Genomic DNA, 56,219 nt, shown 5'->3' with positions numbered 1-56,219 from the left:
AGGGCGGCCCCCGCGACCGCGGCCAACGCCGACCAGGCCCGGACCGCCACCAGCCAGAGCGTCACGTCGGTGTCGCGCCGGGCCGTTCGGTCCCCGCCCGCCGCGGCGAACTCGGCCAGCGCCCTGACCGGCCGTCCCCGCCAGGCCTCGGTCAGCGTGCGCACGACGAGCACGGCGGCCCCGTTGAAGAGCACCAGGCCTGCCGGGACCGACCACGGGCTCCGCGCGAGCTCCGCCGGGGAGCCGGAGGCGAGCGTGGTCGCGGCGCCGGGAAGGGTGGCGAGCGCCGCGACGTAGGTCGCGACCGCCACCAGGGTGACCGAGACGCCGACGGCGAGCCACACGTCACGGACGAGCATGGCGGGGACGTAGGACCAGAGCCTGACCCGGTGGGCCTGGCGGAGGGTGATCGCCAGGACCGCGGCGAGCACCGCTCCCCCGCCGGTTCTGGCCTCTCCGACCAGGCTCGGGCCGGCGGCGACGGCGGTGGCGACCGCCAGGAGCGCCGCCGCGAGCAGGACCCGGACCTGCCGGGACCACACCTCCAGCGCGCGCCGCGCCCGCCCGGTCGCGCGCGGGTCGACCGGCCAGGCCGGATCGTGGTGCCCCCTGGATCGTTCCCAGCGCAGGAACGTCAGGCCCAGGTTGATCCGCGCGCCGGGATGGTCGTCCACGCGGTGCAGCGCCTGCCGGTAGGCGTTCCTGGCCTGCCGGTACTCCCCGCGCAGGAGTGACAGGTCGCCGACGAGCACGTGCGGGCCGGGCTCCTCGGGGGCGTAGCGCACGGCCCGCCCGGCCTGGGCCCAGGCCTCCTTCCAGCGCCCGGGGATCCGGCGCAGGGCCGTGCCCAGGCGCAGCCGCGCGGCCCAGGAGCCCGGCGCCAGCCGTACGGCCTCCTCCGCGGCGGCCACGGACTCCGCGTCCCGGCCGAGCCTCTCGAAGGCGAGGCTGGCGATGCGGTACCCCCACTCGGCCGCGTCCTCCGCCCCGGACCGGGGATCGCCCTCCACCGCCCGCCGGGCGGCCTCCAGAGCGGCCTCGGGCTGGTCCCTGCCCAGCCGGGCGACCGCCACCGCGCACCATTCACGCGCGCTGCCCGGTTCCGGCGGGAACGGGACCGCTGCGGGGTCCCTCTCGTCGCAGCCGCTCACCACGGCGACTCACGAACCTCACACCGACTGATCACTGCGGCTCACGGCCCTCGCACTGGTCCATCACGGCGACCTCATCACGGCGCTCACGGCGCTCGCACCGGCCGGCGCGGCTGCCCGCGAGCCCCGCGCCGGCTCCCACGACCGCAATGGTCGGTGCGAGATCACCGTTTGCCTAGATGCCCGATACAGGGGTCTATCTCTCTAGAGAGGTCGGTGATCCGGGTACGGCGACGCGCATACCACCGCGAATCGATCCTCCAATCCCTCTCCGTCCGCTCCTCGTTTTGGCCTAAGCTGCCACGCATGTTCATCCAGGCCGACACCCCCGCAGGCGGCCTATGACCACCGTGGAGACCGCGACCGGCGTCAGGCGCGCAGCGGTCGGCACGCATCCGTACGGGACCGGCCGCTGGTCGGTCCTCGTCCTGCTCTGCCTCAGCCTGTTGCTGATCACGGTGGACGCCACCGTGCTGCACATCGCCGTCCCCGCGCTCACGGCCGCGCTCGAACCGAGCTCGGTGCAACTGCTGTGGATCATCGACGTCTACTCCCTGGTGGTCGCCCCGCTGCTGCTGACCTTCGGCACGCTCGGCGACCGCTACGGGCGCAGGCGCCTGGTGCTGATCGGCTACCTGGTGTTCGGGGTCGCCTCGGCCGCGGCCGCGTTCGCGCCGAGCCCGTCGGCGCTCATCGCCGCACGGGCGCTCCTCGGCCTCGGCGGCGCCATGATCATGCCCGCCACGCTCTCCATCATCCGGCAGGTCTTCACCGACCGGCGGGAGCGGGCGATCGCGCTGGGCGTGTGGAGCGCGGTCGCGGCGGCCGGAGCGGCGGCCGGGCCGCTGGTCGGGGGCCTGCTCGTCGAGCACTTCTGGTGGGGCGCCGTCTTCCTGATCAACGTGCCGATCCTGCTGGTCCTGCTGCCGGCCGCGGCGCGGATCCTGCCCGAGTCCCGCGAGCGCGCCGGGCACCCCTGGGACGCGCCCAGCGCCCTGCTGTCGGTCCTCGGCATCCTCGCCCTCGCCTCCGGTCTGAAGGAGGCGGGATCGGGGCATCCGGGCGGGATCGTCATGTTCCTGGGCGGCGCGGGACTGCTGGCCTGGTTCGCACGCAGGCAGCGGCGGCTCGCCTTCCCCCTGCTGGACCTCGGGCTGTTCCGGCGGCGGGCGTTCTGCGTCGGGGTGGCGGCGGTGCTGCTCACCGTCTTCGCCCTCGTCGGGCTCCAGCTCATGCTCGCCCAGTACCTGCAGCTCGTGCTCGGCGACAGCCCGCCCGGGGCCGCCGTCCGCATGCTGCCGCTGATGGCCGCCTCGGTGGCCGGCGGCCTGGCGGGAGCGCACCTGCTGCGCCGGTTCGGGCTGCGCGCCACGATGGGCGGCGGGCTGGCGCTGACCGCCCTGTCCCTCGCTCCCACGCTGGCCTGGGGCACCGAGCGGCACGGGCTGGAGCTCACACTCTGCTTCGTCGGCATCGGCTTCGGCATCCAGGTCGCGCTGCTGGCCGCCTCCGACACGATCATGTCCTCGACCTCCGAGGCCCGCGCGGGCGGAGCCGCCGCGGTCGAGGAGACCGCCTACGAGCTCGGCGCCGGACTCGGCGTCGCGGTGCTGGGCACGATCACCACCGCCGTCTACGCGCCCGCCGTGCCGCCCGTGGCGGGCGTCTCCGCCGAGTCGATGGCCCAGGCCCGCCAGTCGCTCGCCGCCGCCGCGCACGTGGCGGACGAGATCGGCGGTGTCCCCGGGGCCGCGCTGCTGCAGGAGGCCCGGCTCGCGTTCGTCGCCGGACTGCACTCCTCGATCGTGGTGAGCGTGCTGCTGCTGGGCGCCATCGCCGCCGTGGCCTTCCTGGTGCCCCGGCGCTCCACCGACCGGAACGATCCGGACTGACGGGTTTGCCCGGTCCTGCTCCGGCTATGGGCAAGGGCGGTGAACCGGGCCAGAATGAGGAGCCGTGCGACAATCCCTCCGCGACATCGCCGCGCTGGCCGCCAGGCTGGGAGTCGGCGGCATCTTCTTCGCCAACGGCTGGAGCAAGCTGAAGGCGGGCCTGGACGCGACCGGCGACCAGTTCGCCACGCTGGGCGCACCCGTCCCCGAGCTCTGGGCCGGGACAACGATGCTGATGGAGCTCCTCGGCGGCGCCCTGCTGGTGGCCGGGCTCGCCGTACCCGTCTGCGGCCTGCTGCTGTTCGCCGAGGCCCTCGCGGTGTTCGCGATCGCCAACGGCGATCGCGGCCTGCCGCTGACCGGGGGCGAGATCAGTTTGGTCGTGGCGCTCGGCGCCGCCTCGATCATGCTGGCCGTCAACGGGGCCGGGCGGCTCTCGGTCGACCACATGGTGGTGATCAAACGGCGCGACGCCGAGGCGGCCGAGGACTTCGCGGCCGACTCCGAGGCCGACGACGTCCTGGCCTCGCTGCGCGAGCCGGAGTCGGCCGCACCCGTCTCGGGCGACCCCGCATCGCGTGCGGACGCGGCGGGCCCCGGCACGGCCTCCCCGAAGGGTCCGGACCCGAAGAGCGGCGGCCCGGAGGACGGGGCCCCGGCAGGCGGATCACCGGGGAACGGGGAGAGCGGCGCGGACACCGCCGAGTTCCCCGCCCGCCCCCGGGCCCGTCGCCGGGGAACGGCCGAGCAGCCCCCTCCCGGCAAACGCGGCGACACCCTCGTCGCCAAGCAGAAGGACACCCCGGCGGACGGCTGACCCAGAAGGGCGGTTCGGGGCAGCCCGGGACCGGCGACCCGCCCCTCACCCGTGTCTACGGGGATATATGGGGATATTTCATGAGATCGTTTCTCAGATAGCGATATCCGGTGCGCAGGCGCCGATCTCGCCGACACAATGTGCGCCATGCGTCTTCCCGGCTGGTTCGCCGAGCGGGCTGAACCCGCGCCCCCCGAGACCGAACTGCGCGTCTCCACGCTCGAGCTCTTCTTCGACCTGGTCTTCGTCTTCACCGTCACCCAGCTCACACAACTGATCGCCGACGGCATCCGGGACGGAGAACCGATCAGCGTCCTCCAGGTGCTGCTGGTGTTCGGCGTCATCTGGTGGATGTACGCGGGCTACGCCTGGCTGACCAACGCCATCCCCCCGGTACGGCCCGCCCGGCGGGTGCTGATCCTGCTGGGCATGGCCGGGTTCCTGATCGTGGCGCTGGCGATCCCGTCGGCGTTCGACGACGGCGGCATGGCCTTCGCGGCCGGCTACCTGCTGCTGATCCTCGTCCACGCGGGCCTGTACCTCCAGGCGACCGCCGCCTTCGCCCGGGTGGTCCCGTTCAACCTCGGCGGGGTGGCGCTGATCGGCGTGGCGAGCCTGCTCGACCCGCCCTACAACTATCTGCTGTGGGGCGCGGCCGTGCTGCTGCTGTGGGGCAGCCCGTACTTCATCGGCCAGAAGGGCTTCCAGCTCAAGCCCGAACACATCGTCGAGCGGCACGGGCTGCTGGTGATCGTGGCGCTCGGCGAGTCGATCGTGGCACTCGGGATCGGCGCCCAAGGTCTGCCGGTCGGCTTCGCCCTGGGTCTGACCGCGGTGCTGGGCCTGGCCCTGGCCGCGGGCCTGTGGTGGATCTACTTCGGCGGCGACGACGAGACCCACGCCGAGCACGCCCTGGCCGGGAGCGAGCCGGTGCGGCGCACCCGGCTGGTCCTCGGCGCCTACTTCTACGCGCACATCCCGATGCTGCTCGGCATCGTCGCGGTCGCCGCCGGGGTCAAGAAGGTGATCGGCCACCCGGTCGACCCGCTGAAGCTCAGCGCCGCCGTGACGCTCGCCGCGGGCGTCACCCTGTTCCTGGCGGGCAGCGCGTGGTTCCGCCGGGTGCTCGGCATCGCGGGCAACCGGCTCCGGGCGGTGGGCGCGGCGGCCGCGCCGGTCACCGTCGTCCTCGGGCTGTGGTCCGCTCTGGCGCAGCTCGCCGTGCTGGTGGCCCTGCTGACCGCGGTGATCGTCCTCGAACGCCGCCCGGTGGCGGCCCGACCGGTCCCCTGACCCCCGTCACCCGCCGCTGCCGTACGGGCGGGTGATGATCTCCAGGTTGTGCCGGTCGGGGTCCTCGAAGTAGAGCCCGCGCCCGCCGTCGTGGCGGTTGAACTCGCCGGGCCGACGGTGGCCAGGGTCGGCGTAGTAGGTGATCCCGGCCTCCCGGATCCGCGCGAAGATCTCGTCGAACTCCTCCTCGGAGACGAGGAAGGCGTAGTGCTGGGAGATGATCGGCCCGTCGCCGGCGTCCATGAAGTCCAGGGTCACCCCGTTGGCCGTCTCGACGGGGAGGAACGGACCGTACGGCGGGCCGACCTCGAGTCCCAGGACGGCGGCCAGGAAGTCGGCGGACGCCTTCTTGTCGCGGGCGGCGACGATGGTGTGGTTCAGCTCGACCGGCATGCGGATACCTCCGAAGACGCGTCATCGGCGACCGCGTCACCGCAGGGCGAGGGCCGTGACGGGTCGCGGGCCCCATCCTAGGCGACGAGGACGATCTTCACCGGCGGGCGCCGGCAGGCCGGCGACGGCCAGTGGATCCGATCACATTGGTGAAAATACTGCTATTTGCCCCCATTAATCCGCATAATTGATGATCCGCAAACGGCAGCTTCAGGGGGGAACCGTCATGCCGGAAATCGGGCCGATCGGACCGGGGGACCCCGGCCGCGTGGACGGGTACGAGATCGTCGCGCGACTCGGGGACACGGTCTACCTCGCGCGCTCCCCGTCCGGCGACCGGGTCGTCGTCCGGCTGCTCCCCCCCGACCTCGGCCGGGAGCAGGTCCTCGACGCGATCGCGCCGCTGCGCGAAGCCTCGGCGTTCTGCACCGCCGAGATCCTGGACAGCGGGGTCGCGGACGGCCGGCCGTACATCGTGAGCGAGTACATCGACGGCCCCACGCTCAAGGAGGCGGTCGCCTCCGGGGGCACGCTCCAGGGGGCCGCGCTGCACCGGCTGGCGGTCGGCACGATGACGGCGCTGGTCGCCCTCCACCAGGCGGGGACGGCCCACGGGGACATCCGCCCGGACAACGTGGTGCTGGGCCCGGACGGGCCCCGAGTGATCAATTTCGGGGTGGCCAGGGCGATCTCGGCCACCGCCGCCACCGAGACCCGCCGGGTCGGCGTCCCGGCCTTCACCGCCCCCGAGCTGCTGCACGGGGCCGCTCCCGCGCCCCCGGCCGACCTCTTCGCCTGGGCCGCGACCCTGGCGTTCGCCGCGACCGGCCGCTCCCCCTTCGACGACGGGTCGATGGCCGGCACCGTCAACCGCATCCTGCACGGCGACCCCGACCTGAGCATGCTCCCCGAAGACCTGAAGGGCGTCGTCGCGGCCGGCCTGGCCAAGGACCCGGACGCCCGCCCCGCCGCGAGCGACGTCCTGCTCAAACTGGTCGGCGAGCTGCTCACCTCCGACCTCGGCCCGCCCCCGCCCGCCGTCCGCCCGGTGCGGCGGAGCCGGCCGCTGCTCCTCGGCGCGGCCGCGACGGCGATCGCCCTGCTCTCCGGGGGCGGCGTGTATCTCGCCACATCCGTTCCCGTGGCCTCGATCACCGCCCCCGCGACCTCTTCCGCGACTCCGGCCGGAGAGCTGCTGCCCTCCGCCCCGCCCGCCGCGAGCGGCCCGGACACCGTGCTCTCCCCGCTGGAGGAGGTGGAGAAGACCTCCGAGGACGTCACCCTGCCCGACGTCGGAGTCACGCTGCACGAGCACCCGAAGGACCCGACCGGGCTCGGCGCCTACACCATGGTCGGGAGCCCGCTCACCACCTTCGCCCGGGACAAGGGCAAGCACGGCTTCCGTACGGTGGACAGCGGGATGGAGCCGGCTCTCTCCCCGGACCAGGAGCTGGTGGCGCTCAGTCCCTACCTGAAGTTCAACCAGTCGGACACCGACTACCTGAAGATCACCAAAGTCGCGACCGGCGAGACCTTCACCGTGCCGACGGTGCGCAAGCCGTTCCAGACCTTCGTCCCGGTGTGGTCGGCGGACGGTTCCAAGGTGCTGCTCTCGGTCCACCAGCCGGACAAGAAGGTGATCGGCGGCTTCGTGATCGTGGACGTGACCGCGCGGAAGTCCACACTCGTGGTGACGGAGGTGGTGGGCAGCGAGGTCAACCCCTTCACCTTCGCCCCCGACGGGTCGGTCGCCCGCCGCTACTTCGACGGCGAGAAGTCCGGCGCCGACTTCTACAACCTCCAGGGACAGATCGTCCGGACCATGCACTGGGTCGGCGACCCCCGGGGGACGAACTGGTTCTCCCCCTCCGGAAAGCTCTTCTCCACCATCTGCCCCAAGGGGAAGGACATCTGCGTGTGGGACACGGTGACCGGCAACCGCCGCCACACCGTCCCCGGCACCGACGTGACGGCGCTCCTCGGCTGGTTCAACGAGAACCATCTGCTGGTGCAGAAGCGCGCCGGGAAGAACCGCCAGATCCAGGTGATCGACTTCGTCGGCGGCACGCATCGCGTGCTCGCCGACCTCAAGGGCGGGAAGGACGGGGCCGCCCTGAGCTTCACCCGCAGGCGGGTCTCCTGATGCCGGTCGATCCGCCGCCGGCCGGCGACCCCTCTCGGATCGGCGCCTACCGGATCACCGGCAGGCTCGGCGCGGGCGGGCAGGGCGTCGTCTACCTCGCCGTCTCCCCCTCCGGGGACCCGGTCGCGGTCAAGCTGCTGCGCTCGGGCGCCCGCGGCCCCACCGCCGCCGAGTTCGACCGGGAGATCGAGCTGGCCCTGCGGGTGAAGGCGTTCTGCACGGCGCAGGTGCTGGAGCACGGCGAATTCGACGGCGCGCCGTACATCGTGAGCGAGTACGTCGACGGCCCCACCCTCGCCCGGGTGATCTCCGAGCGCGGCGCGTTGCGGGGCGCCGAGCTGCGCAGGCTGGCGATCGGCACCCTGACCGCGCTGTCCGCGATCCACCAGGCGGGCGTGGTCCACCGGGACTTCAAGCCCGCCAACGTGCTGCTGCCCAGGGACGGCCCCCGGGTGATCGACTTCGGGATCGCCCAGGCGGCGGACTCCACGGCCGCGGCCGCCGAGCATGTCGTCGGCACTCCGCCGTACATGGCGCCCGAGCAGTTCAGCGGGTCGGGGAGCGGCGCGGCCTCCGACATGTTCGCCTGGGCGGCCACGGTGACCTGTGCGGCGACGGGGAGCCCTCCGTTCGGGACGGGCCCGATGCCCGCGCTGATCCATCGGATCCTGTCCGGCGAGCCGCAGCTGGGCGGGCTGGACGGGCAACTGCGGGAGCTGGTCCTGGAATGCCTGGCCAAGAATCCCGCCGTACGGCCGACCGCCACGGCCGCGCTGCTCCGGCTGCTCGGCCACCCCGTGCCGCCGCGGCTGCTGCTGGCAGAGGGGCGGGCCCGGGCCGGAGGACGCACCGGGCGCCGGGAGGAGGACACGATCCCTCCGCCGTCGGCCGGTGGCACGCCGTCCGCAGGCCGGCGGAGGACGGCCGCCGGGCTCGCCGCCGTGACGCTCGCGGTCGCCTCCGGGTTCGGCGTCTACCTGGCGCGGGCGGAGGAGGCACCGGTCGGCGCCGGGCCGGCGGGAGGGAGTACGGCGAGCCCCTCCGAGCAGCGAAGGGCCTCGGGGACGATGGCCCCCGTGGCGACGACCGCGGTGCGGATCCCCGGAACCGGTATCACCCTGCGGGAGGACCGCAGAGACCCCTGGCGGGTCACCTCCTACCAGGACAACCGGGAGTATCCGGCCTGGGGCCCCTCGCACGTCAGGGCCACCGGCGGGGACGCCTTCGAGAGGCTCGGCGGGCGGCACCACGCCGTCGTCTCCCCCGGCGGCTCGTACGTCGCGATCAGTCCGGAGATCAAGGCTGACTTCTCCGACTTCGACCGGATCCGGATCGTCGATCGGAGCAGCGGGCAGGAGACCACGGTCCAGACGGTCCGGCGGCCGGAGCAGACCCGCTTCCCGCGCTGGTCGCCCGACGGCTCCCGGCTGCTGCTGACCGTCCTGGAGACGGTGGGGTGGGAGGAGGTCGGGCGGGACGCGGGCTTCGTGATCGTGGACGCGGCCTCGCGCCGCGCGCGCCTCGTGCGGGTCGCCGACGACGGCGACGGTCCTCGTCCGTACGCGTGGGGGCCCGACGGGACCACGGTGGTCCAGCGGGCGCCCGGCGGGTCGGTGGACGTCAGGAACCTGGACGGCACGCTCGTCCGCACCCTGCGCTCGGTCGGCGAGGCGACCCCGGACGACGTGGCGGTCACTTCGGTGGGCGCGGTGGTCACAACGATATGTCCAGATAAATCAGGGAATGTCTGCCTATGGGACTACGTAACCGGAGCGAAGAAGGCCACGGTGCCGATCGCAAAAGGGGCGGTCTTCGGCGGCTGGCTGGGCGAGCGGAACCTCCTCGCCGTCCGCCCCCGAGGCAAGGACAGGAAAGAGGTGGTCATGATCGACCTCAGGGGAGACACCGTACGCGTCCTCGCGGACGGCCCCGCCGCCGAGATCGACGGGATCACCCTCCGGTACACCCTGCGGTGACGCCGGAGAGGCCGGAAACCTTACCATCCAGAGAATTCCGCTACCACCCGTATAAATGCGGATTCCCAGAGTCACCAAACCTATTGAACCCGGACGCGTCGCCCCTATAGGTTGGCGCGCATGAACCCCAGGGAAAAGTCAGGTTCAAGCGAGCGCCAACCGAGCGTCAAGTGCCGCAGCGCACAGTGACGGCAAGGAGAGGGGGCAAGATCATGAGACGCATCAGGACCGCCCGGCCGCAGGGCCGCCGTCCCATCCGAGTTCCCGACCTGGATCTGCGGTCCCCGTCGGGCCGCCGGCTGCCCTACTGACGGGATCTTTACGGCAGCCTTACGCGGTTATATGCATATTCCATATAACGGAACCATCACGCCGGGGGGCTCAATGAAGAGACTTGTGGTCGTCCCACCATATGTTGCAAGGATCAAGATCCGGGACATCCGCTCCGTGACACGCCGTAGAGCCCCCGGCGACACCAAGGTCGTCGATCTGCGCGCCTACACCGGCCGCAACGTCATCCGCTTCCCGCGTCCGGGCGGACCCGCCCCCGCCGCCTGACCCCGGTCTCCCGGAGACCCCGTCGGCCGCGATCTCCGCGGCCCGTTCCCTCAGGACCGTCCCGCGCCCCGGACGCCCGCGCGCGCTCCGGAGAGCACCTCGGCGAGCTCACCGGGATGGGTGAGCTGCGGATAGTGCCCGGCCCCGCCGATCAGGACCGCCGGGCGGTCCACCGCGAGCGGGTCGCCCGACCCCGCGACGAGCGTCACCGGCACCTCGACGCGGTCGAGCAGCGGGCGGAGCTCCCGCCCGTCGGCATGGGCCGTCCGCATCGACGCGAGCACCCGCCGCGCCGCTCCCGGGCGGCTCAGGTCCGCCGGCGCGCCCGGCGGGACGCCGAGGCCCCTCCCCAGCCGCTCCCGCGACATGCGGCGCAGTGCGGGGGCGGCGAGCCGCGACCGGGAGAACCACCCTGCCGGCTCCTGAAGGAACGCCGGGGCGACCAGCACGAGCCCGGCGATCCGGTCCGGGTGGGCGACGGCGTACCGGAGCGCGGGACCGCAGCCGGCCGAGTGGCCCACGAGCAGCGGGCGGGTGATGACCGGGCGGAGCAGGCCGGCCAGCCACCCGTCCGTCCCGCCGGAGGCGGATGCCGGACGGCCTGCGGGCAACGGGGCCGATCGGCCGAGTCCGGGCAGGTCGGGAGCGAGCACCGGGGCGTCGAGCCGTGCGGCCACCTCCGCCCACGAGTCGGCGTCCAGCGGCAGCCCGTGGAGCAGCACGTACCGGGGGGTCTCGGGCGCGCCGGTCACCCAGGTCCGTACTCCGGCGACGTCGCGGAAGCCGTACGGCCGCACCGGGCCCTCCACCCGGCTCACCGGCTTCCCACCGGCCCCGTACGACCCGCGTCCGTTGGGCGCGGCACCGAACCGGGCGGCCACCAGCTCGTCGGCCCAGCGCCGGAGCGCCTCGCCGACCGGTGGCATGTGCAGCCCCGCCCGCCGCGCGAAGGCCAGCGCCGGCGCGGTGTCGTAGCGGTCGGCCGACATGAACGACAGCGTCTCCGGATCGGCTCCGGTCAGTGCGCGGGGCAGCCTCCGCACCAGCCCGACCGGGATCGACCGGCGCGGCGCGCGCACGCCCAGGTGGCCTGCGAGCAGGGCGACCAGCTCCGGCAGCTCGGGCGTCGCGTCGTCGAGCACCCAGTAGGCCCGGCCCGCGGTCTCCTCGTGCTCGGGCACCGCGGCCATGAAACGGGCGAAGTAGTCGATGTCCACGACCGGCAGGAAGACGCCGGAGCCTCCGGGGAGGACCGGGAGCCGCCCGTGCCAGAGATCGTGGACCAGCGAGGCCAGGCCGATGAACTGGCCGGGGCCGATCACCGTGGCGGGGTTGACGACCGTCAGGGGGACGCCCAGCTCGCGAGCCCGGCGGCGGACCGCCGCGTCCCCCTCGGCCTTGGACGCCTCGTAGGCGCCGAGCGCCCCGTAGTCCGGCTCCGCGTCGCTCACCCGGTAGCCGCTGACGTGGACCAGGCGGCGCAGGCCGGGACGGGCGGCGGCCCAGTCGGCCACGTTGACCGCGCCGGTGACGTTGGCGAGCCGCGCCTCCTCGACGCTCAGCCCGAAGGCGAAGCGGGCGGCGGCGTTGTAGACGTCGCGCACCCCGTCCAGCCCCGCGAGGCCGAGACCCGGCACGGTGACGTCCGAGGCGACGACGGTCAGTCCGGCCGCGTCCACCTCCTGCCCGGCGAGCCAGGAGGTGAGCCGCTCCTCCGGCCCCCGGACGGCGGCGGCGACCCGGCGCCCCCGCCGGAGCAGCTCGGCGACCAGGGAACGGCCGACGAACCCGGCCGCGCCGAAGACGATGGAGTCGGGGGTCATGTGATCTCCTTGTGAATAACAGATCGGTCTACATATTAATTGGCCGGAAAACAGGCCCTCCGGGAGGAGGGCCGGTGGCCGGGACGGCTCGCCGCGACGAGCCGCCCTACAGCAGTGCCGAGATCCGGCGGGTGACGCGGTCGAGCGGCTCCCTGCTCCGGTGCGCCCTGGCCAGCAGCAGGGCTCCCTCGACCAGGGCGAGGACGGTGACGGCGGTGTCGGCGGGGTCGGGGTGCCCGTCGGCGGCCAGCCGGTCGCGCAACGCGCCCTCCCAGGAGCCGTAGACCTCCGAGCAGACCTCGTGCAGCGGGTCGCTCGTGGCCGCCATCTCCAGGGCGACCGTGGCCACCGGGCAGCCCTTGCGCCACCCGGACGTCTCCAGCCGGTCGCCGAGCAGCCCCAGCACCCCGGCGACCAGGCTCTCCGCGTCGGGCGCGGCCTCCGCCAGCTCGCGGACGGCCTCGCCGATCTCGCGGCCCGCCCGCCGCACCGACTCTCCGACGAGCTGATCCTTGCCCCCGGGGAAGTGGAAGTAGAGCGAGCCGCGCGGCGCCCCGCTGGCCGCGACCACCTGATTCAGTCCGGCCCCGAAGTACCCGCCGGTCTCGATCAGGTCCCGCGTCGCGTCCAGCAGGCGCCCGCGTGTCTCCTCACCTTTCCGACCCATGCGTTAAAAGTAGACCGGTCTTCTTATTCTTGGCAAGGTCCCAGGTCAGCAGGGCGAGCGGGAGCGCCACGGCGAGCGAGAGCGTGACCGCCTGGCCGATCGCGTCCACCGCCGCGAAGTGCCCGAGATGTCCCAGGTGGAAGGCGAGGTGGGGGGTCGCGAACGCCAGGTACCCGGCGAGCACCGTGCGCACCAGCAGGCGTTCCGGCGCCACGGCCGCCACCGCCAGCATCATCCCGAACCCCAGGTTGAGGCCGCCGAAGTCGAGCAGCAGATGCTCGTTGTACGGCGGCAGCATCGCCACCCACCGGCGTCCCGGGAACGGGAAACCCTCGTAGAACCCGGCCGGGGAGATCAGCGCCCACGCCCCGACCACGAGCTCGGTGACCGCCAGGTAGATCAGTCCCGCCCGGAACCAGGTCGGCACCCGGCCCGGCCGTACCCCCCGGCCTCCGGCGCCCTCCGGCCGTCCCGACTGTCCCCGATCCGATCGCACCGCGTCCCGCCCCGCGCTCATCGGTCCGCCCCCGCGTATCCCGAGCGCTCCGAGGACGCGACCAGGAACCGCGCGAAGGTGGTCCGGCCGTCGCGGTGGGCGGGGGCCAGGTGCACGCCCCGCCGGAAGGCGGCGGCGACCCTGCCGGGGATCGGGACCGGCAGCACGGGCCGCCGCCTCCCGGCCGAGCCCAGGTAGATCCGAGCGATCTCGGCCGCACCGAGGATCTCCGGACCGCCCATGTCGGGCACCCGTCCGGCGGGCTCGCCCAGCGCCAGTTCGGCCAGGCGCGCGGCGACCTCGCCGGCCTCGACCGGCTGGAAGCTCATTCCGGCCGGGACGGGCACGATCGGCAGCCTGGCCAGCGCCCGCGCGGCGGACAGGACCAGGTCGTGGAACTGAACGGCGCGCAGGATCGTGTACGGCAGACCGGAGCGCTCGATCATGGTCTCGACCTCGTACTTCGCCCGGTAGTAGGAGTAGGGGTGCCGGTCGACGCCGACGATCGAGATGTAGACCAGGTGCGTCCCCCCGGCCGCCGCGGCGATCAGCCTCCGGGCGCCCTCCACGTCGGCCCCGCGCTTGAGGGGGTCGCTGGCCAGGTGGACGACGGTCCGCACGCCGTCGAGGGCCTCCGCCAGGCCCGCTCCGGTGCTCAGGTCACCGATGTACGGCCCGCGCGTGCGGCTGAGCACCCGGACGGGGCGACCGGCCGCCGCGAGCCGGTCCACGACGTGGCGGCCGAGGGTGCCGGTGCCGCCGGTGACGAGGATGTCCCCTGCGGTGTTCTCTGTGGTGGTCTCTGCGGTGTTCTCTGTCATGCCACTGAGAACCGGCGAGCTCACCCGAACGTGACAATCTCACGGGGAAGTTTTCCGGGACCGGGTCTCACGAACCCGCGAGCTCCGCGAACCGGGACAGCTTGTCGGGGTTGAGCACGCTCCGCAGGCCGACGACCATCCCGTCGGCGACCTCCACCACGAAGACCGTGACGACCTGCCCGCCCAGCAGTCCGACGATCGCGTCCTGGCCGTTGGCCTCGACGTAGCGCGCCTCGACGCCCTCGCCGAACTTGGCCACGACCCCGGCCACGTACCGGATGACCTTCTCCCTGCCCAGGACGGGCCGCAGCGCCGCGCTGACCCTGCCGCCGCCGTCGGCCCAGGCGACCACGTCGGCGGCGAGGACCTTCTCCAGCCCTTTCAGGTCCCCGCTCTGCGCGGCCCACAGGAAGCGCTCCACGATCGTGCGGCGCTGTTCGCCGGGGGCGTCGAACCTGCGGGGCTCGCCGATCCGCTGCCGCCCCCGGTGGTAGAGCTGGCGGCAACCGGCCTCGGAGAGGTCGAGCACGTCGGCGATCTCGCGGTAGCCGTACGCGAACGCCTCGCGCAGCACGAAAACGGCGCGTTCGGCCGGGGTGAGCCGCTCCAGCAGGACCAGGAAGGCCATGGAGACGGAGTCGCGCTGCTCGGCGGTCTCCAGCGGGCCGAGGGCGTCGGTCGGCACGGGTTCGGGAAGCCAGGTGCCGACGTAGCTCTCGCGGGTGGCGCGGGCGGCGGTCAGCCGGTTGAGGCAGAGGTTCGTGACCACCTTGGCGAGCCAGGCGCCGGGGGCTGCGACGCTGCCCGGCTCGGTGCCGATCCAGCGCAGGCAGGCGTCCTGGACGACGTCCTCGGCCTCGGCCGCGGAGCCGAGCATCCGGTAGGCCAGGCCGAACATCCTCGCCCGGTGGGCTTCGAACTCATCAATCACGCGCCCAGCGTGACAGAGGCGTCCGGAATGAGGCCAATCGTAGAACGGAACATTATGTTCCATGAGCTACACTGGCAGCATGGAGTCAACGCCCCAGACCCCGATGAACGGCCGGAAGGCCCAGGCCGCCCGCAACGACCAGACGATCCTCCAGGCGGCCCGCGCCGTCTTCGTCGCCGACCCCGGCGCGCCGGTCTCGGCCGTGGCGGAGCGGGCCGGAGTGGGCATCAGCGCGCTCTACCGCCGCTACGCCAGCAAGGAGATCCTGCTGCGCAAGCTCTGCTCCGACGGGCTGAAACGCTACACGGCCGAGGCGGAGGCGGCGCTCGCCGACGAGGGTGACCCGTGGGCCGTCTTCGCCCGCTTCATGCGCCGCATCGTCGACGCCGACACCCATTCCCTCACCGTCAACCTGGCCGGGACCTTCGCTCCGGACGAGGAGCTCTTCCGCGAGTCGGCCTACGCCATGGAGCTGACCCGGCGGATCTTCGAGCGGGCCGGGGACGCCGGGGTGCTCCGCCCCGGCCTGGAGGTCACCGACCTGTCGATGATCCTCGAGCAGATCACCGCCGTCCACCTCGGCGACGAGGAGCGCACGATGGAGCTCAGGCACCGCTACCTGGCCCTGGCACTGGACTCCCTCCGCCTGACCTCGGCCGAGCCCTTGCCGGGCCCGCCTCCCGCCGAGGAGGAGATCGGCCGCCGCTGGGTCACCGCCCGTTCTTCCCGAACCCCGGCGAGTCCGTGACCGGTGACGCCCCCGACGGGACAGCACCATGAATCAGGCCATTCCGGCTGATTGGCCGGAGACGGAAATCCGCCGGGTGCCTACGGTGGGCGCATGCATCCACTCCTCGATGACGACCTCGCACGCCTGCCCGAACTGCTCGACGAGACGCGGGCCTACGCCGTACGGCTCCTCGCCGGCCTGAGCGACCGACCGGTCGCCCGGACGCCGGTACGGCGGGCGCCCGCTCCCCTGCCCGTGGAGGGCGTCGGGGCCAAGGGGGCGACGGAGGCGTTCGCCGAGCGCTGGGAGCCCGGCTTCGCGGCCAGTCCCGGCCCCCGCTACCTGGGCTTCGTGACCGGCGGCGCCACCCCCGCCTCGCTGGCGGGCGACTGGCTGACCGGCGCCCTCGACCAGAACCCGACCTCCGGCATCGACTCCACCGCCCCCGACCTGGAGCGGGAGACCGTCGCCTGGCTGCGCGAGCTGTTCGGCCTGCCTCCGGAGCACGAGGGCACGCTGGTCAGCGGCGCCACCATGTCGAACGCCGCCGGTCTGGCCATCGCGCGGGAGTGGCTGGGCGAGCGCAACGGGATCCCGGTGGCCGAGCAGGGCGTCGCCGCGCTCGGCCCGGTCACCGTGCTCTCCGGAAGCCCGCACTCCAGCGTCGGCAAGGCCCTGTCCCTGCTCGGGCTGGGACGCTCGGCGATGCGGCGCGTCGACCTCCTGCCCGGCCGCGAGGCCGTCGACGTGGCGCGGCTGGAGGAGGCGCTGGAGGAGCTCGGCGGGAGGCCCGCGATCGTGGTCGCCAACGCCGGCACGGTGAACACCGTCGACTTCGACGACCTGCGCGCCATCGCCGCCCTGCGCGAGCGGTACCCCTTCTGGCTGCACGTGGACGCCGCCTTCGGCGCCTTCGCCGCGCTCTCCCCCGACCACGCCCACCTCGTCGACGGGCTCGGCGAGGCGGACTCGGTCTGCGTGGACCTGCACAAGTGGCTGAACGTCCCCTACAGCAGCGCGGTGCAGTTCACCCGCCGCCGCGACCTGCAGGCCCGGATCTTCGCCAACTCCGCCGCCGCGTACCTCGGCCCGCTCGGCGACGACCCCGAGCCGGTGCACCTGACTCCGGAGAACTCCCGGCGGCTGCACGCCGTACCGGCGTGGTTCACCCTCGCCGCCTACGGGCGCGAGGGCCATGCGGAGATCGTCCGGCGCGACATCGCCCTCGCCGCGCTGCTCGGCGAGCGGATCGCCGCACTGCCCGCCTACCGGCTGCTGGCCCCGGTCCGGCTCAACGTGGTCTGCTTCACCCTGGCCGACGCACCCGAGCGGGCCGGGGAGCTCGTCGGCGCGATCATCGAGTCCGGCGAGGCGTTCCTCACCCCGACCGTCTACGACGGGATTCCCGCCCTCCGCGCCGCCTTCAGCAACTGGCGCACCACCGAGGCCGACGTCGAGCGGGTCGCCAAGCTCCTGGAGCGGCTCGCGCCGTAGCCCCTCGCCGCCCCCGGAGGTCAGGCACGTAAGGTAAAGATCATGACATATCCGGAACCGAGCTATTTCGGGGACAAAGGCGAGGTCAGTGCGACCTTCCGCCCCGCGGGCCACGAGCCCGACCTGACCTATCAGAGCGGAAACACGGTGGACTATCTGGCGACGGGCGCCTCCACCGGCGGGAAGTTCGGCCTCTACCGGTGGAACATGGGACCGGAGCCGTCCGGTCCCGGGCCCCACTTCCACCGGTCGCTCTCCGAGTCGTTCTTCATCCTGTCCGGGACAGTGAAGATCTTCAACGGCGACCGCTGGATCGACACGGTCCCGGGAGATTTCGTCCACGTCCCCGAGGGCGGGATCCACGGCTTCCGCAACGAGTCGGGCGAGCCCGCCTCCATGCTCCTGCACTTCTCCCCCGGGGCGCCCAGGGAGGGCTACTTCGAGGGACTCGCCGAGTTCGCCGTCTCCGGCCGTCCCGGCGAGGAGGAACTGGCGGAGTTCTTCCTCCGCCACGACAACCACTGGCTCTAGGCCGGCCGACGGCCGCCCCGCGCAGCGCCTCGGGGCGGCCCGTCCTCCGGGGGGACGCCCCTGCGGCTCGACGCCTGTGATCGGCAGGAGAGGGTGACGGCTTTCGGCCGCGGCGGGGAGATGGGCATGAGCCGTTCCCATCGCATCCGGCGCAGCGGGCCGTGCTCGGGCGGGACCCCGAGGAGACGTGACGCCCGATCACCGGCCTGCCGGTTCGCCGCCGCACCGTCCGGACACCGGCGGACGACTCGCCGCCACCGAGGTGAGGTCCCCCAGGCCGCAGACGGCACAGGCAGGGAACCGGACCTTCACCCGGTTCCCTGCCTTGAGCAACCGGTGCAGAGCCACCGGTGACCGAGATCAGCTGCAGCCGCTGGTGGAGCCGCAGCCCTCGCAGACGTAGCAGCTTCCGGCCGGGCGCATCTTCGTGCCGCAGGTCATGCAGAGCGGGGCGTCGGCGGTGCGGCCCTGGTGGGACTCCAGGGAGCCGCCGCGCACCGGCTCCGGCAGGAGCTCGGCCCTGCCCTCGGCCCGGGGCTTCTCGATCGGGGCCGAGGTGGCCAGCTCGGCGATGACCTCGTCGTTGTGGACGACGGCCGGGTCCTCGCCCCGCTGCTGGGCGGCGCGCTCGGCGGCGGAGAAGATGCCGAGGGCGGCGCGCTCGTCGTAGGGCAGGTGGTCCAGGGCCAGCCGGCGGAAGATGTAGTCCATCACCGAGGCGGCCATGCGGATGTCCGGGTCGTCGGTCATGCCCGCCGGGTCGAAGCGCATGTTGACGAACTTGCTGACGTAGGTCTCCAGCGGCACGCCGTACTGCAGCCCGATGGAGATCGCCACGGAGAAGGCGTCCATGACGCCCGCGAGGGTCGAGCCCTGCTTGGACATCTTCAGGAAGACCTCGCCCACGCCGTCGTCGGGGTAGGAGGAGGCGGTCATGTAGCCCTTGGCGCCGCCCACGGTGAAGCGGGTGGTGGTGCTGGGCCGCTGGTTCGGCATCCGGCGGCGGGTCGGGCGGCTGATCTCCACCACCCGGACCTCCGGCTCCGCGTCCTCGGCCTTCTCCTCGGCCTTGTCGTCGGTCTTCTTGCCGGCGGCCGAGAGCGGCTGGCCCACCTTGCAGTTGTCACGGTAGACGGCCAGGGCCTTCAGGCCGAGCTTCCAGCCCTCCATGTAGACCTGCTCGATGTCCTCGACCGTCGCGGACTCGGGCAGGTTGACCGTCTTGCTGATCGCGCCCGACAGGAACGGCTGCGCGGCGGCCATCATGCGGACGTGGCCCATCGGGGCGATGGCCCGCTCGCCCATGGCGCAGTCGAAGACCTCGTAGTGCTCGCGCCGCAGACCGGGAGCGTCGACGACGTGGCCGTGCTCGGCGATGAACTCGACGATCGCCTCGATCTGCTCTTCCTGGTAGCCGAGCTGCTTGAGCGCCCGCGGGATCGTCTGGTTGACGATCTGCATGGAGCCGCCGCCGACGAGCTTCTTGAACTTGACCAGCGCCAGGTCGGGCTCGATGCCGGTGGTGTCGCAGTCCATCATCAGGCCGATGGTGCCGGTGGGCGCCAGCAGCGAGGCCTGGGCGTTGCGGTAGCCGTTCTTCTCTCCCAGCTTGAGGCACTCCGCCCACTGCAGGGAGGCCTCGGCGTGGACGGCTCCGTCTATGGCGTCCAGCGTGCGCAGGGCGTCGTTGGCTGCGGCGTGCTTGCGCATGACGCGCTTGTGCGCCTCGGCGTTGCGGGCGTAGCCGTCGTACGGCCCCACGACCCCGGCCAGCTCGGCGCTGCGGCGGTAGGAGGCACCGGTCATCAGCGAGGTGATCGCCCCGGCGATGGCTCGCCCGCCGTCGGAGTCGTAGGCGTGGCCGGTGGCCATGAGCAGCGCGCCGAGGTTGGCGTAGCCGATGCCGAGCTGGCGGTAGGCGCGGGTGGTCTCGCCGATCTTCTCGGTCGGGAAGTCGGCGAAGGTGATGGAGGCGTCCATCGCGGTGATGATCAGCTCGGTGACCTTCACGAAGTTCTCGATGTCGAAGGTGTTGTCGTCCTTCAGGAACTTCATCAGGTTGATGCTGGCCAGGTTGCAGGAGGAGTTGTCCAGGTGGAGGTACTCCGAGCACGGGTTGCTGGCGGTGATGCGGCCCGTCTCGGGGCTGGTGTGCCAGTCGTTGATCGTGTCGTCGTACTGCACGCCGGGATCGGCGCACTCCCAGGCGGCGGTCGCCATCTTGCGGAACAGCTCGCGGGCGTCGACCTTCTCGATGACCTCGCCGGACAGCCGGGCGCGCAGGCCGAACTCCTCGCCGTTCTCCACCGCGCGCATGAACTCGTCGGAGACGCGCACGGAGTTGTTGGCGTTCTGGTACTGGACGGAGACGATGTCCTTGCCGCCGAGGTCCATGTCGAACCCGGCGTCGCGCAGGGCGCGGACCTTGTCCTCCTCGCGCGCCTTGGCCTGGATGAACTCCTCGATGTCGGGATGGTCGACGTCGAGGACGACCATCTTGGCGGCGCGGCGGGTGGCGCCGCCCGACTTGATGGTGCCCGCGGAGGCGTCCGCGCCGCGCATGAAGGAGACCGGGCCGCTGGCCGTGCCGCCGCTGGAGAGCAGCTCCTTGGAGGAGCGGATCCGGGAGAGGTTCACTCCGGAGCCGGAACCGCCCTTGAAGATCACACCCTCTTCCTTGTACCAGTCGAGGATGGACTCCATCTGGTCGTCGACGGCCAGGATGAAGCACGCGCTGACCTGCTGGGGCGAGGCGGTGCCGACGTTGAACCAGACCGGGGAGTTGAAGCTGAAGACCTGGTTGACCAGGGCGTGCTTGAGCTCGTGGTCGAAGATCTCGGCGTCCTCGTCGGTCGCGAAGTAACCATGCTCGACGGCGGTGCGGGTGTAGACGCCCACCACGCGGTCGACGAGCTGCTTGAGGCTCCACTCGCGCTGCGGGGTGCCGACCGCGCCGCGGAAGTACTTGGTGGTGACGATGTTGGCGGCGTTGACCGACCAGGAGGCGGGGAACTCCACGCCGCGCTGCTCGAAGTTGACCGAGCCGTCGCGCCAGTTGGTCATGACGACGTCACGGCGCTCCCAGCGCACCTCGTCGTACGGATGCACACCGGCGGTGGTGAAGATGCGCTTCATCTTCAGCCCCTTGCGCGGGCGCTTGCCTCCGCGCGCCGCCGTGCCGCTGACCGTCTCCGTCATGACTTCCCCCTTCTGGGACTCGAACGAGCCCACGATCCGGACCACATCAACGCGCCGCTGTTCGTCCCCCGGCGCCCGGGGATTGACTTCTTCAGTCCTGCTTGGCGGAACGCTCCGCCCGCAACTGCTCGATCTCGGCCTCGAAGTCGGCCAGCGTCTCGAACCCTCGGTAGACCGAGGCGAAGCGGAGATAGGCCACCTCGTCCAGTTCGCGGAGCGGGCCCAGGATGGCCAGGCCGACCTCGTGGGCGGGGATCTCCGCAGCCCCCGTCCCCCGGATGCCCTCCTCGACCCGCTGGCCGAGCTGGGCCAGGGAGTCCTCGCTGACCGGCCGTCCCTGGCAGGCCCGCCGGACGCCGGCGATCACCTTGTCCCGGGAGAACGGCTCGGTCACCCCGCTGCGCTTGCTCACCATCAGCAGCACCGTCTCCTGCGTGGTGAACCGGCGCCCGCACTCAGGGCACGTGCGCCTGCGGCGGATCGCCCCGCCGTCCTCGGTGGAGCGGCTGTCGATGACCCGCGTGTCCGGGTGGCGGCAGAACGGACAGTGCATGCGCGTCGCCTCCCTGGTCCACCGGTCGGCTCACCTGCACCATGTGTCCCAGAGTGCCCACGCGGGGACGCTCGCGCACACCCCCGACAATCGAGGTGCGGTAGCAGAAACACAATTTGTGGTGGAGTGCACCGATAAAGCCACTAGATGTTGTGGTCCAACCGTAGAAGTGCACGACCATGAACGCAAGTTAGACGGGGGGTCCCCGCCGAAGTCGCTGATCAGCGCTCCGAACTCGTCCCGGCCGGGCGTGTCGCCCCTTCCGGCACCCCTCCCGGACGCCCGCCGCGCCCGCGGCCGCTCCGGCACGGCACTCGCCGGCCCGCACCGGCGGGTGCGCTCAGTCCGCCGGTCCGGCCGGCAGGCGGAGCCGGTCTCCGGACCGGATCACGGAGGCGGGCAGGCCGCTGACGGCCGCGATCCGGTGAACGGTCACGGCGGGGCCGCCCTCCGGGGCCATCGCGAAGGCGACCTCCCAGGGGGTGTCGCCTTCGCGCACCATCACCCACGGCGGGCCCTCCCGGCCCTCGCGCCCGGTCACCGAGGCCGCGTCGACACGCGAGGCGATCCAGAGCAGCCCGAGGGTGACCAGGACGAGCAGGGCCAGCACCACGATCCGCCCCCTGCGGGTGAGCCGGAGGGGCGCACCAGGATATCGGGTGTTCCCCGCGGGTCCGGGCCGTCCGGCGGACACTCTCCGGGATCGTCGCGTCTGAGCGGTCGCCTTCACCACGGCCCCCATCCCTCCGGCCCGACCGAACACAGGTCGAAGAAAGATCGGCGAATCGAACACGATGTCGATCGAACTCCCGTACGATGTTGTACACCACGCCGCCACCGATTTCGAGGACAACTCGAACAATTGTTTGAAGATGATCTTCGACGGGAGTACGGTCGCTGTGTGCGACATGAGGAATACGGACCGGGAGGCAAGGAGATCGCATGAGCGAGCAGAAAGAGAACGGCGCGCCCGTCAGTGATCTGGCGGTGCGCAGACGTGACTCCCTTGGCCTCACCCCCAGGCAGCGCAAGATCCTTGAGGTGATCCGCGACTCGGTGCAGCAGCGCGGCTATCCGCCGTCGATGCGCGAGATCGGCGAGGCGGTGCAGCTCACCAGCACCTCCAGCGTTTCGCACCAGTTGACCGCGTTGCAGCGCAAGGGCTACCTGCGGCGCGACCCGCACCGCCCCCGGGCGCTCGAGGTCCGTCTGCCGGGCGAGCCGGTGCTGTGGGTGGATCCCGACGCCACCACGGACGAGGCACCGGTCAGCCGCCCGACCGCGGCCTACGTGCCGCTGGTCGGCCGGATCGCCGCCGGCGGCCCGATCCTCGCCGAGGAGAGCGTGGAAGACGTCTTCGCCCTGCCCAGGCAGCTCGTGGGCGAGGGCACCCTCTTCCTGCTCCAGGTGGCCGGTGACTCGATGATCGAGGCGGCGATCGCCGACGGCGACTGGGTGGTCGTCCGCCAGCAGCCGGTGGCCGACAGCGGCGACATCGTCGCGGCGATGATCGACGGAGAGGCCACGGTCAAGACCTTCAAGCGGAAGGACGGCCACGTCTGGCTCGTCCCGCACAACCCCAACTACGACCCCATCCCGGGTGACGAGGCCACCGTCCTGGGCAAGGTCGTGGCGGTCCTGCGCAGGCTCTGACCCGGCCGGCACCGAAAGCTCCACCCGGTGGCACGGCGTGCGCCGTACCACCGGATGTCGTCATGCGTCGAGACGACCGCACCGGAAGGGCGGGACCCGCGAGCGGGTCCCGCCCTTCCGGCATGTCCGCGATCCCGGCGGCCGGTGAAGAAACGATCTTTCCTTGTGTCCCGAAACGGCCTACGCTCACTCCCGCACAGAGCGCGGCCGGCACGCGTTCCCGGACGAGGGGCGGGAACGCGAGGGTTCAGGCGCCGCGTGACAGACGCGATCACAGGAGCGCCCTCATGCCGCGCCGGACCCCCGAACCGATCGGTGACCGTGACACCCTGCTCCGCTCCGGCCCGTTCCACCTCGCACTCCGGGCCTGCATCCGGGAGAGCGGACTCTCCCTCGACCGGATCCGGACCCGGCTCGCCAAGCGCGGGCTGACGGTCGCGCTGTCCACGCTGAGCGACTGGCAGCGGGGACAGCGGCGCCCTGGCAGCGAGCGGTCGATGGCGGTGGTCACGGCCCTGGAGGGCGTCCTCGGCGTTCCGGAGCAGGCGCTGACGGGCCTGCTCCGGAACGACCCCGGGCCGGCCGGGCGCTCCGGGGGACCCGGGCCTCGCGCGCGGGACGTAACCGTCATCAGCCAGCACCAGAAGGTGACCCTCGACGCCGCCGGGCGCCGCATCTCGGTGTGGGCGCGCACCCTGATCAGGGCGCACCGGCACGGGGTGGACCGCTACCTGGCCGGCCCGTTCACCGATCCCGGGCCGGCTTCCGGCGCCCGCGAGATCCTCCCGCTGGAGAACTGCCGGCTGGGCGAGGTCCGGCGGGAGCCGGCACCGGTCGCGGAGCTCCTTTTCGAGCAGGTGCTGCGCAGGGGGGAGACCTGGGTCTTCGAGTGGGAAGCCCGCGATCACCCGCCCGCTCCCTGCACCGGCCACGAGTACGGCTTCCGCCGCCCGGTGGGCCAGTTCCTGGTCGAGGTGCGATTCGACCCTGCGGCGCTCCCGGCAGACTGCTACTCCTACAGCCGCCGCAGCCCGGACGGCGAGATCCTCCGAACCGCGACCCTGGTACCGAACGTCCACCACACCGTGCACCTGTCGGCCTGCGACGTCTCCTCCGGAACGCTCGGCATCGCCTGGCACTGGCCGCCCTCCTGAAATCCCCGTTTGACCCCCGAAATTTCGCACCTTGACCGGGTCTGGTGGCAGGGATACGTTCACCCCAAATTAATAGGAAAGCTTCTTATTAATTTAATCCCCCCGTGCAGGTAGAGAGGTAACGTTCGTGCGCAACAGACTCGTCCTGAAACTCTTAGCCGCGACGGGAGCCATGCTGCTCCCTCTCGGCGCAGCCGTCGCCATGGCACCGGGAGCACACGGCGCCGCCGCCGTGCCGATCCGGGCCAACTCGGGCGGCGCGGCCGTCACCGACGGCGCGGGCGTCCAGTGGTCCGCCGACAAGGCTTACACCAGCGGCGACTGGGGCTACCAGACCAGCTACGGAACGAACACGACCGGCAGCCCGATCGCCGGCACCACCGACGACTCCCTCTACCAGAGCTACAACACCTTCAACGGCTGGGGCGGCTACCGCTTCGACATCCCCAACGGCACCTACCAGGTGACGTTGAAGATGGTCGAGGACTGGGCCAACGCAGCGGGCCAGCGCAAGTTCGACGTCCGGGCCGAGGGCGCCAACGCCCTGACCGCCTTCGACATCTTCGCCGCCTGCGGCAGGCTGACCGCCTGTGACAAGACCTTCCCGGTGACGGTCACCGACGGTGCCCTCGACGTGCAGTTCAACATGAACGGCGGGGCCAACTACGCGACCGTCTCGGCGATCTCGGTGACCGGCGCGAGCGGTGAGGACACCCCGCCCACCGTCCCGGGCGGCCTGCGCGCCGGGACCGTCACCGCCACCACCGCCGAGCTGGCCTGGGACGCCTCCACCGACGACCGCGGCGTCACCGGCTACGAGATCTACCGAGGCGGCACCCTCGTCACCACCGTCACCGGCACCGGCCACACCGACACCGGCCTGACGCCCGCGACCGCGTACACCTACACCGTCCGCGCCCGTGACACCGCCGGCCAGCGCTCCGGGCCGAGCAACGAGCTGAAGGTCACCACGAAGGGCGACGGCGGTGACACCGAGGCGCCGACCGTCCCGCGCAACCTGCGCGCCGGGACCGTCACCGCCACCACCGCCGAGCTGGCCTGGGACGCCTCCACCGACAACGTCGGCGTCACCGGCTACGAGATCTACCGAGGCGGCACCCTCGTCACCACCGTCACCGGCACCGGCCACACCGACACCGGCCTGACGCCCGCGACCGCGTACGCCTACACCGTCAGGGCCCGCGACGCCGCCGGGAACCGCTCCGGACCGGGCAACGAACTGAAGGTCACCACCAAGGAGGGCGGCACCGGCGGGAACAAGCTGCTGGGCTACTTCACCAACTGGGGCGTCTACGGCCGCAACTACCACGTCAAGAACATCGTGACCAGCGGCTCGGCGTCCAAGTTGACCCACATCAACTACGCCTTCGGCAACGTCCAGGGCGGCCGGTGCACCATCGGCGACGGCTTCGCCGACTATGAGAAGGCCTACACCGCCGACCAGAGCGTCGACGGCGTCGCCGACACCTGGGACCAGCCGCTGCGCGGCAACTTCAACCAGCTCCGCAAGCTGAAGAAGGCCTACCCGAACATCAAGATCCTGTACTCCTTCGGCGGCTGGACCTGGTCCGGCGGATTCGGCCAGGCGGCGGCCAACCCCGCGGCCTTCGCCGAGTCCTGCTATCGGCTGGTCGAGGACCCGCGCTGGGCCGACGTGTTCGACGGCATCGACATCGACTGGGAGTACCCCAACGCCTGCGGCCTCACCTGCGACACCAGCGGCTTCTCCTCCTTCAAGACTCTGATGTCGGCGCTGCGGGCCCGCTTCGGCTCCGGCAACCTGGTCACCGCCGCCATCACGGCCGACGGCAGCTCCGGCGGCAAGATCGACGCGGCCGACTACGGCGGCGCCGCCCAGTACCTCGACTGGTACAACGTCATGACCTACGACTACTTCGGCGCCTGGGCCGCGCAGGGCCCGACCGCTCCGCACTCCCCCCTCACCTCCTACAACGGCATCCCGCACGAGGGCTTCAACTCCGACGCCGCCATCCAGAAGCTGAAGGGCAAGGGCGTCCCGGCGAGCAAGCTGCTGCTGGGCATCGGCTTCTACGGCCGCGGCTGGACCGGCGTGACCCAGGCCGCCCCGGGCGGCACCGCGACCGGCCCCGCCCCCGGCACCTACGAGCAGGGCATCGAGGACTACAAGGTCCTCAAGACCAGGTGCCCCGCCACCGGCACGGTCGCCGGTACGGCCTACGCCCACTGCGGCACCCAGTGGTGGAGCTACGACACCCCGGCCACCATCGGCGGGAAAATGGGCTACTCCAAGAACCAGGGGCTGGGCGGCGCCTTCTTCTGGGAGCTGAGCGGCGACACCGCCAACGGTGAGCTGATCGGCGCGATGAAGAACGGCCTCGGTTGACCTATCCGGATATCCACCGGTAGGCCCGATATCTCCTGATACATCGGTCACCGCCCCGATTAGGCTGGGGCGGTGACCGAGACATCTGGCCTGAACGCGCTGACACTGGAGACCCTGACCGCCCGGGACGGAGTGAAATGGTCCCAGCCCGCGCCCGGTGTGATCCCCGCCTGGATCGCCGACATGGACTTCCCGGTCGCCCCCGCGGTACGTGAGGCCCTGACCCGCCGGGCCCACGGCGACCTCGGGTACCCGGTCTGGCTCGACCGCCCCGGCGCCGGCCCGCTGGCCGAGACCTTCGCCGCACGGATGGAGGGCCGGTACGGCTGGCGCCCCGACCCCGGCCACGTGCGGTCCTTCAGCGACATCAACCAGGCCCTCCAGGTCATCCTGCACGTCGCCACCCGCCCCGGTGACGAGGTGGCCGTGCACGTCCCGGCCTACCCTCCCTTCCTCGGCACGCTGACCGAGATGAACCGGCCGGCGCTGCCGATCCCGATGGAGCCCGCCGGCGGCTCCTGGGGGTTCGACCCCGAGGCGCTGGCCGCACGGCTCGCCGGGGGCCGCTGCCGCGTGCTGCTGCTGGTCAACCCCCAGAACCCGACCGGCCGCGCCTTCACCCGCGAGGAACTGACCGGCCTGGCCGAGCTGGCCGAGCGCCACGACCTGCTGGTGATCTCCGATGAGATCCACGCCGACCTGGTCCACACCCCCGGCGAGCACATCCCCTTCGCCGCCCTGCTGCCCGAGCGGACCGTCACGCTCACCTCCGCCACCAAGGCGTTCAACCTGGGCGGCATCCGCTGCTCGGTGGCCCACGTCGGCTCGCCCGCCCTGCGCACGGCCCTGGCCGCCCAGCCCACCCACCTGTACGGCGCGGCCCACGTCTTCGGGGTCGAGGCGACGGTGGCGGCCTGGCAGAGCAGCGACGACTGGCTGGAGGAGGCGCGGGCGGTGCTCGACCGCAACCGCCACCTGATCGCCGAGCGGCTCCCCGAGGGAGTCGGCTACCGCGTCCCCGACGCCACCTACCTAGCCTGGCTGGACCTGTCCGGACTCGCGCTGGAGGGGGAGCCCGCCGCGTTCCTCGAACGCGAGGCCAGAGTGCTGCTCAGTCCCGGCCCCCTGTTCGGCCCGGGCGGTGAGGACTTCGCCCGGCTGAACTTCGCCACCTCCGGCCCGGTCCTGTCCGAGATCCTCGACCGGATCTCGCGGGCGGTGAAGGCCTCCCGTCCGTGACGGTCTCTCCCTGACCGCCCTCTCCGCCCCGGCGGGACCCGCCGAGACGGCTCCCGCGCCCGCCGACGGCGCGACTCTCAGGAGCTCGGTGCCGGGGTGGGCGTCAGGAGGTTCACGGGGTCGCCGGAGCCGGCGACCCCGTCGAGTTCACCGCGGGCCAGCATCTGGTGCGCGAAGGTGACCGACGTACCCGATGTCAGGGTGAGGGTGGCACGCAGGACCGTGACGTCACCGTTCACCACCTCGTCATGCGTGATCTCCTTCGCCAGCCCTCCGTACGGCTTCCCCTGGGTGGTGGAGGCCTCCGTGGTGAGCCCGGTGGTGAATGCCTGCCGCACCGAGGGGATCGCGCCGCTCTTGGGCACCACGCAGATCACGTTGACCGCGGTGTCGCCGGGAGCGGCGGGACGGCGGAGCCCGACCCCGTAGAGGGCGACCGTCCGGGAGTCCCCCGGCACGGTGACGGTCGCGGTGACGACGTCGCCGAGGCAGTCCGCGACGGCGGCGTGCGAAGGGACCTCCGCGAGGGACCTGGTCCCGCCGAGCGCGGCGGAGACGGGTGCGGCGGCCGTTCCCACGGCGACCGTGGAGCCGGTGACGACGGCCTTGTTGAACTGGTTCAGCAGGCCGAGCTCGATCAACGGCCCCTGCGGATCGAGGGCGTGGTCGTCGGCGAGCGAGAGGCCGTCGTGCTCGCCCACCTTCCCGGGCCTCCCGCCCAGCCCGGTCAGCTTGTCCTCGACGGTCCCGGCGTCGACACCCCCGTCGACGCGGACCGCCGTGTCCGGCGGCACTCCGATCGAGACGGCGTGGTCGGCGGCGTACGGGGCGATGCCCGTCTTCTCGGTCAGCAGCCGCCCCGCCCTGGAGAGCTCGCCCAGCCCGTATCCCACGGCGGGGAGCCAGGTCTTGTCCTGTCCCGGCCCCTGGCCGGTGACGACGCCGAGCTCGCGCCAGTGGGCCATGTCGCCGTACTCGAAGTGCAGGGCGGCGGGTCCGTCCCCGGAGACCTCCGCCATCGCCGCGCGGAGTCCCGAGCCGGCCGTGGGCCGGGACCCGTCACCGCCCGAGCAGCCCGGCAGGACCAGCACCGCGGCTGCCAGGAACGCGCTCACGCCACCCATACCTCGCATGGGCGAACCCTAAGCGAAGGGGCGCGCCGGGTCGTGACCCGGCGCGCCCCTTTCCCGCTAGGGGACGATGTTGACCAGCTTCGGCGCGCGGACGATGACCTTGCGCGGGGTCTCGGACAGGAAGCCCCGGACCCGCTCGGAGGCCAGCGCCAGAGCCTTCAGGTCCGCTTCGGAGATGTCCGGGGAGACCTCCAGCCGGTCGCGGACCTTCCCCGCGACCTGCACGACGCAGGTGACGGAATCCTCGACCAGCAGGGCTTCCTCGGCGACCGGCCAGCCGGCGGTGGCGACCGAGGCGGGGTGGCCCAGGCGCTCCCAGCCCTCCTCCGCGGCGTACGGCGCGACCAGCGACAGCATGACGGCCAGGGCCTCGGCGCCCTCGCGGACGGCCGGGTCGGCCGCGCCGGGACCGGAGTCGATGGCCTTGCGGACCGCGTTGGTCAGCTCCATCATGCGGGCCACCGCGACGTTGAACCGGTGGCCCTCGACCAGCTTGGTGACCTCGTCGATGGTCTTGTGGACCGTCTTGCGCAGGTTCAGGTCACCGGTGGCGAAGTCCGCCCCGGGGGTGGACGCCGCCCCGGCCTCCGCCATGACGCGGAAGGCGCGGGCCAGGAACTTCTGCGAGGCGGCGGGCGAGACGTCGGCCCAGTCGATGTCGTCCTCGGGCGGCCCGGCGAAGACCATGGTCAGCCGGACGGCGTCCACGCCGAAGGCGTCGATCTGCTGGCCCAGGTCCACGCCGTTGCCCAGGGACTTGGACATCGCCTTGCCCTGGTTGATGACCTGGCCCTGGTTCATCAGGCGGGTGAACGGCTCGGTGAAGTCCACCATGCCCATGTCGTGCAGGACCTTGGTGAAGAACCGGGAGTACAGCAGGTGCAGGATGGCGTGCTCGACACCGCCGACGTACTGGTCGATCGGGCCCCACTGGCGGACCTTCTCGACGTCGAACGGGCCGCCCTCGTAGTCCGGGTCGACATAGCGCAGGTAGTACCACGAGGAGTCGACGAAGGTGTCCATGGTGTCGGTGTCGCGCCTGGCGGCGCCGCCGCACTTGGGGCAGGACACGTTGACCCAGTCCTCGGCCGAGGCCAGCGGGGAGACGCCCTTGGGCGCCAGGGCCTCACCGCGCAGATCGGGCAGGGTGACCGGCAGCTGCTCGTCCGGGACGGGGACCTCGCCGCAGCCGGGGCAGTGGATGATCGGGATGGGGCAGCCCCAGAAGCGCTGACGGGACAGCAGCCAGTCGCGCAGCCGGTAGTTGACCGCCGCCTTGCCGGTGCCCCGCTCGCTCAGGATCTCGGTGATCTTCCGGATCGCGGAGGCCTTGTCCAGGCCGTCCAGCGGGCCGGAGTTGACCAGGGCGCCGTCGCCGGAGGTGGCCACGCCGGTCTCGCCCGGGTCGGCCAGGCCGGTGTGCACGACGACCCGAACCGGCAGGTCGAAGGCGCGGGCGAAGTCCAGGTCGCGCTGGTCGTGCGCGGGCACGGCCATGATGGCGCCGTGGCCGTAGTCGGACAGCACGTAGTCGGCGGCCCAGACCGGCATGCGCTCGCCGTTGACCGGGTTGATGGCGTACCGGCCCAGGAAGACGCCGGTCTTCTCCTTCTCGGTGGACAGCCGGTCGATGTCGCTCAGCTTGGCGACCTCGGCCCGGTACTTCTCGAAGGCCGCCCGCTGCTCGTCGGAGACGAGCTCGGCGGCCAGCGGGGCGTCCGGGGCGACCACGAAGAAGGTCGCGCCGTACAGCGTGTCGGGGCGGGTGGTGTAGACGGTGACCGGCTCGTCGCGGCCCTCGATCGCGAAGTCGACGTCGGCGCCCTGGGAGCGGCCGATCCAGTTGCGCTGCATGCTCAGCACGCGCTCCGGCCAGCCGCCTTCCAGCTGGGGCATGTCGTCCAGCAGCCGGTCGGCGTACTCAGTGATCTTGAAGTACCACTGGGTCAGCTCGCGACGGACCACCTCGGCGCCGCAGCGCTCGCACCTGCCGCCGACGACCTGCTCGTTGGCCAGCACGGTCTGGTCGTTGGGACACCAGTTGACCAGGCCGCCCTTGCGGTAGGCCAGACCGCGCTCGAAGAAGCGCAGGAACAGCCACTGGGTCCACTTGTAGTAGCCGGCGTCGCTGGTGTGCAGGCGGGTCGACCAGTCGAAGGAGACCGCGTACCGCTTGAAGGAGGCGGCCTGGGTCTCGATGTTGGCGTAGGTCCACTCGGCCGGGTGCGCGTTGCGCTTGATCGCGGCGTTCTCCGCCGGCAGGCCGAAGGAGTCCCAGCCGACCGGGTGCAGGACGTTGTAGCCCTTCTGCACCCAGTAGCGCGCGACGACGTCGCCCAGGCCGAACGCCTCGGCGTGCCCCATGTGCAGGTCGCCCGAAGGATAGGAGAACATGTCGAGCATGTAGCGCTTCTCGCGGGTGTCGGCGGGATCCCCGGAGGCCTGGAAGGGGTTCAGCTCCTCCCACCTGCGTCCCCACTTGACCTGCAGGGCCTGCGGGTCGTAGTGCTGCTCGTCGCTCTGCATGTCCGCTCGCTCGCTCACGTTTCTTCCCTCGGTGTCCGTCCGCGCAGATGATCTCAGCCATCCGCCCCAATAGAAAAACCCTCCGCTCACGCGAAGGGCAGCCGCATCGGCGAGGCGCTCAGCGCCGGGAAGGCCGATGCGGCCCGGTAAGCAGCAGGGTCGCGGCACGCATAACCAAAGCCTATCGCAGTCCCCAACTCTTTTCTTGAACCGTGTGGAGGGACGATCGGGTGAATCCGGGACACCGGCGAGCCCGGGACGGCACAATGGCGGGGGCGCCGCGTCAGGGGCGCCGAAAAGCCCTAACGGTAGATCGGTTGTGACCCCATACGTCCATCCCGTTTACCCTTTTCACCGTGGCACACTCAGCAGGGCCGGGACAGGGCCCGGATCCCACGGAGGCGAGCCTGCCGATGCAGGACCCTCCGACCGATCCCACTGGACTCCAGTTCAGGGGAGCGTTCTCCCGTTTCCCTGCGGACTCCCCCGCTTCACATGAGAGCATGCCCAATACCCCCAATTCGGGCACCCATACGGGAGGTAAGGAACCCATGGCCTCGGAGCATTCCAGCCAGCCCCACCTGCCTCCGGCATGGGCGGAAACCCCCGAGCCTCCACCGGCCTGGGCGAACGACCCGCTCGGCCTCGGCGGCACGGGCCCCCGGCTTCCCCTTCCCCCGGAGGAGCCTCCCGCGGGCAACACCTCCTGGAAGGCCTCCGTGCCCGGAAACGGCTCGTGGCAGCAGGCCTTCGAGACCCTCGCCGCCACGCAAGGCGGCGCTCCCGGCCCGCAGGGCGGCGACGGGCCCCGGCAGGACGCCCAGCCTCGGGAGAGCCTCGGCACCTGGCCGCCCGCCCCCGCGGCTCCCGTCGCGGAGAACGGCGGGTGGGGCACGGCCCCCGACCCGTTCACTCAGGCCGACCCCTTCGCCCGGCCCGACCCCCTGACCCAGGCCGACCCCTTCGCCCGGCCGGGCCCGTCCGTCCAGGCCGACCCGTTCGCCAGGACCGACCCCCCTGCCCAGGTCGACCCGTTCGCCAGGACCGCCACGTTCGGCGCCCCCGCCTCCCCCGACGCGGCCCCGCGCGACAACGGAGGGCAGCCCGGCGGCAACGGCCACTCCCACCCGGCCGACTTCCACCCCGGCCACTCCCACCCGGCCGACTCCCACCCCGGCCACTCCCACCCGGGCAACGAACTGCCCGGCGGCCCGTACGGCTCCGCGCAGCAGGGCCTCGTCCACCCCGGCGGACCGGGACAGGGCCATCCCCAGCCTCCGCAGCCCGCGCCCAACGGTCACGCATCGGCGCATCCCGGCGGGCCACAGCAGGGCTACCCGCAGCAGGGCCAGCCGCAGCAGGGCCAGCCGGTCCCGCCGGGCGGCCACCTCAGCCGCGACCCGTCCGACCCCAATCGTCCGTTCGTCACCGCGGGCCAGATCAGCGGGCCCAAGACCCCGCCGCCGGAGCGCCAGCAGGAGCTGTGGAACACCGTCTTCGGCGACAACTACCAGGCCATCGGCGACGACGACGGGTTCGACGAACCCGGCAAGCCGGTCTGGGTCTTCGCGCTCGCCGGGTCGGCGGTGATCGCGCTGGTCGGCGTGCTGCTGTGGGCCTTCCTGGCCGGGCCGCTGGCCTCCGCCGAGGAGAGCGACCCGGCCGCCGGGACCAAGCCCGCCGCCACGCCCAAGGCGAGCAGCAAGCCGAAGAAGAAGATCGGCAGACTGCCGCGCTACGAGGGTGACGCCTCGCCGGTCGCCGGCACCGTCACCGACGCCGGCACGGCTCTCACCGTCGCCAGGCTCGGTGCGCCCTGGCGGCAGGACACCCGGCCGGCGGTACCGACGACGTACGGCTTCAACACCCGCCAGTACGCCCCCGCGGGCCAGGACTCCACCGGGAAGAACCAGTACGCCCAGGTGATGTCGGGACCGCTCTCGCCCCGGCTGAAGAAGTACTACACCTCGCCGGAGAACCTCGCTCCGGTGATCAACGCCGTGGCGAACTCCGCGCGCAACAAGTTCTTCCCCGAAGACAACAAGGCCAGCAAGACCGCCCAGCAGACCCTCTCGATCGGCGGTCTCCCGGCCCAGCTCGCCGCCTACGAGGTCACGTCGGGCACCGACAGGACCACCGTCGTCGTGGCGGCCGTGAGCACCGGCGCCGACCTGCCCGCGATCGTCTACATGTCGGTGCCGGACAGCGCGAAGGAACTGCTGCCCGACGTGAACACCGTCTTCAAGTCGATCAAGACGACCACCGGCTGAGCGTGCGGGCGGGACGCGCGAAGGAGCGCGCCCGCCCCGGCGCTTCCGGGCCCGGCGCCCGTCAGCGCCGGGCCGGAGTCCCGCCGCCGGAGAGCCCGGCCAGAAGTCGCGTCAGAAGTCACAGCCCATGCGCTTGATGCCGTTGATGAAGCTGGAGCGCAGCCGGGCGGGCTCGCCGACGGAGCGGATCCGGGGCAACCGGGTGAACAGCTCGCGGAACATCACGGTGATCTCGCGGCGGGCCAGGTGGGCGCCGAGGCAGAAGTGCGGTCCGGGCCCGCCGAAACCCACGTGCGGCCCCTCGGTCCGCAGGATGTCGAAGCGGTAGGGGTCGGTGAAGACGGCCTCGTCCCGGTTGGCGGCCCAGTAGTAGAGCACCACCTTGTCGCCCTCGCGGTAGCGGGTGCCGTTCATCTCGTGGTCGCGGGTGACCGTACGGCGCATCCAGGCGACCGGGGAGGCCAGCCGGACGATCTCCTCGACCGCCCCGGCCGCGCGGCCGTCGAAGTCGGCCAGCAGCAGCTCGCGCTGGTCGGGGTTCTCGGTGAACAGGTGCAGTCCGTGCGAGATGGCGTTGCGGGTGGTCTCGTTGCCCGCCACCACCAGCAGGATGAAGAACGAGCCCAGTTCCTGCATCGTCAGCTTCTCGCCGTCGATGTTGGCCCGGGTCAGCGCGGCGATGAGGGTGTCGTCGCCGGCGCCGTCCGCGCCGGCCAGGGAGATGACCAGGTCCTGCAGGCGCTGCCCGGCTCCCAGGAGCAGTTCGGCGGCGCGGCTGACGTCCTCGATGAACTCGGGATCGCCGCCGGAGAGGATGACGTTGGAGGCGTCGAAGACCGTCTGGTAGTGCTCCTCGGGGATGCCCATCATGTCGCAGATGATCTTCAAGGGGAGCTTGGCGGCCACCTCGGTGACGAAGTCGCAGCCGGGGCCCTTGGCGATGAGGTCGTCGACGATCCGGGTGGCCTCGGCCTGGACGTCGTCCTCGAACTGCTTGATCATCTTGGGCGTGAAGGCCCGGGAGACGATCCGGCGCAGCCGCGCGTGCCGGGGGTCGTCCATGTTGATCATCGAGCCGAAGTACTCGTTGAACTCGGCGGGGAGGTCGTGGATGCTCGTCGAGCTCCGGCCCGAGCAGAAGATCTCCGGGTTCCGGCTGGCCTCGACGATGTCGGCGTGCCGTACCAGCGCGTAGTAACCGGGCCCGGCAGGGGCGAAGCCGATGTCCGGCTCGGGGAAGCGGACCGGGCCCGGCTGGGCGCGGAGCACGGCGAAGGCCGCCTCGCGCTCGGCCATCGGCCGCTCCCAGAACGCCATGTCGGACAGGTCGATGTCCGCCAGCGGGATCGTCGCGCCAGCCCCTGAAACCGCCATGCCAGCCTCCACTAGAACCGAGTTCGGTTTTCCGATCCTGCCATACGGTCACCCGCGCAACCAGTCCAGGATGAGGCCGTTCACCTCCTTGGGCCGCTCCAGGTGGAGGAAGTGGCCGGCGCCTGGAACACGTTCCATCCGGGAGCCGGGCGGCAGGAACGCCGGGGCCGCCACCGCCAGGTCCGGGTCCAGGCAGCCGTCGCCCTCCCCGTGCAGGTAGAGGATCGGGACGTCCCCGCCTGTCGCGGCCTGCTCGGCGGTGTAGCGGCCGGTCGGCGGGACGGCGCCGAGCATGGCCCGGTAGTAGCCGATCGCGGCGGTCAGGTTCGCCGGGTCGGCGAGACTCCGCCGCACCTCCGCCACATCCCGCGCGGCGTCGTACCCGGGCGACCAGTCGCGCCAGAGCCCTTCGAAGAACCCCTCCTGGGAGGCGGCCGTCTCGGCCAGCGGAGTCTGGAACAGGAAGACGTAGAAGGAGCGCTTGAGCTGCTCGTAGAGGAAGAAGCTCGAGATCATCGCCGCCGGTGGGGGCACCGCCATGGCGACCGCCCTGCGCCAGCGCTCCGGGGCGAAGGCGGGCGCGCCGTAGGCCGGGAACGCACCCCAGTCGTGGCCGATGAGCACCGCGTCGCCGTCCCCGCCGAGCGCCTCGTGCAGCGCGCAGGCGTCGGCGACCAGAGCACCGCCCTCGTAGGCCCCGTCGGCCGGGACCGAGGTGGGCGCGTAGCCGCGCATGAACGGCGCGACCGCCCGGTAACCGCGGTCGGCCAGCTCCGGCAGCAGGTGCCGCCAGGTGTGTGCGGTGTCGGGGAACCCGTGCAGGCAGAGCGCGAGCGGCCCCCGCCCCATCTCCAGGTAGGCGAAGTCCACCCCGTTGGCCGTGATCGTCCTGATCTCCATGGTTCGGAACCTAGCACTTGGTTGTCCCGTACGGCAGGCGGTGCGTCAGCGGTGATCACCCGACCCCCGGACCGCCGGCGCTCACCCCGTGGACCGGCTCACCGGCCGGTACGGCGGGAGCGGAGCTCTAGGTCGTGTACGGCAGGTGCTTGATGCCGTTGATGAAGTTGGACAGCAGGTAGTCGGGCTCGCCGGTGGAGCGGATCTCCGGCAGGCGGGTGAACAGCTCGCGGAACATCACCGTGATCTCGCGGCGGGCCAGATGGGCGCCGAGGCAGTAGTGCGGTCCGGGCCCGCCGAAGCCGACGTGCGGGTTGGGGTGGCGGGTGATGTCGAAGACGTCCGGGTCGGTGAAGACGGCCTCGTCGCGGTTGGCGGAGTTGTAGAAGAGCAGGACCTTGTCGCCCTTGCGGTAGTCCATGCCGTTCATCGAGTGGTCGCGGGTGAGGGTCCGGCGGAACTGGATCACCGGGGTGGAGTAGCGGATGATCTCCTCGACCGCCCCTCCGATGCGGCCCTCGAAGTCCTCCATGAGCAGAGCCCGCTGCTCGGGGTGGTCGGTGAGCAGTTTCAGCCCGTGCGAGATGGCGTTGCGGGTGGTCTCGCTCCCGGCCACCACGAGCAGGATGAAGAACGAGCCGAGCTCCTGCGGGGTGAGGGACTCCTCGCCGTTGACCAGCAGGCTGGTCAGGTCGCCGGTGGAGTTGCCGCGGCGCTCGCGGCCGAGCCGGGCGGCCAGCCGGTTGAGGCCGCGCCCGGCGTTCATCAGCTTGAGCAGGCCGCGGGCCACGTTCCAGCGCTTGAACTCGGGCTCGATGCCGGTGTACTCGGGGTCGGCGTTGCCGAGGATGATGTTGGTCGCCCGGAGCACACGGTCGTGGTATTTCGGGGGGACCCCCATCATGTCGCAGATGACCTCGACCGGCAGGCGGGCGGCGATCTGCGTGACGAAGTCGTCGGGCCCCGCCGCGACCGCCTCGTCCACGATGCGGGTGGCCGCGCGCTGCAGGTCCTCCTCCATCTTGGACAGGATCCGGGGGGTGAAGGCCCGCGAGACGATCCGGCGCAGCCGCGCGTGCCGGGGGTCGTCCATGTTGATCATCGAGCCGAAGTAGACGGCCATCCAGCGGGGCATGTCCACGATGCTGTTGGCGGTCGGCTCGCTGCTGAAGACCCCGGCGTTCCTGCTGGCCTCGGAGACGTCGGCGTGCCGTACCAGCGCGTAGTAACCGGGTCCGTGCCCGACGAAGGGCACCTTGTTCTCCTTGGTGAAGACAGGCCGGTCCAGCGCGCGCAGGCGCCGGAAGGCATCGGCGCGCTCCTGCTGGGGGAGCGCCCAGAACGGGATCTGCGACAGGTCGATATCGGCCACGTTCACGGTCACCAACCCAGATTTGAGCAAGCGCTCACTTACGTCAAGTGTGAGCCGCCCCACACCCGTGCCGGAGTCCGCCGCCTGACGGGCGCGCCTGGGCTGCCGGATTCCCCACGGCCGCGACGCGGACCGGCGGCTCCAGGGCACCGGCGACGGCGGCCGGGGAGGACGGGCGGAGGAGGGTGATTGTCGGCGCGTGGCAGTAGGGTCCCGGCCATGATCGCTTGCCTGCGGGCGCGTCCCCTCGCCCACGCCGCCGCGCCGCTCACCCCGCGCTCCTCCGGCCTTGAGATGACGGCGGCATGAACCCGTGGGAGGAGGTCCTTGCCCGCATCGAGGCGGAGAACGACGAGCGCCTCGTGGAGGCCCTGAACGGCCTCGGCGACGCGGACCGGCGTGAGGTGGCCGCCCGGCTGCCCGGTCACCTGGTCGAGCGGTCCGCCGGCGGGTTCGGAGACCGGCTGCGCGTCCGCGAGCTGACCTCCGGTTACCGGCTCGCCGGCGCGGCCTGCATGGCCGGGGCCGCACAGGTGGCGGCCTGGCTGAACCGCCGGGAGCTGCGCCGGACCCTCGACCACGAGCGCGACGCCGTGACCGTCATGTCCGTGCTGCGGCGCCGTCCCGAGGCGTGGCGGCGAGACCTCGCCGTGCGGCTGGTGAAGCGGCTGCGCCCGCCGGCGGGTCCGACGTGGTGGCGGCTGCAGGGCCTGCCCGGCTGGGACCTGGCCGCCGCGCTGGTGATCGAGACCGGCATCGAGCCGCCCGACAGCGACCCGTTCACCGTGGGCTGGGTGTGGCGAGTGGCGTCGCGGCAGCGCAAGAGCCGCGGGCGCCCGGTCCTGGCCGCCGACCCGTTGCTCGACCACCTGGTCCCCCGCCTGTTCCATGCCCAGGGCGTGGCCGCCGCGCTCACCGCGAGCGAGAGCCGGCAGCCGGGGCGCGTGCCGGGCCTGAGCGTCGCCGGCGAGCTGGCCGCCCTCGCCCAGGCGGGACGGCTCTCGCGGCAGGCGCTGGTCTCCGGGTGCGCGAGCCGGTTCATGGCAGGCGGCGATGCCGCGGAGATCGGCCCGTTCGTGACGTTGTGGCGGCTTCTGGAACCCACGGCGGCCGATGTCCCGGTGCTCGATTTCGTCCGTCTTCTTCCGTCCGGGTCCTCACCGTTCGTGCAGCTCGCCCTGGACGAGCTGCGTCGGGCCGAGGCCGTCGGAGCGTTGGACGACGAGTTGTTCGCCGAAGCGGTCGGCACGCTGGTGTTCCGGCCGGAGAAGAAGCACGTCGCGGCGGCCGTGAAGTGGCTCGCGGACACGCCCGCGTCCAGGGGCGGCGGTGCGGCGGCGGCGCTGGCCTGCGTGTTCGACGTGGACAGCCCGGCACTGCGGGAACGCGCGGTGCGGCTGGCCGTCAAGCTGGCCCCGCACACGGACGACGCCGCCCGGGAGGCGATCCGCGAGGCGGCGAGCCGCCTTCCCGCCGAACTGCGCGACCGCGTGGCCGCCGCCTTCGGCGCGATCGCGGCTGCGGCGGAGCCCGAACCGCCTGCCGTCCCGGTGCTCGTCGCGCCGCCGCCGCCCGCCCTCGCGCCGCCCATCCCCTCGGCGGCCGACCTGGCCGCCGAGCTCTACGCGGTGGGCTGGCCCGACGACCCCGGCCGGTACGAGCGCGTCCTCGCCGCCCTGGTCGAGATGACGCACCGCGATCGTGACGGCGTCCTGGCCGTCCTGGATCCGGAGTGGCGCAGCTACTGGGAGCAGACCAACGTCCACTCCCACGCGTATCCCAGCAATGACCGTGACCCCCGTTTCCTGCTGCAACGCTGTGCACTGGCCCTGGCCTTGCCCGACGTCAGCCGCGAGCTCACCGCCGCGCTGGCCGAGCGCGCCGATCCCGCCCATGCCCTCGGCCTGCTGCCCCAACGCCTCGTCCAGCACCGCCTGCGCGAGGTCGTCGCCCTGTTCGAACGCGGCGCGACGATCCCCGTGCTGCTGGCCACCCCGACCGCCGCCACCGGGCACCTCGACGCCGAGACCCTGATCGACCGCATGGAGCGGCTGGGTGGCGCCGAACCGCTCGAAGCCGACTTCCAGCAGGCGCTGCTGCGGCTGCCGCGGCACGTGGACGAGTCCCTGCTCGTCCGGGCGGAGAAGCTGCCCACGCAGGCGGGGCGGCGGCTCGCCGGCTGGCTGCGCGACGGCGGACTGCCCGACCCGGTGGTGCACTGCGAGGTGAGGCGGGCGTCGAGGACCGACCGCTACCGTCCCTCCCCGTACGAGGTGCACGCCCGGGCCGTACCGCCCGAGGGCCTGCCCGCCTGGCTGCACGACCTGTGCGCGGTGCGGCCCGCCAGCGGATACGCCGTCTATCCCGACGACGTGGTGTGGTGGCCGACGATCATGCCGTCCCACCGCGAGGTCGTGGCCGCGTACATGGTGCAATGCCTGCCCTGGCTCGCCGACCGCATCGACTCCCGCGTGGACGCCGTGGCGGCCCTGGCCCGCGGCGACGGCCCGGTGGGCAGGGCGACCGCGATCACCATCGCCGCCTGCCTGGCCCATCCCCGGCCCGCCCGGCGCGCCGCCGCCGCCGAGGCGCTGACCACCCTGGCGGTGCGCGGGCAGCTCCCGGCTCCGGACCTCGGCTGGGCCGTCGCGGAGCTGGTCCGTGCCGAGCAGGTCACGCTCAGGCGGATCACGGCGGCACTGGACGACCTGATCGCGGCCGGGGCGCACGCCGAGATCTGGCAGGCCCTCGCCGCGGCCGTCCCGCTCCTGCTGCCGACGGGGGCGGGCGGAAGGACGCGGAACGGGCTGGGCGAGCTGCTGAACGTCGCCGCCCGGGCGGCGGTCCTGGCGGGGGCGCGTGGCGAGATCCCGGGACTGGCGGAGCTGGCGGCGCGCAAGGGGTCGAGCCTCGTCCTTCAGGAAGCCCGGCGCCTGCACAGGGCGATCTCCCCGTGAAAGGCGCCCGTCGCCGGCATGGCCGCCATCGGTTTTCGCCCTGTACCCCGCCGGGGTCCGCTCAGGAGGCCGTACGGTCCGCCGCGACCAGGTCGGCCGCCTTCTCCGCGATCATGACGGCGGGGGCGTGGGTGTGGCCCCGGTTGATGACCGGCATGACCGAGGCGTCGGCGACGCGCAGCCCCTCGACCCCCCGCACCTTCAGCGACGGGTCGACCACCGACTCGACGTCCGCCCCCATCCGGCAGGTGCCGACCGGGTGGTAGAGGGTCTCGCTGCGCTCGCGGATCCAGCGGGCGAGTTCCTCGTCGCTCTCGGCACCCCAGTAGGGGGCCATCGGCGGGCCGGTGAACGGCCTGAGCGCGGCGGTGGCGAACAGCTCCTTCGCCTTCTTCAGCCCGGCCACCTGCCTCCGGATGTCGATCTCCGCCGTCAGGTAACCGGGATCGATCACCACCTCCCGGCCGTTCAGGGAGATCCGCCCCCGGCTCTCGGGCTGGAGCAGGACGGAGGCGATGGTCAGGCCGTGGCCGGACGGGGGCGTCAGGCCGTGGTCGATGAACGGGCCGGGGGCGAAGATCAGCTCGATGTCGGGGGCGGGCTCCTCCGGGCCGGTCCGGATGAAGGCGACCGCCTCGCCGACGTTGGAGGTGAGCATGCCGGTCCGGCCGGCCAGGAAGCGCAGCAGGTTGGCCACGGAGTCGGCGCCGGCGAGCGTGACCGGCCGGGGGCAGTGCAGGAAGATGCCCGAGGCCAGGTGGTCCTGGAGATTGCGGCCGACCTGGGGCAGGTCGTGGACCGGCTCGATGCCCTGCTCCCGCAGCTCGTCGGCGGCGCCGACACCGGAGAGCATCAGCAGGTGCGGCGAGCCGATCGCCCCGGCCGACAGGATCACCTCCCGTCCCGCGTGCGCCACGGTGCTCTCCGCCGCGCCCTCTCCCGGGCCGCCGGCGTACTCGACCCCGGTCGCGCGGCCGTCCTCGATGAGGATCCTGCGCACGTGCGAGGAGGTCAGCACGGTCAGGTTGGGCCGCTTCAGCGCGGGCCCGAGGTAGGCGTCGGCGGCGCTCCAGCGGCGGCCCCGGTCCTGGGTGACGGGCGTGGGGCAGTAGCCCTCGTTGGAGGGGCCGTTCAGCTCGTCCAGCCGGGCCAGTCCGAGCTCCTCGCAGGCGGTCAGGAACGCGGTGGTGGTGATGTTGGGGCTGCGCAGCTCGGAGATGTGGATCGGGCCACCGGTGCCGTACACGCCGCCCCGGTTGCTGCCGACCCGGTTCTCGGCCCGCCGGAAGTACGGCAGGACCTCGTCGTAGGACCAGCCGGGCACGTCCCAGCCGTCATAGTCGGCCCGGTGCCCGCGGACCCACATCTGGGCGTTGAGCGAGGAGGAGCCGCCGAGCACCCGCCCGCGCGGCCAGTAGAGCTCCCGGCCGGACAGCTCGGCCTGCTTGGCGGTGGTGAAGTTCCAGTCGTAGTCGGTCTTGAACAGCTTGGCGAACCCGGCGGGCATGCGGATCTCGAGCTTCCGGTCGGACCCTCCCGCCTCGACCAGCAGGACCGTCACGGCGGGATCGGCCGAGAGCCGGTTCGCCAGCACGCATCCCGCCGACCCGGCGCCCACGATCACATAGTCGTACCGCTTGCCCATCGAGGTGCTCATCACGTGCTCACTGACCTCTCCTCGCTCAGCCGGCCAGCTCGCCTCCCCCATAAGCGGGCTCTTACCTGCTTACCCCCCACTGCTTTACCCGTCAATTCGTAACCTTGGTTACCTACCGGTCGGTATGCTCGTCCTGCAAGGATGGGCCGGTCAGAGATTGTTCGGACGGAGGATCCATCCATGCTCAACCTGTCGATCGTGCTGGAGGACAGCGCCCGGGAGAACCCCGACCGCACCGCACTCGTCTTCGGCGAGCTGCGCCTGCCGTACTCCCTGGTCAACACAGTCGCGAACCAGGTTGCCAACCTGCTGGTGTCCAGGGGGATCGGCAAGGGGGACAAGGTCGCGCTCGCCTGCCCGAACCTCCCCTACTTCCCGTTCGTCTACTTCGGCATCCTCAAGGCCGGGGCCACGGTCGTCCCGCTCAACGTGCTGCTGCAGTCGCGTGAGATCACCTACCACCTGGAGGACTCCGAGGCCAAGGCGCTGTTCTGCTTCGAGGGCTCCCCCGAGCTGCCGCTGGGCGAGCGCGGCAAGGCGGGCTTCGAGGGCGCCGCGGGGACCGAGCACTTCTTCGTGCTGCCCGCCACGCCGTTCGCCACCGAGTCGGAGTACGGCCAGACCATCTGGGCGGCCCTGGACGGCGTCTCCGCGGAGTTCCAGACGGTGCAGACCGCGCCGGACGACACCGCGGTGATCCTCTACACCAGCGGCACCACCGGCCAGCCCAAGGGCGCCGAGCTCAGCCACCAGAACATGCTGATGAACGCCATGGTCTCGGACGAGATGTTCCCGCGCGCCGAGGACGGCGACGCCTACCTGGCGGTGCTGCCGCTGTTCCACTCCTTCGGCCAGACCGTGGTCATGAACGCCGGCTTCCGCCGCCGCGCCACGCTCGTGCTCATGCCGCGTTTCGAGCCGGGACCGGCGCTGGAGCTGATGCGCGGGGAGAACGTCACGGTGTTCGCGGGCGTGCCGACGATGTACTGGGGCATGCTCACGAAGATCCACGCCGACGGCGACGAGGTGCCCACCTCGCTCAGGGTCGCGGTGGCCGGCGGCGCGTCCTCCCCGGTCGAGGTGCTCAAGGACTTCCAGGCGACCTTCGGGGTCGGCATCCTGGAGGGCTACGGCCTGTCGGAGACCTCCCCGGTGGCCAGCTTCAACCAGCCCGGCAAGCCCAGCAAGGTGGGCAGCATCGGCACGCCGATCTGGGGCGTGGAGATGAGGCTCGTCGACAACGACTGGAAGACGGTCGAGGGCGAGGGACCGGGTGAGATCGCCATCCGCGGCCACAACGTGATGAAGGGCTACTACAACCGGCCCGAGGCCACCGCCGAGGTCATGAACGACGGCTGGTTCCGCACCGGTGACATCGCCACCCGCGACGCCGACGGCTACTACACGATCATCGACCGCGCCAAGGACATGATCATCCGGGGTGGCTTCAACGTCTACCCGCGCGAGCTCGAAGAGGTCCTGATGACCCACCCGGAGGTGTCCCTGGCCGCGGTGGTCGGGGTCGCCCACGACTCGCACGGCGAGGAGGTCAAGGCCTACATCATCCGCACCCCGGGTGCCACCGTCACCGAGGAGGAGATGGTGGCCTGGTGCAAGGAGAACATGGCGGCCTACAAGTACCCCAGGATCGTCGAGTTCCGCGACGCCCTGCCGATGACCGCCACCGGCAAGATCCTCAAGCGCGAGCTCCGCTAGCCGAATCCCTCAACTCGCGGGCCGTCGTGCCGAAGGGTGCGGCATGACGGTCGGCGGAACACGGCTCTTCCTCGGTACGGCGGTCACGGCTGCGTTCGTGACCGCCGTTTTCTATGCGGTGACGGTCGGGCAGGTCCTCTACTTCGTCACCTACGGGGTGGTCTGCGCCCTGGCGTGGTGGGCGGCGCTGCGGCTGGTGCCGGGCCCGGACCGGCGGCCGTGGCTGCTGATCGCCCTCGCCCAGACGCTCTGGCTGACCGGCGACGTGATCGAGATGGCGTTCTTCCTGTCCGGGAAGGTGCCCATGGTCGGGGTCAGCGACGCCTTCTGGCTCGGCGGCTACCCCCTGGTCGCCGCGGCGGTGATCCTGATGGCCCGCCGCCGGGCACCCGGCCGGCTCAGCGGGGGCATGCTCGACGCGCTGACCCTCACCACGGTGGCCGCGCTGGCCGCCTGGCAGTTCCTGATCCAGCCGTACCTCGACTCCGGCTCCGGCGCGGAGGTCATCGTGCCCGCCCTCTACCCGGTCGGCGACATCGTGCTGCTGGCGGCGGTGCTGTTCCTGGCCCTGTCGCCGGGCGAGCGGGGCGCCCCGACGCTCCTGCTGCTCGGCGCGGTCTCCACCTACCTGGCCGTCGACCTGGGCTACAACCTGCTGCCGTACGTGCTCGATTCCTCGTACGTGGAGAAGCTCGGCGCGGGCCTGCTGGCCGGCCACGCCCTGATGGTCTCGGCCATGCTGCACCCCGGCCGGGCCGAGCTGACGCATCCCGGTTCCCTGGTCCGCACGCTGCACCCGGCACGGGTCGTCTTCCTGGGCCTGGCGCTGCTCGGCACCCCGGCCCTGGCCCTGAGGTACGCCGGCTTCAGCGGGCAGGAACTGGCGACCATCACCGCCAGCGCGGCCTGCGCCGTGTTCGTGCTGACCAGGTTCACCACGGCCGTCCGCGAGCAGGAGCGGATGCAGGCCGCACTCGCCTACCAGGCGCGTCACGACCCGCTGACCGGGCTGGCCAACCGGGCCGTCATGCAGGACCGCCTGGAGGAGATCGTGCGGGTCGCCGGCAGCGGGGCCGCCGTGCTCTACCTCGACCTCGACGGCTTCAAGCAGATCAACGACGTCCACGGCCACGACGCGGGCGACGCCGTCCTGGTGGAAGTCGCCGGCCGGTTGTCGGCCGCGACGCGCGGCACCGACCTGGTGGCCAGGCTCGGCGGCGACGAGTTCGTCCTGCTGTGCCCGGAGATCCCGCCCGAGGAGACCGTACGGCTGGCCGAACGCGTCCTGGAGGAGATCTGCGCGCCGGTCCTGTTCCGGGGGCACCGGCTGTCCGTGGGCGCCAGCATCGGCATCGCCGTACACTCCGGCGGCCTGGCGGCGGGGACGCCCGCGGAGATACTCCGCGCCGCCGACACCGCGATGTACTCGGCCAAGCGCCTCGGCAGGGGTCGCTGGGTCGCGGCCGGGGAGTCCGGCCCGCTGATGGCCGCCTGAGCCCACCGGCGGGCCCGGCCCGGAACCGCGGGCTCCGGGACCCCGGCCCGCCCGTGCGGGGACGGACCGCGGTCCCGGTGCCGCGAGTCAGGGCCAGTCGAGGGAGGGGCGCAGCGGCATGTGGGCGCCGCCGTCGGCGTCGAGCTTCGTGGCCAGCACCTGATGGAGCTGGATCTTGTTGTGTTCGAAGCCCACCACGCATCCGGCCATGTAGAGCCGCCAGACCCTGGCGGTGCCCTGGCCGACCTCCTCGACCGCTTCGTCCCAGTGTTCGTCGAGGTTGGCGCTCCAATGCCGGAGGGTCCGCGCGTAGTGCTCGCGCAGGTTCTCCTCGTGACGGATCTCGAAGCCGATGTCCTCCATCTGGCGGATCAGGTAGCCGACCGACTCCAGTTCCCCGTCGGGGAAGACGTAGCGGTTGATGAAGCCCCCGGCGTTGAGGGTCCTCTCCGTCCCCGTGGGCCGGGTGATGCAGTGGTTGAGCAGGCGGCCGCCGGGAACGAGCTTGTCGTACAGGAAGCGGAAGTAGAACGGCAGCTGCTCCTTGCCGATGTGCTCGGTCAGGCCGATCGAGCTGACCGCGTCGAAGCCGGTCTCCTCGACGTCGCGGTAGTCCATGTGCCGGATCTCGACCAGCTCGGTGAGCCCGGCCTCGGCGACGGCCTTCTGCCCCCACTCGGCCTGCTGTCGCGAGAGGGTGACCGCCAGCACCTTCACTCCGTACTCGCGGGCCGCGTGCATGGCCATGCCGCCCCAGCCGCAGCCCACGTCCAGCAACCGCATGCCGGGTTTGAGCCCGAGCTTCTTGGCCACCAGGTCGAACTTGGCGAACTGCGCCTCCTCCAGCGATGCCTCTTCCGAGGGGAAGACCGCGCAGGTGTAGGCCATGGAGGGACCGAGCACCCACTCGTAGAACCGGTTGGAGACGTCGTAGTGGTGGTGGATCACCTCGGCGTCCCGCTGCTTGGCGTGCCTGCTGCCCAGCTTGGCCAGCAGGCTGCGCCGCATCTCCTGGGGAGGAGGCGGCACCCGCATCAACAGGGGCTTGACTCCGAGGGCGCGGACCGTGGCGGCCTTCTCGCTCATCGGGATGTCGTTGACGGTGAGCGACCACATGCGCGACAGCAGGGTGTACATGTCCCCGTGGACGTCGAGGTGCCCGGAGACGTAGGCCCGGGCGAGTCCCAGCTCGCCGGGGGCCTGCGCCAGGTACGCCACCGCCGCCGGAGTCTTCACTTCCAGGCTGACGTCCGCTCCCGCCTCCCCTGCCTTGCTGCCGTCGTAGGCGACGAAGCGGATGTCCGCCTCGGCTCCCACGACCTTCTCGAATATTTCCGCGAGCTTCACAGAAGGAACCTCCCTAACGCCCCCGTACACACTTGTCGTAGAGGTCGAGCAACCGGCCGCCCGGGTCGTAGGCCCGTTTGACCGGCCAGTAGGCGTCCCCGTTGTAGAGCCGCCAGAATTCGTCCCGGGGGTAGAACGATGTGGAGTACAGCGACTTGTGCCCGTCGAGCACGTGCACCTCGTGCTCGATGAGGCGGTTGTGGTAGCCGTCGAACTGCCCCCGGGGCAGCGGGACGGTCCCCCAGAATCCGAAGTTCACATACAGCCGTCCCGGCTCCAGCGGGTAGAGCGGCCACCGGCCGCTGGAGGTGAGGGGGCACATCCAGACCGGCGTCATGCCGACCTTGTCGTGGAAGAACTCCAGGAAGTCGGCGCCGCGCTCGACAGGCACCTCGATGTCCTGGATGACCGACTCCTGCACCGGCTGGTCCCGCCACCGGTCCAGCCGGGCGATCACCCCGTACTTGCGGTCGAGGCCGACGAGCCTGCGGTAGACGTCCGAACGCATCCACTTGCGCGGCATCAGCGAGCGCACCAGCGGTCCCTGCACGCCGAAGGCTCGCGAGCACCAGAACCAGTCGGTGTCCCAGCGCCACAGGTAGTCGCGGACGGTCAGCCAATCGCGCGTCCTGGTCTGGATCGACTGGTAGTAGATCCGCATGCCGGTGTAGTCGGAGACGTACGGCGCGCGCTCGGCGAAGCGGCCGAGGGTGATGTAGAGCTCCCCCGGCTCGAAGAACGTGCCGTCCACGAAGTCGACGGGCTCGCCCTCGTGTTCGCCGCTCTCGCAGATCTCCTGCATGGCGATCATGCACTTGTGGGCGTCGGTGAAGCGCACGTGGGTCAGGCGGACGTACGGCTGGACGGGCTTGAGCTTGATCCGGATCCGGAGCGCGTAGCCGAGCGTGCCGTAGGAGTTGGGGAACGCGCGGAACAGCTCGCGGTGCTCGTTGTCGTCACGCGCGACGACGACGCGGCCGTCGCCGGTGAGGATCTCCATCTCTTCGACCGACTCGTGCGGCAGCCCGTCCCGGAAGCTGGTGGACTCGATGCCCAGCCCGGTCACCGCGCCGCCGAGGGTGATGGTCTTCAACTGCGGCACGACGTACGGCATGAGCCCGTGCGCGAGAGTGGCGTCCACGAGATGCTCGTAGGTCGTCATACCCTGGACCTCGGCGGTCATCGTGGCGGGATCGACCTCGATGACCTTGTCCAGGTCTCTGGCCGAGAGTGCCGCCCTGCGCGCGCCGTGCCGGAAACGGAAGAGGTTCGTGGTGGCCTTGGCCAGCCGGGGCGGCGCGTCCTGAGGGATCGTGGCGTAGGACTCCCTGATCCGCTCGACCGCCCGCCGGTGCTCCGACATCTGTGTCGTGTGCGCCACAGGACATCACCCCCAGGGCTCGTCGTCGGAAAGATCGCCTATAGAACGTTATATCCCGGATATCCCAGAGGCCAGGAGAGGCGCGTTAAACCGGGGTTAACAGCACCGAGACGACAGCCACTCTAAGCCCCTGACCAGCGGAAATAAGGCTCATCGCCTCGAAAAATTCTTAGCACGCTGCTCACAGTGACGATAATCGCCGTCTCGGCCGTTAACTCCAACCGCGCACTCTCACGGACGGATCTGTCACATGCCCGAGCCCAGCAACGTCGTCCCACTCGCCTCCCGCCGCCGCGCCCGGCCGGCCTCAGCCGCCCCCGACGGCATCCCCCTCATCGACCTCATCGAGTCCTGGCGGCGCGCCCTCGAGGCAGCCAACAGGAGCCCGGAGACGATCCGGGTCTACATGAGGACCGCCCGGATGCTCGCCGCTTTCCTGGAGGATTCTGGGCTCCCGGCGGACGCCGAGGGGGTCCAGGCCGAGCACGTCCGCGAGTTTCTCGTCTCGGAGATCCGCCGACGGTCCGCGTCCACCGCGTACGCCCATCACGGCAACTTGGGGTCCTTCTTCACGTGGCTGATCGCCGAGGGCGAGCGCACCGGCCCCTCCCCCGTCGTGAAGGCCGACAAGCCGAGCTTGCCGAAGAAGATCAAGAAGACAGTCTCCGACGACACCGTCCAGGCGCTCCTCGCCAACTTCAAGGGGAACGACTTTCAGGCCAGGCGGAACACCGCGATCATCCGTCTCGTCTACGACAGCGGGGTGCGCGTCGGCGGTCTGGCGTCCATGCTCCGGGCCGATCTCGACCTGTCGGAGCGAACGGTGAAGATCGTTTTGAAGGGAGGGGACGAGCACCTGGTGCCCTTCGGGAAGAAGACCGCGGCCGCCCTGGACCGCTACCTCCGGGTGCGGGGCGGCCACCCGCACGCCGACTCGGCATGGCTGTGGATCGGCGAGCAGGGGCGGCTGACACAGTCAGGGATCCGGTCCATGCTGAGCCGGGGGGCCGAGCAGGCCGGGACCGAGCACGTGACGCCGCACCAGTTCCGCAGGAAGTTCGCGCACGAGTATCTGAAGGCGGGCGGGTCGGAGCGGGGGGCGATGCTGGTGGCGGGGTGGCAGTCGCGAGCGATGCTGGATCACTACAGCGAGGAGCTGGCGGCGGAGCGGGCGCGGGAGGAGCATGCCCGTCTGTCGCCGGGTGATCGAATCTAAAAATTTCGACAGCGTTCGATAGTGACTCAGGGCGCTGGCTCAGTTACTCTCGTGAGTTCAGGCGCGAGCAACTCGAGCACCACACGGGGGGACTGCCTCGTTTCCTAGGCGAACGGCGCCCCCCGTGTGGGCGATCATGATCCGACCTCGGTGACGGGGGGTCGGCTCAGGTCGTCCTGGCTTGAATTGTCCTCGGCCATTGTGCCCGAGACCCTATCTGCCCCGATAGGGTCTCCTTACTCTTGCCTTTTGGACATCTAGGGCATTCTACGCATCTTATGTTAATTGAGTCTTCAATTATCACGGTGCGTAGTGCAGTCGAATCGCGGGCGTGACCAGCGAAAACGACCTACCGAATCGGGACTTTAGTCCCCTTCCCTAACCGGAGCCTCATCACATACTGTCGTTTACGCCGTCGCCTAGGAAACTACGGTCAAAGTGAACTTTGGAGCGTTACACCACGCGCATGGTTCACGGGGGAAGAAACGAGACACTCATATGGCACGGCGTACCCTCTCCCGGCCCGTCACCCGAAACCTCCTCCTCGCCAGCGTCGCCCTGTGGGGAGCCACGATCGCCCTCGCGGTCACCGGCGCCGCCACCCCGCGGATCCACCTCACCCTGCTCGCCGCGGGGTTCCTCGCCGGATTCGCTCTCGTGATCGGCCGTGCCCTCATCACCATCCAGGACCTGGTAACCGCAGTACTCGATGCGATTGACGGTGCCACCGACGATCTGAAGAGCACGCTCGGATATCAGCAGGGAGTAGCAGCGGGCGCCCGCGCGGTCATGGGCATGCTGCTCGGAGGCAAGGCGCGGACCGAGGTCGCAGACCTGACGCACTGGAAGCCGCGAAACAGCTCCGGCCGCGTCCGTTAGACGCGGGCGCGTAGACGCCTATAGGTGTCCTTCAGGTGGTCGCGCACCTCATCGGGGAGCTGGGGATCATTCACCAGCTCCTCGACGAGGGGGTCCTGGGATAGGCGTAGGTCGTCCGGGGTGGCCAAGCCGGAGAACACCAGGACATCGCCCAGCGAACGCCCCAGCGCGCGGCCTGCGTCGCGCAGAGCCTGAATGCGGCGGGCGGTCTCCGGGTCGGCCTGCTGGGCGATTCCCTCGAGACTTCCGGTGATGCTCGGCAGGGTGACATCCATTGTGCCGCGGACAGACTGGTCGACGAGGCCGGCGAGTTCCGCGGCTTCTTCATGGCTGACGCCGATGGCGTCGGCCAGCTTGTTGACGGTGGTGGCCCGTGGGCTGGTGGCCTGGGTCTTGAGCCGCATGAACGTGACTCTGGAGATCCCCGCACGGTCGGCGAGTTCCTCCTGTGTCCATCCGCGTCGTACTCGCTCTTGCTCCGCGCGATCCCACAGGGGGCGGCCCGGCGCATGGTCGTGTCGTCCCTCGCGCTGCTTCATGCTCCACATTGAAACACGGTGCTTCAAATCGGGCTACCCGCCCATGTAAACCAGTCCTGGTCCATAGGCGTCCGCAATCGTCCGTTGTGCTACACAGGACATCCAATCTTGCGCCATTAAGTTTCGCCATGTAACGTGATGCTCCAGATTGCTCCACTTTCGAGCGAGGTTCGATGCCCCACACCCTCCCTGAGCTGTGCCGAATGTTGCGTATCTCACGCTCCACGGCCACCCGGGCCATCACCGACGGGCGGCTAAAGGGGACCAAGATGCACGAATGTGGAACACAGTGCAGCAATCCGGATACGTGCAGGCAGGGCGGCCACTGGGAGTTCTCGGACACGCAGATCGAGGAGTTCCTGGCCAACGCCAAGCACGTCAGGAAGGAGGACTAGAGATGGCAGCCTCCCCCGAGAGGATCAGCGCGGTGCGCAGCATCGCCGCCCACAAGTCGTGGGCGCAGACGGCGGTCCGCCGCGAGCGGACAGAGGCCGGCACCAAGGCATCCCCCGTCTCCCTCGACTACTGGATCAAGATGATCCAGGAGGCGGGCAAGGTCCGCGGCAAGAAGAACATCGAGCTGGCCGCCGAGTCCGCGCGCACGGCCTACATGCGGGAGCTGGCGCTGAAGTCGGCGGAGGCCCGGCGCGCGAAGAAGACCGCACGGAAGACCGGCCGGAAGGCCGCGTAGAAGCGGGCCTCCACCTGGCGGCAACCGGGTGGAGGCCCATCACCACCCCAACCCACTCCAGTCCATGAAGAAGGAGAGACGTGATGTCTCAGGCTACCCAGCACACCCCGATCGAGTCCCTGCTCACCCCCTCCGAGGTGGCCACCATGTTCCGGGTCGACCCGAAGACGGTCACCCGGTGGGCGAAGGCCGGCAAGTTGACGTCCATCCGCACCCTGGGTGGGCACCGCCGGTACCGGGAGGCGGAGGTCCGCTCCCTGCTCGCCGGGATTCCCGCCCAGGCCACGCCGGTCGAGTCGTGAAGTTCCGCGACCTCACCCCCGGCACGCTCGCCAGGGTGCCGGACGCGCCGGGCGGCTTCGACCACCTCAGCGCCGTACTGCCGCCCGCAGTCGAGATCCTCACCGTCCCCGTCCCGTGTGCTCTGCCGTCGTGCATGGCGTTCGAGGTGATGGCGCGGGAGATCGACGGAGGCCGGCCGCGCCTCTACCACCGGCGCCCGGATCGGGGCGTCATCCACATCACCGAAGCGACCAGGGAGGCCAGCTGACATGGTCACTGACGCCCACATCGAGTTCATCCGCGAGCAGCTGGCCGCGGCGGAGCGGGACGTCGCCGGGTGGCGACAGATTCTGGGCCACGCCGAGCAGGTCGCCCGCGCCGGGACGGTCCTGCCGGACCCTATGGCCGACGCGTTCCGGCCGGCGGCGTATCCGGTGGTGCCGGAGACCGGGTCCTTGCTGCGGATCGGTGCTCCGCCGGCCGGGCGGCCGCCGTACGAGGACCCGCGGCCGACCGGTGTCATGCCGATCATCCCGCCGGACGGGTCCCCTCCCCCGCTGAAGCCTGGCCAGGAGGCGGCGTTCGCGGCGTTCGAGCGGGACCACGACGAGCTGCAGCGCGCGGAGCAGGAAGGCCGGGGATGAACGAGTTCTTCTCCCGCCTGGCCGTCATCGCCCTGCTGGATCTGCTCGCGGCTTGGGCTCTCACGATGCTGCTGGACATCCTCCATGAGGAGTGGTGGCAGGGCGTGCCAACGATGGACTATTGGACCGCGATCTGGGTGGTTGTCCTCGTCGGCATCGTGGTCGCTCCGTGGCGGGGCATCGATGGCAAGGGCAACCGGTCGTGATCCCGGTCCTGACGATGGTGTGCGTCCTCGCCGCGTGCGGGGGCGCCCGCCTCACCTACATCGCGCACCGTCGCGGCTGGCACGGACACCGCGCGGTCGCGGCCGCCGCCTCCTTCATGGCCGCCTACCTGGCCGCCGTCCTGTCGATCGCGTGGTCCGACCCCAGGGTTCTGGAGTTCGCGGAGCGGCTGCCGGACGCGCTCTGGCAAGCCGGCGCCCTCGCCGTCATGGCGGGCTCACCGTTCCTGGTCCTGGCCGTCGTGAACTGGCTTGAGGGAGGCCGCAAGTGAGCTACCTGGACATCACCCGTATCGAGCGGCTGATCCGCGCCGAGCGCGCCCGCCAGCTCGTCAAGTTCGGCCCCCAGAACCACCCCGACCGCGACCCGCTGGAGAACAACCACGCCGAGGGCGTGGAGTACGGATTCCACGCCCAGCGCTGGAAGGAGATCAACGCCCAGCGCGCACAGGACGGGCGCACCGCGTGGGACGGCATCCTCCTGGAGGAGGTCTACGAGGCGCTCACCGAGACCGACCCGGCCAAGCTCCGTGAGGAGCTCATCCAGGTCGCCGCGGTGTGCTGCACGTGGATCGAGGCGCTCGACCGGCGGCCGTCGTGAAGGCCACCCGAACCTGGACCGTCACCCTCCCTCCCGGCCTGGTCCTGTTGAACGCGAACCAGCGACTCCACCACCGCGTGCGCGCGAAGTTCACGAAGCTGCTGCGCGAGGCCGGCCGGGATGCCGCGATCGAGGCCGGAGTCCCGGCCCTGACCCGGGCGCACATCTACGGGTATCTGCACCCGTCCGATCGGCGCCGCCGCGACCCCGGCAACCTCTACCCCTCCTTCAAAGCCGTCATCGACGGGTTCGTCGACGCCGGAGTGCTGCCGGACGACGACGATAAGCACCTCGTCGGCCCGGACATGCGCCTCAGCGATGTGGTGAAGGGCGGCCAACTGCGGTTGCTCGTCATCGAGCTGGATCCGCTCGAGGCGGTAGCTCATGGGTAACCGCTTCAAAAGCATCCGCTGCGCCTGCTGCGACAAGCCGGGATGGCACGTAGGCCGGGGCCTCATCGAATCCTGCTACGCCCGCCACCGCAGCGCCAAGACGCTCGACCAGTTCCCGCGGACTCTGCGGCCGACCGGTTCCGGGTGGTCGCCGCACGGACCCCACGGCAAGCGAATGCTCGCCCGGTACATCGAACTCGACCAGCTCGGGTTCTCCCCGCGGCGAATCGCGTTCGAGATGGGCGTCGGCCCCCGCCAAATCGCCCGCTACAAGGCCACCCTGAAGGAGATGACCCGTGGGTAAGCCGCACCCGATCATGGTCGGGCTCACACGTCGCCGCCAGGAACTCCACCTCAGCCAGGAAGAGCTCGGTCGGCTCCTGCACATGACCGGCGCCGGCCTGTGCCGGCGGGAGACCGGCGGCACCGTGCCGAGCCTGGTCGAGGCCGACCGGCAGGCGCGGGCCCTCGGTCTCCGCCTGGCCCTCGTCCCCCTGGAGAAGCCGTGACCGCTGTCATCGACTGGGTCCGCCCCTGGTATCCGGGCGGCGGCGCTGGCGACCACATCGACCCCGACTGCCCGATCCTCGCCGAGCAGACCTCGACGCCGGTGGAGGGATCCGGCTGGCTCGACCCGAACAAGGGCCTCGTCTGCCCCGCGTGCGTCCCCTCTTGGGAGGCCGTCTGCGACACGTGCGACGTATCGATGGCGGATGACTGGGAGGACGACGGCGACCGGTTCACCGAGGCTGCCGCGAAGAACTGGAAGTCGCAGCACCGGTGCGCGCCGCGCGTCCGCATCACCCCTCCGAAGATCACCCCTCCCTCGAGGAGCACCCAATGAAGATCACTCTTGAGGCGGGGAGCCTCGCTGAGGCGGTCGCCTGGACCGCCCACGCACTCCCCCGCCGCGCCACCACCCCAGTCCTGGCCGGCATCCGGCTCGACGCCACCGGCGGTAGCCTGCGCATGTCCGCGTTCGACTACGAAACGTCGCGCACCGTCGACGTCGAGGCCGAGATCGCCGACGACGGCCTCGTGGTCCTGCCCGGCCGGCTCCTGGCCGACGTGGCGAAGGTCCTCCCCGTCAAGCAGCGCGTGGAGCTGGTCGCCGACGGCCAGGCCGTCACCCTCACCTGCGGGTCCACCGAGTTCGAGCTGCGCACGCTCCCCGCGGAGGACTACCCGAAGCTGCCGGAGATCCCGCCCACGGTCGGCCAGGTTGACGGCCAGGCGTTCGCCGAAGCCGTCAACCTGGCCGCTCGGGCCGCCAGCACGGACGACGCAACGCCGACGCTGACCGGAATCCGCGTCGACGGTGACGGCAGCGTGCTCACGTTCGCGGCGACGGACCGGTACCGGCTCACCTCCCGCGCCGTCGCCTGGGACGGTGGGGAGCTCGGCGTGCTGTTCCCTGCCCAAACCCTCGCCGACGTCGTCAAAGGTCTCCCGGCCGGGCCCGCGACGGTGCATCTGTCCGCCGACGGCGGCCTGGCCGCGGTCTCCGGCGGCGGCCGTACCACCACGGTCCGGCTGCTCGACCCGGAATGGATCGACTACGCCTGCCGGCTCGGCACGGACAGCTACACGACGTGGGCGACGATCGACAACGTCACCGACGTGACGGCGGCGATCCGCCGGGTCTCCCTGGTCGCGGAACGCTCAGCGCCGGTCCGGCTGAAGTTTGCCGGCCGCCAGATGGTCGTCTCCGCCGGGGGCGGTGAGATGGGCCGCGGCCGGGAGGTCGTCGACTGCGTCACCCTCGACGACGGCGACCCGATCGAGATCGCGTTCCAGCCTCAGTACATCCTCGACGGTCTGGCCAGCGTGCCGTACTCCCGGTGCCGGATCGGCATGACGAGCCCGGCGACGCCCGCGATCATCGTCGAGCCCGGGATCGACCCCAAGCTCAGGTATCTGGTCATGCCGATCCGGGAGGCGTGATGGGCGTGGACAACACGGCGTGGGCCATGCGGGAGGCACGTCCCTCGGTCGGCCAGGACATGTTCGACCGGTCGGAGCAGCACCTGGCCATGCCGCTCAGCTACGCCGAGCAGGAGGCGGTGGAGCAGGCGACGGCCACCCGGGTCGTCGTCCGGATAGCGCTGGCCCGGCATGGCTGCACCTCCCTCGACTGCCCCGTCCATGAGGGGGTGTGCGAGTGCCCGCCGCCGGCGTGCGCCGACCCCGGCCACGCTGCAGATGCGGCCGCGGCCCGGGAGGTTCTGGAGGTGCTCGGCATCGTCGAGCTGCAGGCCGGGACGCGGACGTGTTCGAAGTGCCGGCGGGAGAAGGCTCTCGAGCAGTTCGCGCTGAACAACAAGAGGACCGGCGGTCGGGAATCGGCGTGCCGGATGTGTCGGGCTGCGGACCAGTTCCGGCGGCGGCAGGCAGCCAAGGAGGCGTCATGATCAAGGACTGGTTCTGTGGGGATCCGACCGCCGAGGTCCAACGGCTTCGTGCCCGGGTGCGGGAGCTGGAGGCGCTGGTGGCGGAGGCGGCGGAGCTGGGCGACAAGCTCCTGCGGGAGCAGGAGCGGCGGGCCCGTCTGGACGCTCAGCTCCTGCGGGAGCGTACCTCCTACGAGATCACCGTGAAGCGGCTGCAGGAGGTGGAGGGGCTGCTCGGGGAGCGTGAGGCATCGGCGCTGGACAAGCTGGCGATGCTGCCGAAGTGGTCCCGGCCGACCCCGGGTGCGGAGTTGCTGCAGGAGCGGGCGCGGGC

52 protein-coding genes (2 of these 52 only partly in view) are annotated in these 56,219 nt (G+C 71.3%); 33 read left to right on the top strand and 19 right to left on the bottom strand.

The window, feature by feature from the left end:
• Nucleotides 1–1,151, bottom strand: the 5' portion of a protein-coding gene (locus HS041_RS22765) for a hypothetical protein (RefSeq protein ID WP_230879561.1). 742 nt of this gene lie to the left of the window's left edge; 1,151 of the gene's 1,893 nt are visible here — the first part of the coding sequence; the start codon lies at nt 1,149–1,151; its stop codon lies beyond the left edge, outside the window.
• 341 nt (nt 1,152–1,492) lie between these two features.
• Between HS041_RS22765 and HS041_RS22760 the strand changes: the two genes are divergently transcribed.
• The 3 genes from HS041_RS22760 (at nt 1,493) to HS041_RS22750 (ending at nt 5,153) form a co-directional block, all read left to right on the top strand.
• Nucleotides 1,493–3,043 carry an MFS transporter gene (locus HS041_RS22760; RefSeq protein ID WP_196442839.1) on the top strand — a complete coding sequence of 517 codons (1,551 nt, stop codon included), beginning with the start codon at nt 1,493–1,495 and terminating at the stop codon, nt 3,041–3,043.
• A gap of 64 nt (nt 3,044–3,107) precedes the next feature.
• The gene (locus tag HS041_RS22755; protein ID WP_196442838.1) at nt 3,108–3,860 is read left to right on the top strand and encodes a DoxX family protein; all 753 of its coding nucleotides are present in this window, start codon (nt 3,108–3,110) and stop codon (nt 3,858–3,860) included.
• A gap of 147 nt (nt 3,861–4,007) precedes the next feature.
• Entirely contained in the window at nt 4,008–5,153 is a 1,146-nt protein-coding gene (locus HS041_RS22750; RefSeq protein ID WP_196442837.1) for a low temperature requirement protein A, read from the top strand.
• Nucleotides 5,154–5,159: 6 nt separating this feature from the next.
• Here the strand turns inward: HS041_RS22750 and HS041_RS22745 are convergent, their stop codons facing one another.
• Nucleotides 5,160–5,546 carry a VOC family protein gene (locus tag HS041_RS22745; protein ID WP_196442836.1) on the bottom strand — a complete coding sequence of 129 codons (387 nt, stop codon included), beginning with the start codon at nt 5,544–5,546 and terminating at the stop codon, nt 5,160–5,162.
• Between the two features lie 226 nt (nt 5,547–5,772).
• On the opposite strand from HS041_RS22745, the gene HS041_RS22740 reads away from it, so the two are divergent.
• On the top strand, nt 5,773–7,689 hold the full coding sequence (locus HS041_RS22740) for a protein kinase domain-containing protein (protein WP_196442835.1): 1,917 nt from the start codon (nt 5,773–5,775) through the stop codon (nt 7,687–7,689).
• The gene (locus tag HS041_RS22735; RefSeq protein WP_196442834.1) at nt 7,689–9,665 is read left to right on the top strand and encodes a protein kinase domain-containing protein; all 1,977 of its coding nucleotides are present in this window, start codon (nt 7,689–7,691) and stop codon (nt 9,663–9,665) included. The genes HS041_RS22740 and HS041_RS22735 overlap by 1 nt, the downstream gene beginning before the upstream one ends.
• A gap of 608 nt (nt 9,666–10,273) precedes the next feature.
• On the opposite strand, the gene HS041_RS22730 is transcribed toward HS041_RS22735, so the two are convergent.
• The 5 genes from HS041_RS22730 to HS041_RS22710 all read right to left on the bottom strand — a co-directional run bounded on the left by HS041_RS22730 (nt 10,274) and on the right by HS041_RS22710 (nt 14,961).
• Entirely contained in the window at nt 10,274–12,046 is a 1,773-nt protein-coding gene (locus HS041_RS22730) for an alpha/beta fold hydrolase (protein WP_196442833.1), read from the bottom strand.
• Between the two features lie 106 nt (nt 12,047–12,152).
• The gene (locus HS041_RS22725) at nt 12,153–12,713 is read right to left on the bottom strand and encodes a TetR/AcrR family transcriptional regulator (protein WP_196442832.1); all 561 of its coding nucleotides are present in this window, start codon (nt 12,711–12,713) and stop codon (nt 12,153–12,155) included.
• Nucleotides 12,697–13,140: a hypothetical protein gene (locus HS041_RS22720; protein WP_196442831.1), complete on the bottom strand. Its 444-nt coding sequence runs from the start codon at nt 13,138–13,140 to the stop codon at nt 12,697–12,699. The genes HS041_RS22725 and HS041_RS22720 overlap by 17 nt, the downstream gene beginning before the upstream one ends.
• An 86-nt stretch (nt 13,141–13,226) precedes the next feature.
• Nucleotides 13,227–14,030, bottom strand: coding sequence for an SDR family oxidoreductase (locus tag HS041_RS22715; RefSeq protein ID WP_196442830.1), 804 nt, complete (start codon nt 14,028–14,030; stop codon nt 13,227–13,229).
• A 67-nt stretch (nt 14,031–14,097) separates the two neighbouring features.
• Nucleotides 14,098–14,961, bottom strand: coding sequence for an RNA polymerase sigma-70 factor (locus HS041_RS22710; protein ID WP_307845420.1), 864 nt, complete (start codon nt 14,959–14,961; stop codon nt 14,098–14,100).
• 79 nt (nt 14,962–15,040) lie between these two features.
• Here HS041_RS22710 and HS041_RS22705 point away from each other — a divergent pair, with 79 nt between their 5' ends.
• From HS041_RS22705 to HS041_RS22695, 3 genes are all read left to right on the top strand, one after another.
• The gene (locus tag HS041_RS22705; protein WP_230879560.1) at nt 15,041–15,709 is read left to right on the top strand and encodes a TetR/AcrR family transcriptional regulator; all 669 of its coding nucleotides are present in this window, start codon (nt 15,041–15,043) and stop codon (nt 15,707–15,709) included.
• 93 nt (nt 15,710–15,802) lie between these two features.
• Complete coding sequence (locus HS041_RS22700; RefSeq protein ID WP_196442828.1) at nt 15,803–17,185, top strand: pyridoxal phosphate-dependent decarboxylase family protein; 1,383 nt, start codon at nt 15,803–15,805, stop codon at nt 17,183–17,185.
• Between the two features lie 42 nt (nt 17,186–17,227).
• Entirely contained in the window at nt 17,228–17,716 is a 489-nt protein-coding gene (locus HS041_RS22695) for a cupin domain-containing protein (RefSeq protein ID WP_196442827.1), read from the top strand.
• Between the two features lie 360 nt (nt 17,717–18,076).
• Here HS041_RS22695 and HS041_RS22690 read toward each other — a convergent pair whose 3' ends face one another.
• The 3 genes from HS041_RS22690 to HS041_RS22680 all read right to left on the bottom strand — a co-directional run bounded on the left by HS041_RS22690 (nt 18,077) and on the right by HS041_RS22680 (nt 22,080).
• Nucleotides 18,077–20,914 (bottom strand): vitamin B12-dependent ribonucleotide reductase, encoded by a 2,838-nt coding sequence (locus HS041_RS22690; RefSeq protein ID WP_196442826.1) that lies wholly within the window; start codon nt 20,912–20,914, stop codon nt 18,077–18,079.
• A gap of 91 nt (nt 20,915–21,005) precedes the next feature.
• Complete coding sequence (gene nrdR / locus HS041_RS22685; protein ID WP_196442825.1) at nt 21,006–21,467, bottom strand: transcriptional regulator NrdR; 462 nt, start codon at nt 21,465–21,467, stop codon at nt 21,006–21,008.
• 340 nt (nt 21,468–21,807) lie between these two features.
• Nucleotides 21,808–22,080 (bottom strand): LysM peptidoglycan-binding domain-containing protein, encoded by a 273-nt coding sequence (locus HS041_RS22680; RefSeq protein ID WP_196442824.1) that lies wholly within the window; start codon nt 22,078–22,080, stop codon nt 21,808–21,810.
• Nucleotides 22,081–22,409: 329 nt separating this feature from the next.
• On the opposite strand from HS041_RS22680, the gene lexA reads away from it, so the two are divergent.
• From lexA to HS041_RS22660, 4 genes are all read left to right on the top strand, one after another.
• Nucleotides 22,410–23,120, top strand: coding sequence for a transcriptional repressor LexA (lexA, locus tag HS041_RS22675; RefSeq protein WP_230879559.1), 711 nt, complete (start codon nt 22,410–22,412; stop codon nt 23,118–23,120).
• Nucleotides 23,121–23,407: 287 nt separating this feature from the next.
• Nucleotides 23,408–24,274, top strand: coding sequence for a helix-turn-helix domain-containing protein (locus HS041_RS22670; RefSeq protein WP_196442823.1), 867 nt, complete (start codon nt 23,408–23,410; stop codon nt 24,272–24,274).
• A 172-nt stretch (nt 24,275–24,446) separates the two neighbouring features.
• Nucleotides 24,447–26,660 (top strand): glycosyl hydrolase family 18 protein, encoded by a 2,214-nt coding sequence (locus HS041_RS22665; RefSeq protein WP_230879635.1) that lies wholly within the window; start codon nt 24,447–24,449, stop codon nt 26,658–26,660.
• 72 nt (nt 26,661–26,732) lie between these two features.
• A complete protein-coding gene (locus HS041_RS22660; protein WP_307845419.1) occupies nt 26,733–27,899 on the top strand; it encodes a MalY/PatB family protein in 1,167 nt (388 codons plus the stop codon).
• Nucleotides 27,900–27,976: 77 nt separating this feature from the next.
• Here HS041_RS22660 and HS041_RS22655 read toward each other — a convergent pair whose 3' ends face one another.
• Nucleotides 27,977–29,032, bottom strand: a complete 1,056-nt coding sequence (locus tag HS041_RS22655; RefSeq protein ID WP_196442821.1) for a hypothetical protein — start codon at nt 29,030–29,032, stop codon at nt 27,977–27,979.
• Nucleotides 29,033–29,089: 57 nt separating this feature from the next.
• On the bottom strand, nt 29,090–31,558 hold the full coding sequence (gene leuS / locus HS041_RS22650; protein ID WP_196443501.1) for a leucine--tRNA ligase: 2,469 nt from the start codon (nt 31,556–31,558) through the stop codon (nt 29,090–29,092).
• Between the two features lie 551 nt (nt 31,559–32,109).
• Between leuS and HS041_RS22645 the strand changes: the two genes are divergently transcribed.
• Nucleotides 32,110–33,828: a hypothetical protein gene (locus HS041_RS22645; RefSeq protein WP_196442820.1), complete on the top strand. Its 1,719-nt coding sequence runs from the start codon at nt 32,110–32,112 to the stop codon at nt 33,826–33,828.
• 111 nt (nt 33,829–33,939) lie between these two features.
• Here HS041_RS22645 and HS041_RS22640 read toward each other — a convergent pair whose 3' ends face one another.
• The 3 genes from HS041_RS22640 to HS041_RS22630 all read right to left on the bottom strand — a co-directional run bounded on the left by HS041_RS22640 (nt 33,940) and on the right by HS041_RS22630 (nt 37,486).
• Entirely contained in the window at nt 33,940–35,202 is a 1,263-nt protein-coding gene (locus HS041_RS22640) for a cytochrome P450 (protein ID WP_196442819.1), read from the bottom strand.
• A gap of 48 nt (nt 35,203–35,250) precedes the next feature.
• Nucleotides 35,251–36,102, bottom strand: a complete 852-nt coding sequence (locus tag HS041_RS22635) for an alpha/beta fold hydrolase (RefSeq protein ID WP_196442818.1) — start codon at nt 36,100–36,102, stop codon at nt 35,251–35,253.
• 127 nt (nt 36,103–36,229) lie between these two features.
• On the bottom strand, nt 36,230–37,486 hold the full coding sequence (locus tag HS041_RS22630; protein ID WP_196442817.1) for a cytochrome P450: 1,257 nt from the start codon (nt 37,484–37,486) through the stop codon (nt 36,230–36,232).
• A gap of 293 nt (nt 37,487–37,779) precedes the next feature.
• Between HS041_RS22630 and HS041_RS22625 the strand changes: the two genes are divergently transcribed.
• A complete protein-coding gene (locus HS041_RS22625) occupies nt 37,780–40,431 on the top strand; it encodes a DUF7825 domain-containing protein (RefSeq protein WP_196442816.1) in 2,652 nt (883 codons plus the stop codon).
• Nucleotides 40,432–40,492: 61 nt separating this feature from the next.
• Here HS041_RS22625 and HS041_RS22620 read toward each other — a convergent pair whose 3' ends face one another.
• The gene (locus HS041_RS22620) at nt 40,493–42,088 is read right to left on the bottom strand and encodes a GMC family oxidoreductase (protein ID WP_230879557.1); all 1,596 of its coding nucleotides are present in this window, start codon (nt 42,086–42,088) and stop codon (nt 40,493–40,495) included.
• A 180-nt stretch (nt 42,089–42,268) separates the two neighbouring features.
• Here HS041_RS22620 and HS041_RS22615 point away from each other — a divergent pair, with 180 nt between their 5' ends.
• The gene (locus HS041_RS22615; protein WP_196442815.1) at nt 42,269–43,804 is read left to right on the top strand and encodes a long-chain-fatty-acid--CoA ligase; all 1,536 of its coding nucleotides are present in this window, start codon (nt 42,269–42,271) and stop codon (nt 43,802–43,804) included.
• 43 nt (nt 43,805–43,847) lie between these two features.
• A complete protein-coding gene (locus HS041_RS22610; RefSeq protein ID WP_196442814.1) occupies nt 43,848–45,299 on the top strand; it encodes a GGDEF domain-containing protein in 1,452 nt (483 codons plus the stop codon).
• A gap of 87 nt (nt 45,300–45,386) precedes the next feature.
• Here HS041_RS22610 and HS041_RS22605 read toward each other — a convergent pair whose 3' ends face one another.
• A complete protein-coding gene (locus HS041_RS22605; protein WP_196442813.1) occupies nt 45,387–46,646 on the bottom strand; it encodes an SAM-dependent methyltransferase in 1,260 nt (419 codons plus the stop codon).
• Nucleotides 46,647–46,659: 13 nt separating this feature from the next.
• Complete coding sequence (locus HS041_RS22600; protein ID WP_196443499.1) at nt 46,660–48,009, bottom strand: FAD-binding oxidoreductase; 1,350 nt, start codon at nt 48,007–48,009, stop codon at nt 46,660–46,662.
• 268 nt (nt 48,010–48,277) lie between these two features.
• On the opposite strand from HS041_RS22600, the gene HS041_RS22595 reads away from it, so the two are divergent.
• Together HS041_RS22595 and HS041_RS22590 are read left to right on the top strand one after the other, a co-directional pair.
• Nucleotides 48,278–49,243 (top strand): tyrosine-type recombinase/integrase, encoded by a 966-nt coding sequence (locus HS041_RS22595; RefSeq protein ID WP_196442812.1) that lies wholly within the window; start codon nt 48,278–48,280, stop codon nt 49,241–49,243.
• A 498-nt stretch (nt 49,244–49,741) separates the two neighbouring features.
• Entirely contained in the window at nt 49,742–50,122 is a 381-nt protein-coding gene (locus tag HS041_RS22590; protein WP_196442811.1) for a hypothetical protein, read from the top strand.
• Here HS041_RS22590 and HS041_RS22585 read toward each other — a convergent pair.
• The gene (locus tag HS041_RS22585) at nt 50,119–50,661 is read right to left on the bottom strand and encodes a helix-turn-helix transcriptional regulator (protein WP_196442810.1); all 543 of its coding nucleotides are present in this window, start codon (nt 50,659–50,661) and stop codon (nt 50,119–50,121) included. The two genes, HS041_RS22590 and HS041_RS22585, sit on opposite strands and share 4 nt — an antisense overlap.
• 173 nt (nt 50,662–50,834) lie before the next feature.
• On the opposite strand from HS041_RS22585, the gene HS041_RS22580 reads away from it, so the two are divergent.
• The 15 genes from HS041_RS22580 to HS041_RS22510 all read left to right on the top strand — a co-directional run.
• A complete protein-coding gene (locus tag HS041_RS22580; protein ID WP_255530051.1) occupies nt 50,835–51,056 on the top strand; it encodes a helix-turn-helix domain-containing protein in 222 nt (73 codons plus the stop codon).
• 2 nt (nt 51,057–51,058) lie between these two features.
• A complete protein-coding gene (locus HS041_RS22575) occupies nt 51,059–51,352 on the top strand; it encodes a hypothetical protein (protein ID WP_196442808.1) in 294 nt (97 codons plus the stop codon).
• 83 nt (nt 51,353–51,435) lie between these two features.
• The gene (gene bldC, locus HS041_RS22570; protein ID WP_196442807.1) at nt 51,436–51,654 is read left to right on the top strand and encodes a developmental transcriptional regulator BldC; all 219 of its coding nucleotides are present in this window, start codon (nt 51,436–51,438) and stop codon (nt 51,652–51,654) included.
• Entirely contained in the window at nt 51,651–51,902 is a 252-nt protein-coding gene (locus tag HS041_RS22565; protein ID WP_196442806.1) for a hypothetical protein, read from the top strand. The genes bldC and HS041_RS22565 overlap by 4 nt, the downstream gene beginning before the upstream one ends.
• A 1-nt stretch (nt 51,903) precedes the next feature.
• Nucleotides 51,904–52,278 carry a hypothetical protein gene (locus HS041_RS22560; RefSeq protein WP_196442805.1) on the top strand — a complete coding sequence of 125 codons (375 nt, stop codon included), beginning with the start codon at nt 51,904–51,906 and terminating at the stop codon, nt 52,276–52,278.
• Nucleotides 52,275–52,484 (top strand): hypothetical protein, encoded by a 210-nt coding sequence (locus tag HS041_RS22555; RefSeq protein WP_196442804.1) that lies wholly within the window; start codon nt 52,275–52,277, stop codon nt 52,482–52,484. The genes HS041_RS22560 and HS041_RS22555 overlap by 4 nt, the downstream gene beginning before the upstream one ends.
• Nucleotides 52,481–52,774, top strand: a complete 294-nt coding sequence (locus HS041_RS22550; RefSeq protein ID WP_196442803.1) for a hypothetical protein — start codon at nt 52,481–52,483, stop codon at nt 52,772–52,774. The genes HS041_RS22555 and HS041_RS22550 overlap by 4 nt, the downstream gene beginning before the upstream one ends.
• Nucleotides 52,771–53,103 (top strand): hypothetical protein, encoded by a 333-nt coding sequence (locus HS041_RS22545; RefSeq protein WP_196442802.1) that lies wholly within the window; start codon nt 52,771–52,773, stop codon nt 53,101–53,103. The genes HS041_RS22550 and HS041_RS22545 overlap by 4 nt, the downstream gene beginning before the upstream one ends.
• Before the next feature lie 47 nt (nt 53,104–53,150).
• Nucleotides 53,151–53,495, top strand: a complete 345-nt coding sequence (locus HS041_RS22540) for a RusA family crossover junction endodeoxyribonuclease (protein ID WP_196442801.1) — start codon at nt 53,151–53,153, stop codon at nt 53,493–53,495.
• Nucleotides 53,488–53,799 (top strand): hypothetical protein, encoded by a 312-nt coding sequence (locus HS041_RS22535; RefSeq protein WP_196442800.1) that lies wholly within the window; start codon nt 53,488–53,490, stop codon nt 53,797–53,799. The genes HS041_RS22540 and HS041_RS22535 overlap by 8 nt, the downstream gene beginning before the upstream one ends.
• Nucleotides 53,792–54,004: a helix-turn-helix domain-containing protein gene (locus HS041_RS39425; protein ID WP_196442799.1), complete on the top strand. Its 213-nt coding sequence runs from the start codon at nt 53,792–53,794 to the stop codon at nt 54,002–54,004. Before HS041_RS22535 ends, HS041_RS39425 begins: the two co-directional genes overlap by 8 nt.
• Nucleotides 54,001–54,339, top strand: a complete 339-nt coding sequence (locus HS041_RS22525) for a hypothetical protein (RefSeq protein WP_196442798.1) — start codon at nt 54,001–54,003, stop codon at nt 54,337–54,339. Before HS041_RS39425 ends, HS041_RS22525 begins: the two co-directional genes overlap by 4 nt.
• Nucleotides 54,336–55,439 carry a DNA polymerase III subunit beta gene (gene dnaN, locus HS041_RS22520; RefSeq protein ID WP_196442797.1) on the top strand — a complete coding sequence of 368 codons (1,104 nt, stop codon included), beginning with the start codon at nt 54,336–54,338 and terminating at the stop codon, nt 55,437–55,439. The genes HS041_RS22525 and dnaN overlap by 4 nt, the downstream gene beginning before the upstream one ends.
• Nucleotides 55,439–55,906: a hypothetical protein gene (locus HS041_RS22515; RefSeq protein WP_196442796.1), complete on the top strand. Its 468-nt coding sequence runs from the start codon at nt 55,439–55,441 to the stop codon at nt 55,904–55,906. Before dnaN ends, HS041_RS22515 begins: the two co-directional genes overlap by 1 nt.
• Nucleotides 55,903–56,219: the 5' portion of a hypothetical protein gene (locus HS041_RS22510; protein WP_196442795.1), read on the top strand. It continues 70 nt past the right edge of the window; only the first 317 of its 387 coding nucleotides appear in the window; its start codon is at nt 55,903–55,905; its stop codon lies off the right edge, out of view. The genes HS041_RS22515 and HS041_RS22510 overlap by 4 nt, the downstream gene beginning before the upstream one ends.

Origin of the sequence: Planomonospora sp. ID67723 (genome assembly GCF_015711605.1) — a bacterium.
In the GTDB taxonomy this organism is placed as follows: Bacteria; Actinomycetota; Actinomycetes; order Streptosporangiales; family Streptosporangiaceae; genus Planomonospora_A.
The sequence above is the reverse complement of the archived record's forward strand: the minus strand, read 5'-3'. Positions and strand labels throughout refer to the sequence as shown.

What these genes read in the sequence shown, in the direction of transcription:
- HS041_RS22760 (WP_196442839.1), top strand. Translation starts at nt 1,493, where the DNA reads ATGACCACCGTGGAGACCGCGACCGGCGTCAGGCGCGCAGCGGTCGGC.
- HS041_RS22750 (WP_196442837.1), top strand. Translation starts at nt 4,008, where the DNA reads ATGCGTCTTCCCGGCTGGTTCGCCGAGCGGGCTGAACCCGCGCCCCCC.
- HS041_RS22745 (WP_196442836.1), bottom strand. Translation starts at nt 5,546, where the DNA reads ATGCCGGTCGAGCTGAACCACACCATCGTCGCCGCCCGCGACAAGAAG.
- HS041_RS22740 (WP_196442835.1), top strand. Translation starts at nt 5,773, where the DNA reads ATGCCGGAAATCGGGCCGATCGGACCGGGGGACCCCGGCCGCGTGGAC.
- HS041_RS22735 (WP_196442834.1), top strand. Translation starts at nt 7,689, where the DNA reads ATGCCGGTCGATCCGCCGCCGGCCGGCGACCCCTCTCGGATCGGCGCC.
- HS041_RS22730 (WP_196442833.1), bottom strand. Translation starts at nt 12,046, where the DNA reads ATGACCCCCGACTCCATCGTCTTCGGCGCGGCCGGGTTCGTCGGCCGT.
- HS041_RS22725 (WP_196442832.1), bottom strand. Translation starts at nt 12,713, where the DNA reads ATGGGTCGGAAAGGTGAGGAGACACGCGGGCGCCTGCTGGACGCGACG.
- HS041_RS22715 (WP_196442830.1), bottom strand. Translation starts at nt 14,030, where the DNA reads ATGACAGAGAACACCGCAGAGACCACCACAGAGAACACCGCAGGGGAC.
- HS041_RS22705 (WP_230879560.1), top strand. Translation starts at nt 15,041, where the DNA reads ATGGAGTCAACGCCCCAGACCCCGATGAACGGCCGGAAGGCCCAGGCC.
- HS041_RS22700 (WP_196442828.1), top strand. Translation starts at nt 15,803, where the DNA reads ATGCATCCACTCCTCGATGACGACCTCGCACGCCTGCCCGAACTGCTC.
- HS041_RS22695 (WP_196442827.1), top strand. Translation starts at nt 17,228, where the DNA reads ATGACATATCCGGAACCGAGCTATTTCGGGGACAAAGGCGAGGTCAGT.
- HS041_RS22690 (WP_196442826.1), bottom strand. Translation starts at nt 20,914, where the DNA reads ATGACGGAGACGGTCAGCGGCACGGCGGCGCGCGGAGGCAAGCGCCCG.
- nrdR (WP_196442825.1), bottom strand. Translation starts at nt 21,467, where the DNA reads ATGCACTGTCCGTTCTGCCGCCACCCGGACACGCGGGTCATCGACAGC.
- lexA (WP_230879559.1), top strand. Translation starts at nt 22,410, where the DNA reads ATGAGCGAGCAGAAAGAGAACGGCGCGCCCGTCAGTGATCTGGCGGTG.
- HS041_RS22670 (WP_196442823.1), top strand. Translation starts at nt 23,408, where the DNA reads ATGCCGCGCCGGACCCCCGAACCGATCGGTGACCGTGACACCCTGCTC.
- HS041_RS22665 (WP_230879635.1), top strand. Translation starts at nt 24,447, where the DNA reads ATGCTGCTCCCTCTCGGCGCAGCCGTCGCCATGGCACCGGGAGCACAC.
- HS041_RS22655 (WP_196442821.1), bottom strand. Translation starts at nt 29,032, where the DNA reads ATGCGAGGTATGGGTGGCGTGAGCGCGTTCCTGGCAGCCGCGGTGCTG.
- leuS (WP_196443501.1), bottom strand. Translation starts at nt 31,558, where the DNA reads ATGCAGAGCGACGAGCAGCACTACGACCCGCAGGCCCTGCAGGTCAAG.
- HS041_RS22645 (WP_196442820.1), top strand. Translation starts at nt 32,110, where the DNA reads ATGGCCTCGGAGCATTCCAGCCAGCCCCACCTGCCTCCGGCATGGGCG.
- HS041_RS22640 (WP_196442819.1), bottom strand. Translation starts at nt 35,202, where the DNA reads ATGGCGGTTTCAGGGGCTGGCGCGACGATCCCGCTGGCGGACATCGAC.
- HS041_RS22635 (WP_196442818.1), bottom strand. Translation starts at nt 36,102, where the DNA reads ATGGAGATCAGGACGATCACGGCCAACGGGGTGGACTTCGCCTACCTG.
- HS041_RS22625 (WP_196442816.1), top strand. Translation starts at nt 37,780, where the DNA reads ATGAACCCGTGGGAGGAGGTCCTTGCCCGCATCGAGGCGGAGAACGAC.
- HS041_RS22620 (WP_230879557.1), bottom strand. Translation starts at nt 42,088, where the DNA reads ATGAGCACCTCGATGGGCAAGCGGTACGACTATGTGATCGTGGGCGCC.
- HS041_RS22615 (WP_196442815.1), top strand. Translation starts at nt 42,269, where the DNA reads ATGCTCAACCTGTCGATCGTGCTGGAGGACAGCGCCCGGGAGAACCCC.
- HS041_RS22610 (WP_196442814.1), top strand. Translation starts at nt 43,848, where the DNA reads ATGACGGTCGGCGGAACACGGCTCTTCCTCGGTACGGCGGTCACGGCT.
- HS041_RS22600 (WP_196443499.1), bottom strand. Translation starts at nt 48,009, where the DNA reads ATGTCGGAGCACCGGCGGGCGGTCGAGCGGATCAGGGAGTCCTACGCC.
- HS041_RS22595 (WP_196442812.1), top strand. Translation starts at nt 48,278, where the DNA reads ATGCCCGAGCCCAGCAACGTCGTCCCACTCGCCTCCCGCCGCCGCGCC.
- HS041_RS22590 (WP_196442811.1), top strand. Translation starts at nt 49,742, where the DNA reads ATGGCACGGCGTACCCTCTCCCGGCCCGTCACCCGAAACCTCCTCCTC.
- HS041_RS22585 (WP_196442810.1), bottom strand. Translation starts at nt 50,661, where the DNA reads ATGAAGCAGCGCGAGGGACGACACGACCATGCGCCGGGCCGCCCCCTG.
- HS041_RS22580 (WP_255530051.1), top strand. Translation starts at nt 50,835, where the DNA reads ATGCCCCACACCCTCCCTGAGCTGTGCCGAATGTTGCGTATCTCACGC.
- HS041_RS22575 (WP_196442808.1), top strand. Translation starts at nt 51,059, where the DNA reads ATGGCAGCCTCCCCCGAGAGGATCAGCGCGGTGCGCAGCATCGCCGCC.
- bldC (WP_196442807.1), top strand. Translation starts at nt 51,436, where the DNA reads ATGTCTCAGGCTACCCAGCACACCCCGATCGAGTCCCTGCTCACCCCC.
- HS041_RS22560 (WP_196442805.1), top strand. Translation starts at nt 51,904, where the DNA reads ATGGTCACTGACGCCCACATCGAGTTCATCCGCGAGCAGCTGGCCGCG.
- HS041_RS22555 (WP_196442804.1), top strand. Translation starts at nt 52,275, where the DNA reads ATGAACGAGTTCTTCTCCCGCCTGGCCGTCATCGCCCTGCTGGATCTG.
- HS041_RS22535 (WP_196442800.1), top strand. Translation starts at nt 53,488, where the DNA reads ATGGGTAACCGCTTCAAAAGCATCCGCTGCGCCTGCTGCGACAAGCCG.
- dnaN (WP_196442797.1), top strand. Translation starts at nt 54,336, where the DNA reads ATGAAGATCACTCTTGAGGCGGGGAGCCTCGCTGAGGCGGTCGCCTGG.
- HS041_RS22515 (WP_196442796.1), top strand. Translation starts at nt 55,439, where the DNA reads ATGGGCGTGGACAACACGGCGTGGGCCATGCGGGAGGCACGTCCCTCG.